The sequence below is a fragment of the Gordonia aurantiaca genome, assembly GCF_039939235.1.
Lineage (GTDB): Bacteria > Actinomycetota > Actinomycetes > Mycobacteriales > Mycobacteriaceae > Gordonia.
The window spans coordinates 1-57,671 of the sequence record NZ_JBDUUF010000003.1; the positions used below are offsets into that span (position 1 = coordinate 1).

Genomic DNA, 57,671 nt, shown 5'->3' on the forward strand with positions numbered 1-57,671 from the left:
ACCCTCGAACACCACCGCCGTCGCATCCGGCGTCCGAGCAACCTGAGCATCAAACAACTCCACCAACGTGGAACCAACCACCACATGATCAGTCCCATTCACCGCCGCAACCGCCGCAACATCAGCCTCATCCACGACCACCACATCGCCGACCGGACGCTTCGGGTCGGCGAGGACCGCGTCGAGGACGCGCACGTATGCCTGGCCGAGTGCGCGGACGGTGGACTCGTCGAACAGGGCGCGCGCGTAGGTCATCGACGATTGCAGATCTCCGGGCGCGCCCTCGTCGGTGCGCGAATCCACCACGGTGAGCTGCAGATCGAACCGCGCGACGTCGAAGTCCGAGCTGATGCCGGACACCGTGAGCTCGGGCAGTTCCAGGTTCACCGGCGGGTTGTTCTGCATGGTGAACATCACCTGGAACAGCGGCGAGTACGCCGTCGAGCGCGCGGGGGCCAGGGCCTCCACGAGCTGTTCGAACGGCATGTCGGCGTGGGTGAACGCCGACAGATCGGCCTCACGGACGGCCTCGAGGAGAGCCTCGAAGCTCAGCGCCGAGTCGACCTCGGTCCGCAACACGAGGGTGTTGACGAACATGCCGACCAGGTCGTCGAGCACCTGCTCACCACGACCCGCCACCGGGGTGCCGATCGCGATGTCGGTCTCCCGGGAGACCTTCGACAGGAGCACGGCGAACGCGGCGTGCAGGACCATGAACAGGCTGACGTCGCGGGCACGCGCGAGTTCGAGCAGCCGGGCGTGACGCTCGGCGTCGATGACGAAGTCGACGTGTGCGCCGTCGGTCGTCTGCACCGCGGGGCGCGGGCGGTCGGTCGGGAGGTCGAGGACCTCGGGCAGGCCGGCGAGCCGGTCGAGCCAGTAGTCGGCCTGCTTGCTGATCAGCGACTCCGGATCGTCGGGCGATCCGAGGGTCTCGAGCTGCCAGATCGCGTAGTCGGCGTACTGCACCGGCAGCGGCGACCACTGCGGGGCACTGCCCTGGGTGCGGGACGTGTAGGCGACCATGAGGTCGCGCGCCAGCGGCGCCACCGACGCGCCGTCGGAGGCGATGTGGTGCATCACCAGCACGAGCACGTGCTCGGTGGGCGAGATCTCGAGCACCGCCACGCGCACCGGCGGTGCGGCGGTGACGTCGAATCCGGCCGCGACGACCTCGATGGTGCGTGCGACGACCTCGTCCTCGCCCACTTGCACCGGCTCCAGTGACACCGTCATCTCGGAGATCGGCAGGATCTTCTGGTACGGACCGCTCTCGCCCGCCGGGTAGACCGTGCGGAGGATCTCGTGACGGTCGATCACGTCGACGACGGCGTGCTCGAGCGCGGCGAGGTCGAGTTCGCCCGACAGTCGCACCGCGAGCGGGATGTTGTAGGCCGCGCTGTCGGTGTCGAACTGGTTGAGGAACCACATCCGACGCTGTGCCAGCGACAGCGGGATCATCTCCGGACGCGGAGCCGCGACCAGCGGACGTGCCTGGATCGTCGACGAATGCTCCACGCGCGCCGCCAGTTCCGCGACGGACGGCGCTTCGAACAGGTCGCGGACACCGATGCGGACGCCGAGTGCGGCGCCGACCCGCGCGGTGACCTTCGTCGCCGACAGCGAGTTGCCACCCAGATCGAAGAAGCTGGTCGTCACTCCGATGCGTTCGACGCCGAGCACCTCGGCGAAGACGCCGGCGACGATCTCCTCGGTCAGCGATCGCGGTGCGACGTAGTCGATCTCCGGGGACACGAAGTCCGGCTTGGGCAGGGCCCGCCGGTCGAGCTTGCCCGCCGGCGTGAGCGGGACCTCCTCGAGCGCGACGACGTGCGACGGGATCATGTACGCGGGCAGGAACTCCGCGGCGAACGCGCGCAACGCGGCCTCGTCGACCTCGCGGCCCGGGGCGGGCAGGACGTAGGCGACCAGCACCGTGCTGCCGTCGGGTGCGGTGACACCCTCGGTGGTCACGAACCCGACGGTTTCGTGGCAGGCCAGCGCGCCGCTGACCTCGCCGAGCTCGATGCGGAAGCCGCGCACCTTCACCTGGAAGTCGGAGCGGCCGACATATTCGAGTTCGCCGTCGGGGGTCCAGCGGACCACGTCGCCGGTGCGGTACATGCGCTCGCCCGGAGCGCCGAAGGGGTTGGCGACGAAGCGTTCCGCCGACAGCGGTCCCCGGTTGTGGTACCCGCGTGCCAGCGCGGGACCCGCGAGATAGAGCTCACCTGCGACACCGACCGGCGTCGGACGCAGCCGGCCGTCGAGAACCGCCACCCGGAAGCCGCGGATCGGGCTGCCGATGGTGATGGGGCGGTTGGCCACCAGCGGGGCCGACACGGTGGCCCACACCGTCGACTCGGTCGGGCCGTAGAGGTTGAGCATGGTCCGGCCGGGCGCCCAGCGGGCGACCAGCTCCGGCGGGCACGCGTCACCCGCGACGGCGAGGACGCGCAGGCTCTCCACGCCGACCGGATCGGCCGCGGCGAGCGCGGCCGGCGTGATGCACGCATGACTGACGAGTCGTTCGCGCAGGAAGTCCGACAGCTCCACGCCGCCGAGGAGATCCGGCGGCGCGACGACCATCGTGGCCGCGCTGCCGAACGCCATCAGCATCTCGAACACCGACGCGTCGAAGCTCGGCGACGCGAACTGCAGTGTGCGCGAGCCGGGTTCGATGAGCATGTGCGCCTGCTGCTCGGCGACGAGATCGGCCAGACCGCGGTGGGTGACCACGACGCCCTTGGGCAGGCCGGTCGAACCGGAGGTGTAGATGACGTACGCGGCGTCGTCGACGTTCACGCGGGACGCGGTGGGGACCGGGCCGTCGGACCGGTTCTCGAGGACCCCGGTGATCCCGTCGACGGTCAGCCAGTCGACCTGATCGGACAGGACCGCACGGTGCCGCGAGGTCGTGACGCCCACGCGCACGGCCGAATCGGTGAGCATGTGCTCGATGCGCTCGGCCGGGTAGTTCGGGTCGACCGGCAGGAACGCCGCGCCCGTCTTGGCGATCGCCCACACCGCGACGATGGTGTCGAGCGAACGCGGCATCGCGACCGCGACGAACGAGCCGGCGCGCACCCCGCGTTCGAGCAGCACCCGGGCCAGGCGGTTCGACCGCGCGTCGAGCTCGCTGTAGGTGATCGTGCGCTCCCCGTCCTCGACCGCCACCTGATGCGGGTTCACCGTGGCGGCGTCGGCGAAGATCTGCGGCAGCGTCCGCGGCGGGAGGCTCGCGGGCCCGGCGACACCGGTGAGCGCGTCTTCCTCGGCCGGGTCCAGGATCGGCACGTCGCCGACCGGGATGGTCGGGTCGACGACCACGGTCGACAGGATGCGGACGAGGCGCTCGGCGAACGTCTGGACGGTCGCCGGATCGAACAGGTCGGTGGCGTAGCCGAACGAGGCCGTCATGCCGTCCGGGCGACCCTCGGCATCGACCTGCTCGGCGAGCGTCAGGTGCAGGTCGAACTTGGCGACCTCGGCCTCCACCGGCAACGGCGTGACGACCAGGCCCGGCAGCTCCAGGCGCAGGTCGGTCGCGTTCTGGAAGTCGATCGCCACCTGGAACAGCGGGTGGTGCGACTGGCTGCGGGTCGGGCTCAGCTCGTCGACGAGCCGCTCGAACGGCAGCTCGGTGTGGGCGAACGCCCCGAGGTCGACCGCCCGGGTCTGCTCGAGCAGCGCCTCGAAGTCGGTCTCCGGCTCCACCTGGGTGCGTAGCACCAGCGTGTTGACGAACATGCCGACGAGCGGGTCGATCTCGGGTGCGCCGCGGCCGGCGATGGCCGTGCCGATGGCGATGTCCGAGGTGTTGCTCAGCCGGGACAGCAGCGTCGCGAGCGCGGCGTGCATGACCATGAACACCGTTGCGCCCTGGGCGCGGGCGATCTCGGCGACACCGCGATGGATCTCGGCATCGATCCGGAAGTCGACCCGTGCGCCGCGCATCGACGCGCGGGCCGGACGCGGACGGTCCGTCGGGAGATCGAGCTGGTCGGGCAGATTCGCCAGCGCCGACGTCCAGTAGCCGAGCTGGGCGGCCGCGCGGGACTGCGGATCGGCGGGATCGCCGAGCAGTTCACGCTGCCAGATCGCGTAGTCCGCGTACTGGACGGCCAGCGGCTCCCACTCGGGCGCCCGGCGCTCCAGCCGCGCGGCGTAGGCGGTCATCAGGTCGGTGACCAGCGGCTGCAGCGAACCGCCGTCGGAGGCGATGTGGTGCATGACGAGCACGAACACGTACTCGTCTGCGGCGTCACGGGCGCCGGTGGCCTCGGTGGCGCCTCCGGCGCCGGTGGCCTCGGCGGCGACCGACAGCAGCGCGGCCCGGACCGGGACCTCGGCGGTGACGTCGAAGCCCTGGGTCGCCAGCGCGGCGACCCGGGCGACCACCGCGTCGGGGGCGACCGTCTCCGTGAGGAGTTCGACGCCGGCCTCGTCGGCGGCCAGGATCTGCTGGCGGCCGCCGTCCCCGGCGTCGGGGTACACGGTCCGCAGGACCTCGTGGCGTTCGACGACGTCGCGCAGCGCGACCCCGAAGGCCTCGGTGTCCAGGGCGCCGCTGAGCCGGATGGCCAGCGGGATGTTGTAGGCCGCGGACTCCGGTTCGAGTCGGTTGAGGAACCACATCCGCTGCTGCGCGAGCGACAGCGGGATCCCGGCGTCGCGCGGCTGTGGGGTCAGCGGCGGGCGGGCGTCGCGGTCGCCGTGTTCGACGAGATCGGCCAGCTCGCCGACCGACCGGGCGTCGAAGATGTCGCGCACCCCGAGTGCGGTGCCGAACATCTGGTTGATCCGCGCGATGACGCGGGTCGCCGCGAGCGAGTTGCCACCGAGGTCGAAGAAGTCGTCGGTGGCACCGACGCGCTCGGCGCCGAGGACGTCCGAGAAGATCTCGGCGATGCCGATCTGCACGTCACCGATCGGCTCCACATGGACTGCGGCGCCGAGGAACTCGGGCTCCGGCAGGGCCTTGCGATCGACCTTGCCGAGCGGGGTCATCGGCACCTCGTCGAGGACCATGATCGCCGCCGGGATCATGTACGAGGGCAGCGTGCGCGAGATGTACGCCGCGAGTTCGTCGGTGTCGACGCTCTCGCCGGCCACCGGCTGCACGTACGCCACGAGGGCGGTGTCGCCGGCCGGGCCGGTCGTGCCGACCGTGACCGCGTACGCGACCTTCGGATGCGAGTTGAGCGCGGCGTCGATCTCTCCGAGCTCGACGCGGAAGCCGCGCACCTGCAGCTGGAAGTCGGAGCGTCCGACGTAGATGATCTCGCCGGCGTCGGAGTCGACGCCGTCGCGCGTCACCGACGCCCAGCGGACCACGTCGCCGGTCCGGTACATCCGCTCGCCCGGCGCCCCGTAGGGGTTGGGGACGAAGCGCTCGGCGGTCAGCCCCGGTCGGGCGTGATACCCGCGCGCGAGGCCCGCGTTGGTGATGTACAGCTCGCCCGGGGTACCCACCGGCACCGGCCGCAGGCCGGAATCGAGGATCAGTGCGTGGACGCCCTTCATCGGCGAACCGATGGTGATGGGCGCGCCCGGCCGCAGCGGGTCGGTGATGGTGACGATGACCATCGTCTCGGTGGGGCCGTACGCGTTGCGCAGGCGGCCACCCCAGCGCGCCGCGAGCTCCGGTGGGCACACGTCACCGCCGACGACGACGCGTTCGACGGTGTCGAGACCGGTGGCGTCGACGGTCTGGACGGCCGTCGGGGCGCCGACGAACACGGTGATGCGGCGCTCGCGGATGAAGTCGGCGAGTTCGGTTCCGCCGTACAGGTCGGTCGGGGCGATCACCATCGTGGCGCCCGCGCCGAAGGTCGCGAGGATCTCGCCCACCGCCGCGTCGAAGCTGATGGCGGAGAACTGCAGCATGCGGGCGTCCGGCGAGGTGCAGTAGTAGTACCGCAGATCCGCCGCCAGCGAGGCGAGACCGCGATGCGGCACCGCGACGCCCTTGGGCAGACCGGTGGTGCCGGACGTGTAGATCATGTACGCCAGGTGATCCGGCCGCAGCGGCGCGACGCGCTGCGAGTCGGTGATGAGTGCCGACGACCGGACGCGGATCGACTCGATCACCTCGGGGGCGTCGAGTTCGAGCCAACCCTGCGCCGGATCGGCGGCCTGCCGCACCTCGGCGGCGTACTCGGCGGTCGTGAGGCCCAGCTTCGCCCCGGAGTCGCGGACCATGTGCGCGATGCGGTCGGTCGGCAGCTTCGGGTCGATCGGCAGGTACGCGCCGCCGGCCATGGCGATGCCCCAGATGCAGACCATCGCCTCGACCGAACGCGGCATCGCGATCGCGACGACGTCGTCGGGGCCGACGCCACGGTCGATCAGCTCGCGGCCGAGCCGGCTGGCGCGGGCCGCGAGTTCGGCGTAGGTGAGGCTCTCCCCCACGCTCTCGACGGCGGTGAGTTCGGCGTACTCGGCCGCGCTCGCCGAGAAGATGCCCGCCAGGGTGCGCGGCGGGTCGGCGGGCGTGCCGCGACGGCCGATGAGCGCGGAGGATTCGTCGGCGTCGAGGACCGACAGGTCGCCGACCGGGACGTCCGGGTTCTCCAACGCCTCGGCGAGCAGACGGCGCAGGCGTTCGGCGAACACCTCGACGGTGGACTCCTCGAAGAGGTCGGTGGAGTAGGTGAACACCGCCTCGGCGCCGGACCTCTCGTCCTCGAGCACGGTCAGGCCGAGGTCGTACTTCGACGTGCCGGTGGGCACGTCGATGGCCTCGACGTCGAGCCCGGACAGCTCGAAGCGGCTGTCGCGGACGGTCTGGAACGCGAGCGCGATCTGGAACAGCGGCGAGTGCGCCGTCGACCGCGGCACCTCGAGCGCGTCGACGAGTTGTTCGAACGGGATCTCGGCGTGCTCATAGGCCGCGAGATCGGTGACCCGGACCTGTTCGATCAGGTCGTCGAAGGTGTCGGCGCGGTGCACCCGGGTGCGCAGCACCAGGGTGTTGACGAACATGCCGATCAGGTCGTCGAGGGCGCGTTCGCCACGGCCACCGACGGGTGTGCCGAGGGCGATGTCGTCGGTGCCGGACAGCTGCGCGACCAGCGTCGCGAACGCTGCGTGGATGACCATGAACGGGGTGACGCCCTTGCGGCGGGCGTACTCGGTCACCGCGTTGTACAGCTCGCCGTCGAGTTCGAACCGCAGGTCGCGACCGCGGCCGGACGCGACATGCGGACGCGGCCGGTCGGTGGGCAGGTCGATGCGGTCGGGCAGCCCGGCCAGCGCCGAGCGCCAGTACTGGATCTGCCGGGCGGCCGGCGATTCCGGGTCGGAGGCGTCGCCGAGCACCGTGCGCTGCCAGATGCTGTAGTCGGCGTACTGGACCGCCAGCGGCGCCCAGCCCGGGGCGTCCCCGGCGGTGCGGGCGCCGTAGGCGACCATCACGTCGCGGGCGAGCGGACCCATCGACAGGCCGTCGCCGGAGATGTGGTGCAGCACCAGCACGAGCACGTGTTCGCCGCGCTCGTCGCCGTCGGTGAGGCGGGCCAGTCGCGCGTGGAGCGGGACCTCGCGGGTCACGTCGAAGCCGCGCGTGGCGGTGTCGGTGATGAACCGCTCGAGCCCGTCGGTGGTGACCGGGACCGGCGTCAGGTCGGGGATCACCCCGGCGGCCGGGACGACGACCTGGTGCGGACCGGTGTCGGAGTCGGGGAACATCGTGCGCAGCGACTCGTGGCGCTCGATGGTGTCGCCGACCGCGGCCTGCAGGGCCTCGACGTCGAGCTCGCCGACCATGCGGACCGCGAGCGGCAGGTTGTAGGCCGGCGACGCGGGGTCGAACCGGTTGAGGAACCACATCCGTTGCTGCGCAAGCGACAACGGGATCTTCTCGCCGCGGTCCTGCGGGACCAGCGGCGGACGCCCGGAGTCTCCGGAGGACTCGACCCGTGCGGCGAGCTGCGCCACGGTCGGCGCCTCGAACAGGTCGCGCACGGCGACCCGGACACCGAGGGCCTCGCTCACCCGCGACACGAGACGGGTGGCGACGAGCGAGTTGCCGCCGGCGTCGAAGAAGCTCTCCTCGACGCTGATCCGCGGGACGCCGATGACGTCGGCGAAGATGCCGGCGATGACCTCCTCGACGGGGTCGCGCGGGGCCACGTACTCGGCGGCCGAGAGCTCGAACACCGGCTCCGGCAACGCCTTCCGGTCGAGCTTGCCGCTGGCGTTGAGCGGGAACTCGTCGAGCACCATGACCGATGCCGGGACCATGTAGGACGGCAGTGACCCGGCGGCGTGCGCGAGGACGGCGGCGCCGTCGACGTCGGCGCCCTCGGCCCGGACCACGTAGCCGACCAGCTGGTCGCCGGTGTGCGGGTCGGTGCGGACGACGACGACCGACGCGCTGACGCCCTCGGCGGACAGCAGCGCCGCCTCGATCTCGCCGAGCTCGATGCGGTTGCCGCGCACCTTGACCTGGAAGTCGGTGCGGCCGATGTACTCGAGTACGCCTGCAATCTCGCCGTCGACGTCCTGCGGACGGTAGCGGACGAGGTCGCCGGTGCGGTACATCCGCGCCCCGGGCGGGCCGAACGGATCGGCGACGAACCGGTCGGAGGTCAGGTCGAACCGGCCGTGGTAGCCGCGCGCCAGCTGGACGCCCGACAGGTACAGCTCACCCGCGACACCCACCGGGACCGGTCGCAGACGCGAGTCGAGGACGTACAGGCGCGTGTTCCACATCGGGACGCCGATGGGCACCACACCCTGGTCGGCGGCGGTGTGCCGCCAGTAGGTGACGGCCAGCGAGGCCTCCGCCGGGCCGTAGAGATTGTCCAGCGGGGCCGACGACATCGCGCGGAAGCGCTCCGCGGTCTCGATGGGCAGCGCCTCGCCGATCGCGATCACCGCACGCACCGAATCCGGGATGCGCGCAGACGAATTCGTCACGAACATGGCCAGCATCGACGGCACGAACTGCACCACGGTGACCCGCTGCTCGAGCATCAGCTGCGACAGGTACTCGGGGTCGCGGTGGCCGTCGGGCCGGGCGATGACGAGCCGCGCGCCGGTCTGCAGGGTCCAGAAGAACTCCCACACCGACACGTCGAAGGTCATCGGCGTCTTGAGCATGACCGCGTCGTCGACGGTCAGTCGGTACTGGTCCTGCATCCAGCGGACCTGGTTGACCAGACCCGCGTGCGGGACCTCGATGCCCTTGGGCCGCCCGGTCGAGCCGGACGTGTAGATGATGTTCGCCGGGTTCTCCGGTCGCAGCGGTGCGAGCCGGTCGGCGTCGGTCACCGGCGCGGAATCGCGTGCGCTCAGGTCGATCTGGTCGATGTGCAGCACGCGCGCGCCGGCCGGGAGACCGTCGGCGTCCCGGGTGGTGCTGAGGATGCAGACCGGTTGGGCGCTCTCGAGCACGTAGCCGTTGCGCTCGGCCGGATGGTCGGGGTCGAGCGGCACGTAGGCGCCGCCGGCCTTGACGATGGCGTACATGCCGACGAGCAGCTCGACGGACCGGCGGATCGACAGGCCCACCACCGACTCGGGGCCCACCCCGAGATCGATGAGGTGCCGCGCGAGACGGTTTGCCCGCGCGTCGAATTCCCGGTACGTCAACTGCTCGCCCTCGCTCACGAGGGCCACCGCATCCGGTGTACGGCCCACCTGCGCGTCGAACAACGCGACCAGCGTCGTCTCGCCGGCCTCGATCTCGGGCACCGTGTGCGCGGTGTCGTTCCAGGTGTCGAGCAGCAGCTCGAGCTCGTCGTCGGAGGTCAGCGGGATGTCGCCGACCGGGATGTCGGGGTCGGCGGCCACGGCCTCGAGGAGTCCGGTGAACCGCTGCGCGAGCGCCTGCGCGGTCGACCGGTCGAACAGGTCGTCCGCGTAGGTCAGGACGAGGTCGACGTCGCCCGGGGCGCCGTGCTCGTCGGTGTTGTCGGTGACGGTGAGCTGCAGGTCGAATCGCGACAGACCCGTCTCGTACTCCACCGGGCTGACCGTCAGGCCGGGGAGTTCGAGCGAGGCCCGGGTGACGTTCTGGAACCACAGCGACACCTGGAACAGCGGGTGGTAGGCCGCCGACCGGGTCGGGTTGAGGACCTCGACGAGCCGCTCGAACGGCAGGTCGGTGTGGGTGAACGCCTCGAGGTCGCGCTCGCGCACCTGCGCGAGGAGGTCAGCGAACCGCTGCGTGCCGTCGACCTCGGTGCGGAGCACCAGGGTGTTGACGAACATGCCCACCACGTCGTCGAGACGGGCGTCGCCACGTCCGGCGACCGGGGTGCCGACGGCGATGTCCTCGCTGCCCGACAGGCGCGACAGCAACACCGCGAGCGCGGCGTGCACCACCATGAACAGCGTCGAATTGTGCCGGCGCGCAACCTCGAGGAGGCGCGCGTGCACCTCTGCGTCGAGTCCGAACACGACGTCGCCGCCACGGAAGGACTGCTCGGCCGGACGCGGCCGGTCGGTCGGCAGTTCCAAGACGTCGGGCAGCTGCGCGAGCCGGTTGCGCCAGTAGTCGAGCTGCCGCGCGGCCGCCGACTCCGGATCGTTCTCGTCGCCGAGGACCTCGCGCTGCCAGACGGCGAAGTCGCCGTACTGCACCGGCAGCGGTTCCCAGTCCGGCGCCTCGCCGGACAGCCGCGAGGTGTAGGCGACCATGAGGTCGCGGGCCAGCGGCGCCGTCGACCATCCGTCGAATGCGATGTGGTGCAGCACGAACACGAGGACGTGGTCGTGCTCGCCCACCGCGAGCAGCGCGGTGCGGACCGGCGGGGCGGCCGTCACGTCGAACGGCGCGGTGGCCAGCGCGATCACCTCACGCTGCAGGTCCGCCTCGTCGATCCGGGTGACCGTGAGCTCGGCGGTCCCGGCGACCTCGGCCGCCGGGAGGACGACCTGATGCGGTCCCGACTCCGAATCCGGGTAGACCGTCCGCAGCGTCTCGTGACGCTCGAGCACGTCGCGCATCGCCGCCCGCAACGCGTCGAGGTCCAGATCGCCGGTCAGCCGCAGCGCGAACGGCATGTTGTAGGCCGCGGACTGCTGGTCGAACCGGTTCAGGAACCACATGCGTTGCTGCGCAAGCGAAAGCGGCGTCGGAACGGAGTGGTCGCGCGGCGCCAGCTCGACCCTGGCCATCGCCTCGGAGGTCTCGGCACGCTGCGCGAGGGCGGCGACGGTCGGGGCGTCGAAGATCTCCCGGACACCGAGGTCGGTGCCCAGGGCCTCGTTGACCCGCGCGATGGCCCGCGTCGCGACCAGGGAGTTGCCACCCAGGTCGAAGAAGTTGTCGGTGACGCCGATCCGGTCGGCGCCGACCACCTCGGCGAAGATGCCGGCGATGATCTCCTCGACGGGGCCGCGCGGCGCGACGAAGGCCGACTCGTCGACCTCGATGCGCGGGGCGGGCAGCGCGCGGCGGTCCAGCTTGCCGCTCGCGTTCAGCGGCATCGCGTCGAGCTCGACGAACACGGCCGGGACCATGTACGACGGCAGGCGGGTGCCGAGCTCTTCGCGGAGGCGCTCGGTGTCGATGTCGGGACCGACCACGTAGGCGACGAGGCGGTCTCCGGTATGCGGATCGCTGTGGACCACCACGACCGTCTGCTCGACGCCCGGCTGGTCCAACAGTGCGGCCTCGATCTCGCCGAGCTCGATACGCAGACCACGCAGCTTGACCTGGAAGTCGGTCCGACCGATGTAGACGAGTTCGAGCCCGCCCGACGGCGATTCGACCCACTTGACGAGATCGCCGGTGCGGTACATCCGCTCGCCGTTGCCCATCGGGTTGGCGACGAAGCGGTCCGCCGACAGGTCGGGGCGGCCCACGTAGCCGCGCGCCAGCTGGACGCCGGCCAGGTACAGCTCACCCGCGACACCCACCGGCACCGGGTGCAGACGCTCGTCGAGCACCAGGGTGCGGGTGTTCCACACCGGGGCGCCGATCGGCACGGCGACCCGGTCGGTCTCCGCGTAATCGTGGTAGGTGACCTCGACCGACGCCTCGGTCGGTCCGTAGAGGTTGTGCACGCCGGCCGGGCTCAGTGCGGCGAACGCCTGCGCGGCCTGCGGGGGGAGGGCCTCACCCGAGCAGAAGACGTGCCGGAGCGACGGCACGCGCCCGGGCTCGACCACGGCGGTGAACGCCGAGAGCATCGACGGCACGAAGTGCGCGGCGGTGACGTTCTCCGCCTCGATCAGGTCCGCCATGTACAGCGGGTCCTGGTGGCCGTCGGGACGTGCGATCACCAGCGTGGCGCCGACCTGCAGGGGCCAGAACAGCTCCCACACCGACACGTCGAAGGTGACCGGGGTCTTCTGGACGATGACGTCGTCGGCGCCGAACGGGTAGCGCGACTGGCCCCACGTCAGGCGGTTCACGACGCCCTCGTGCGGGACGGCCACACCCTTCGGACGGCCGGTCGAGCCGGACGTGAAGATCACGTACGCGAGGTTCGACGGACGCAGCGGCGCGCGACGCTGCGCGTCGTCCACCCGGGTGTCGGCGAAACCGTCGAGATCGAGCTCGCCGAGCGTCCACACCTCGGTCCCGGCCGGGGCGGGCACCGAGACACCCGGTCCGGCCAGCACCACCGCGGGGTGGGCGGCCTCGAGCACGTACTGCGTGCGCTCGGCCGGGTGATCGGGGTCGACCGGCACATAGGCGCCGCCCGCCTTGAGGATCGCGTACATGCCGACGAGCAACTCGAGGGAGCGCCGGGCGGCCAGGCCCACGCACACGTCCGGGCCCACGCCCGCCGCGATCAGCTTGCGCGCCAACCGGTTCGCGCGGGCGTCGAACTCGGCGTAGGTGAGCCGTTCACCCTCGAAGACCAGCGCGGTGGCGTCCGGGGTCCGGTCGGCCTGCGCCTCGAACCGGGACACCAGGGTCCCCGGTTCGACCGGATGGTCGGTCGCGTTGGCCGCGTCGATGACCGCCATGTCGTCGGCGGCGGCGAGTTCGGCGTCGCCGACGGCGACCTGCGGCGCCGACACGAGGTTCTCGAGGAGCCGGGCGAACCAGCGGCCGAAGCGCGCCACGGTCGACTCGTCGAAGATGTCGGCGGCGTAGAGGAAGGTGACGCCGTAACCGGCATCGGCGGGTTCGGTGAGGGTGACCTCGAGGTCGAACTTCGAGATCGCGGTCTTGATGCCCTCCGCGGAGACGGTCAGGCCCGGCAGGTCGATCGTCGGGTCCGTGAAGTTCTCCAGCGAGAACTGCACCTGGAACAGCGGCGCGTGCGCGGTGGACCGCACCGGGTTGAGCACCTCGACGAGACGCTCGAACGGGATGTCGGCGTGCTCGAAGGCGGCCAGATCGGTGGCCCGGACGCGGTCGAGCAGGTCGGCGAAGGAGGTTCCGCCGTCGATCTCGGTCCGCAGCACCAGCGTGTTGACGAACATGCCGACGAGGTCGTCGAGCGCGCGGTCGCCGCGACCGGCGACTGGGGTGCCGATCGCGATGTCGGTCTCGCCGGAGATCCGCGACAGGAAGACCGCGAGCGCGGCGTGCAGCACCATGAACGGCGTCGTGCGGTACCGCTGCGCGAGGTCCTCCACAGCGTCGCGGACACTCTTGTCCAGGTCGAAGTCGACGCGACCGCCGATCCCCGACGGGTTGGTGGGACGCGGCCGGTCGGTGGGCAGGTCGAGCACGTCGGGCACGCCCGCGAGCTGTTCCTTCCAGAACCTGATCTGCTGCGCGGCAATCGATTCCGGATCGTTCTCGTCGCCGAGCACCGCGCGCTGCCAGATCGCGAAGTCCGCGTACTGCACTGGCAGCGGCGACCATGCCGGGGGCACGGACTGGGTGCGCGCCGTGTAGGCGAGGACCAGGTCGCGCGCCAGCGGCGCGAGCGACCAACCGTCGGTGACGATGTGGTGGATGACCAGCGCCAGGACGTGTTCGGCCGGCGCGCCGGGATCGCCGGCGCGATCGCTGATCTCGAACAGCCGCGCCCGCACCGGGAGTTCCCGGGTGACGTCGAAACCGGCGGTGCCGAATCCGATCGCGGTCGGGACGAGTTCGTCCTCGCTCACCCGGACGACGGGCAGGTCGACGTCGACCTCGGAGATCGGCAGCACGACCTGGCCGGGTCCGGCCGGCGAGTCCGGGAAGATCGTGCGCAGCGACTCGTGTCGGGCGAGCACGTCGTGGAGGGCGTCGCGCATCGCCGGCACGTCGAGCGTGCCGGTCAGCCGGATCGCCATCGGGATGTTGTAGGTGCCGGCCCCCGGATCCATCCGGTTGAGGAACCACATGCGCTGCTGCGCAAGTGACAACGGGACATGATCGGGCCGCGGCCCGGCCACCAGCGCGGGCCGCCGTTCGGAGCCGGCGCCCGACACCGACTGCTCGGCGCGCAGGGCCAGGCCGCCGACGGTCGGCTCCTCGAACAGGTCGCGGACGCCGATCGACGCGTTGAGCGCCGAGTTCACGCGCGCCACGACGCGGGTGGCGACGAGCGAGTCGCCACCGAGGTCGAAGAAGCCGTCGGTCAGGCCCACCCGCTCGACGCCGAGGACGTCTGCGTACACCTCCGCGACCAGCTCCTCCACCGGGGTGACCGGCGGCACGTATTCGCTTGTCTCGAAGACGAACTCGGGCTTCGGCAAGGCCTTGCGGTCGAGCTTGCCCACCGGGGTGAGCGGCACCTCGTCGAGGATGACGACCGCCGAGGGCACCATGTAGGCGGGCAGGGACCGTCCGGCGAGTTCGGTCAGTTCCGCCGGGTCGACGGTCTGTCCGGCCTTCGGTTTGACGTAGGCCACCAGCTGGGTCTGCCCCTGCTCGTTGTCGACGCCCAGGGTGGCGACGAAGTCGACGGCCTCGTGGGCGCCGAGCGTCGCGTCGATCTCGCCGAGTTCGATGCGCAGGCCGCGGATCTTGACCTGGAAATCGCTGCGCCCCAGGTATTCCAGCTCGAGCTCGCCGGTCGCCGGGTTCTCCAGCCACCGCACCAGGTCGCCGGTGCGGTACATGCGCACGCCCGGGTCGACCGGGTTGGCGACGAAGCGCTGAGCGGTGAGCGCGGGACGCCCGTGATAGCCGCGGGCGAGTCCGACGCCGCCGATGTACAGCTCGCCGGTCGCCCCGAGCGGGACGACACGGAGCCGGTCGTCGAGGACCAGCAGGTCGGCGCCGTGGACCGGTCCGCCGATGGTGACCTTGCGGCCGGGGGTCAGCGAGTGACTGATCGCCGCCATGATCGTGGTCTCGGTCGGGCCGTAGCCGTTGTGCAGGTTGCGTCCCGGGGCCCAGCGGGACACCGTGTCCGCCGAGACGGCCTCGCCGCCGGCGACGAGGTGCTGCAGGCAGTCGAGTCCCTCCGGATCAACCGAGGCGAGCGCGGACGGGGTGATGAAGGCATGGGTCACCCGCTCGGCGGCGATGAGATCGTGGAGCTCACTGCCGCCGAAGATCGTGGGCGGGCTGACGACGAGTGCGGCGCCGGCACCGAAGGCCATCGTGTACTCGAGGACCGAGGCGTCGAAGCTCGGCGAGGACACGTGCAGGACCCGCGACTGCGGGGTCACGTCGTAACGCTGCCGCTGCTCCACCGCGAAGTTCGTCAGGCCCGACCGGGTGACGACCACGCCCTTCGGGGTTCCGGTGGAACCCGAGGTGAAGATCATGTACGCCGGGTTGTCGACGCGGATCGGCTGGATGCGGTCGGCATCGGTAACCGGGGCGTCGGACCGCTGGGCCGCGCGCGCGGTGAAGTCCTCGCCGTCGACGACGATCCACTCGGTGTCGCCGTCCGGCAGCAGGTGGCGTTCCGCGGAGACGGTCAGGCCGACCGCGGCGCGGGAGTCGCCGAGCATGTGCGCGATCCGTTCGGCCGGGTAGTTGGGGTCGACGGGCACGAACGCGCCACCGGACTTGAGGACCGACCACACCGCGATGACCGACTCCAGCGAGCGGGTCATGCCGAGTGCGACGAACTTCTCCGGGCCGACGCCGATGGCGATCAGCTCCCGGGCCCAGCGGCTGGAGATCGCGTCGATCTCGCGGTAGGTCAGCGACCTGCCGGCGAAGGACACGGCGATCCCGTCGGGATTGACGGCGAGACCGCGCTCGAAGAACTCGACACCGGATTCGGCCTCGACGGCCCGGTTGCCGCGGACCGGCGCGAGACGTGCGCGCTCGGCCTCGTCGAGGAGGTCGATCGCCCCCACGGCCTGCTGCGGCTGCGCCGCGAACGCGGCGAGCACGCGCTGCAGGCGCGCCATGAGGTCTTCGACGTCGTCGGCGCCGAAGACGCTCGGCAGGTACTTGATCTTGAAGCGCAGCGCCGGGTCCTGGAGGGCGATCAGCGTCAGCGGGTAGTGCGACGCGTCGTGGACCGCGACGTCGAGCACCGACATGCCGCCGAGGTCGAGGTATTCGGAGAGGGCGTCGCGGTCGAGCGGATACGACTCGAACACGGTCAGCGTGTCGAACAGGGCTCCCACGCCGCTGGCCCGCTGGATGTCGGTGAGGCCGACGTGGTGGTGGTCGAGCAGGTCCGCCTGCTCGGCCTGCAGGCGCCGGACGAGGCCGCCGACCGACTCGTCCTCGTCCAGGGAGACCCGCACCGGGATGGTGTTGATGAACAGGCCGACCATCGTCTCGATGCCGGGCAGCGCCGGCGGGCGTCCGGACACGGTGGCGCCGAACACGACATCGGTCCGGCCGGTCATCCGGGCGAGCAGTAGACCCCAGCCGGCCTGGACGAGGGTGTTGGCGGTGACGCCGAGATCGCGGGCGAGGGCGACCAGGCCCTGCTCGACCTCGCCGGGCAGCTCGAAGACGAGTTCCTCCGGCACCGGCAGCACGCCCACCGGGGCGTCGGGCGCGAGCAGGGTCGGCTCCTCGAGGCCGGCAAGTTTGGCCGACCAGGTGTCGAGGGATGCCTGCAGGTCCTGTCGCTGCAGCCACTCGAGGAACGACCGGTACGAGCGACCCGGGGTGAGTGCCCGCCCGCCCGAGGTCGCGTAGAGCTGCAGCAGATCCGACAGGATCAGTGGCAGCGACCATCCGTCGGCCAGCAGGTGGTGGTTGGTGATCGCGAGCCGGTGGCGCTGCTCCCCGGTGCGGATGAGCAGCATCCGGACCAGCGGCGGGCTCGCGATGTCGAAGCGGTCGGTGCGGTCGGCCTCGATGAGCGCGGCCGCCTCGGCCTCGATCTCCTCGGGCGCGCGGTCGCTCAGGTCCACCTCGGTGAACCGCAACGGCGCGTCGGCGACGACCAGCTGGGCCGGGACGCCGTCGGCGTCGTAGACGAACGCGGTGCGCAGGCTGTCGTGGCGGTCCACGAGCGCCTGGCCGGCCAGACGCATGCGATCGGCGTCGACCTCGCCCTCGACGTCGGCGACGACCTGTGCGGTGTAGACGTCGAGGAACTGGTCGGTCAGCTGCGTGTGGAACAACAGACCCGACTGAAGCGGGGACAACGACCACACGTCGGTCAGGCTCGGGTACTGCTCCTCCCATGCCTCGATCTGCGGCTGGGTGACCTCCACCAGCGGCAGGTCGGACGGGGTGAAGCCACCCTTGCGCTGCCGCGTGGCGTGCGCGGCGAGGCCCTCGAGCGCACGGACCCACAGCGCGGCGAGCTCTTCGACGTCGGCCTCGTCGAGGATCTGCGAGGCGTATGCGAACGACGCCGTCAGCTTCGTGTGACCGTCCTCGACCGTGGCGATGGCGTCGACGGTGAGCGCCGCCGACAGCGGCATCTCGGGTGCGCGGTTGGCGCCGGTGCCGATCGACTCGGCATCGGGAAGCCAGCCCACGCTGCGCAGTTCAGCCGGGATGTCGCCGGCCGAGAGGCGTCCGAGGTAGTTGAACGCCACCTGCGGACGCGGCCAGTCGCGCATCTCGGCGGCCGTCTCCGGATTCAGGTGCCGCAGCAGGCCGTAACCGATCCCCGTGCCGGGGACGATGAGCTGCTCCTTGACCCGCTTGAGCGCGGCGACACCGGCCGGGCCGCCCGCGAGGGCGTCGTCGAGGTCGATGCCGGAGACGTCGAGACGGACCGGGTGCACGCTGGTGAACCAGCCGACGGTCTGCGACAGGTCCGCACCGGGCACCGCCGCCTCGTCGCGGCCGTGTCCCTCCAGCGAGACGAGGCTGGTGTGCGCCGGCCGGCCGCGGCGGTGTCGCCACGCGGCGAGCGCGATGCCGAGGGCGGTGAGCAGCGGCGCGTTGACACCGCTGCGGAACTGCGTCGGAAGGGTGTTGAGGACCGCGTCGGTGGCCCGCGCGTCGAGGGAGACCTCGACGACCCGCTCGGTGGCGGCGATGTCGACGGCCGGATCGAGGAAGCGTGAGCCCATCGGGATGTCGGCCGGTTCGGCGATCTCGCGCCAGGTCTCGAACTCGGCGAGCCGCTCGGGGGTGCGGGCGGTCTCGACGAGCCCGTGGACCCACCGGCGCATCGAGGTGCCGACGGGTGCCAGCACGGGGGTGGCGCCGCCCGCGACCTGCGCCCACGCCATCGCGAAATCCGGCACGAGCACACGCCAGGACACGCCGTCGACGGCGAGGTGGTGGATGACGACGAGGATGCGGTCGCCCTCCGGGTTGACCTGTCCGCTGGTGAAGCGGACGAGCCGGATGACCTCACCCGCGCGCGGGTCGAGGGTGGCGGCCGTGGCCCGCGTCTCCTCGGCGACCTGGGCCAGGAACTCCTCGGTCCGCGGATGTCCGACGGCCGGGACCTCGCGCACGACGTCCTCGGCGCGCACCGATCCCGCCGGCCGGGTCTCGAGCACGGCGCCGGCGGAGTCCTCGGCGGAGTCCGCGAGGCGCACGCGCAGCATGTCGTGGCGGTCGATGACGGCCTGCACGGTGGCGATCACGTCGGGCTGCGACGCCCCGACCGGCAGGGCGAGCAGCACCGACTGCGCGAAGGCGTCGACGTTGCCCAGTTCCAGGAAGTCGCGCATGACCGGGGTCGGTGGGAACTCGCCGACCCCGCCGCCCGGCAGCTCCTCGAGCCGACGCTCGTCGGAGTCGCCGGCCTCGACGACGCGGGCGACCTCGGCCAGCCCGGCGACCGTGCGGCGTTCGAAGACGTCCCGGGCGGTGAAGATCACGCCCGCAGCCTTGGCGCGCGAGACGAGCTGCATCGACACGATGCTGTCGCCGCCCATCTCGAAGAAGTCGGCGTCGGCACTCACGTCCTCGACACCGAGGGTCTCCCCCACGATCTCGGCGATGCGCTGTTCCAGCGGGGTCTGCGGCGCGCGGTGACCGGTCGGCGACGACACGACCTGCGGGTCCGGGAGCGCGTCGCGGTCGAGCTTGCCGTTGACGGTCAGCGGGATCTCGTCGAGCACGACCACGGCGCTCGGGACCATGTAGGCCGGCAGCGAACGGCCCGCGTGGACGAGGAGGTCGGCGACGTCGACGGTCTCCCCCGGCTTCGGCAGCACGTAGGCGACCAGTCGGTCCTGGCCGGCGGCGCCGGATCGCACCTGCGCGGTGGCGAAGTCGACCGAGTCGTGCGAGCCGAGGACGTCGTCGATCTCGCCGAGCTCGATGCGGAAGCCGCGGATCTTGACCTGGAAGTCGGAGCGCCCGACGTACTCCAGCGCGCCGGAGGCGGTCCAGCGCACGACGTCGCCGGTCCGGTACATCCGTTCACCGGGAGCCCCGAACGGGTCGGCGACGAAGCGCGCGGCGGTCAGCGGACCCCGGCCGTGGTAGCCGCGGGCGAGGGCGGGACCGGCGAGGTACAGCTCACCGGCGACCTCGACCGGCACCGGACGCAGCCGGGCGTCGAGGACCAGCACGCGCACGCCGCGGACCGCGCCGCCGATGGTGACCGGTTCGCCTGCGACGAGCGGTTCGGACACGGTCGACCAGATCGTGGCCTCGGTCGGGCCATAGAGGTTGAGCATGGTCCGGCCGGGCGCCCAGCGGGCGACGAGCTCCGGCGGGCAGGCGTCACCCGCGACGGCGAGAACCCGCAGCGAGTCCAGGTGGGCGGGCTCGGCCGGGGCGAGGGCCGCCGGCGTGACGCAGGCATGGGTCACCTGCTCGTCCCGCATGAAGTCGGAGAGTTCCTCACCGCCGAGGAGGTCGGCGGGCGCGACCACCAGCGTGGAACCGCTACCGAACGCCATCATCATCTCGAAGACCGAGGCATCGAAGCTCGGAGACGCGAAATGCAGTGTGCGCGAACGCGGTTCGATCTTCATGTGGTGGCACTGCTCGTCCACCAGGTTGGCCAGGCCACGGTGGGTGACCACCACGCCCTTGGGCAGGCCGGTCGAGCCCGAGGTGTAGATCATGTACGCCGGGTTGTCGATCCGGATGACACCCCGCAACTCGCCGGCGGAGATCGGCTCCGGCGACTCGGCGGCGCACGCCTCGACCACGTCATCCGCGTCGACGACGATCCAGTCGAGCGAATCCGGAAGCGCGGCATGGTGTTTCGAGACGGTGATACCCTCGGACACGTTCGCGTCCGACATGATGTAGGCGATGCGCTCGTCCGGGTAGTTGGGGTCGATCGGCAGATAGGCCGCGCCGGTCTTGACGACCGCCCAGATGGCGAGCACGGACTCGAGCGACCGCGACACCGCGAGCGCGACGGACGACTCGGGACCGATGCCGCGCGAGATGAGCAGGCGGGCGAGCCGGTTCGACCGCTCGTCGAGTTCCCGGTAGGTCCACTCGGTGCCCTGATGCGACAGCGCGGGCACCTCCGGGTACTCCCGCGCGGTGTCGGTCAGGATCTGCGCGAAGGTCCGTGCGGGAACGCGGGATTCGACGGTCCGGTCGGTGAGCCACGCGAACTCGTCGGCGCCGAGCACCTCCACCTGCGACACCGGGGTCGCGCCGTCGGCGCGCACGAACCGGGCGAAGAAGTCCTCGAAGCGATCGTGGTGCCGGTGGAGCTCGTCCTCGGTGTAGCGGCCGGGGTTGCCGATGAAGTCGATGTGCAGGCCGCCGGTGCCGGTCTCGTAGAGGTTCAGCATCAGGTCGTCGACGGGACCCGACGACAGCACGTTCAACCGCGAGGTGATGGAACCGAGCCGCAGGTTTCCGAGCCCGATCATGATGTTGACCAGCGGGCCGAACTGGGAGCGGTCCGGGCCGGCGAGGCCGCGGTCTCGGTTGATGTCCTCGGTGCGGTACCGCTGGTGACGCAGCGCACCGACCAGTTGCACCTGCACCGAGTCGATCAGGTCCTGCACCGACGTACGCGAGTCGACCGTGATCCGCAGGGGCACGACGTTGGAGACCATGCCGCCGGTCCGGCGCATCTTCGCGGTGGTGCGCGCCGAGACCGGCAGCGACAGCATCACGTCCTCGGTGCCGGTCATCCGCGCGAAGTACGCCGCGAACGCCGCGATGGTCGCCGGGGCGAACGACGAACCGGTGGATTCCAGCGCCGCGACCGTGTCGGCGTGCAACGGCGTGCTCGCCACGTTGCTGCGCGCCTGGGCCGGAGCATGGCGCGGGGCGAACGACGCCGGCTCGGGCATGTCCGCGGCGACCTTGCTCCAGTACTCGCGGTCGTTCTCGAAACGCTTCGAGTTCCGGTACTTCTCCTCGTCCTCGTAGAGCGCGAGGAGTCCGTCGTCACCGGGTTCGGGCAGGGGCTCGCCCTCGATCGCCGCGGTGTAGAGCTCCGCGGTGCGGTTCATCAGGGTGATCGCGCCGACGCCGTCGAGTGCGATGTGATGCACCCGCGAATACCAGTAGTGGCGGTTCTCGTCGATCTTGAGCACCGCGCAGAGGAACAGCGGCCCGGCGACGAGGTCGACCGGGGCCTGGTACTCGGCCTGCATCCACTCGTGGGCGGCCGCCGTCGGGTCGGGACGGTCGGTGAAGTCCAGGCGGACCAGCGACTGCTCGATGGTCGGGTCCACCATCTGGTACGGGGTGCCGTCGACGTCGATGAGACGGAGGTAGCCCGAGCCCATGTCCTTGCCGACGACGATCAGCGCCTGCTCGAGGAGGTCGACGTCGAGCTCACCGCGTAGCTCCACGTACTGAGCCATGTTGATGGGCACGTCGGGATTGAGCTGCTGCGAGAGCCACAACCCGAACTGAGCCGCCGACAAGGGGAAAGCGCCCTCGGGTACACGGCCGTCCGCGTCCGCCATCATGCTCCTATCCACTTGCTGTTCGTTCCGAGACGACGACCGGGGGGTGTCATCGTGGCGTCTCACCGTGTGTATCCCTCTCGCAGATGGACTTCGTGAACTCGGCGTCGCCGGTCGTCTGCCGTGCGGCGCCGGCGGGTGCGGCGTCGTGGGCCGGGTCCGGGTTCCGCGGCTTCGGGCTGCGCAACCGCTGGACCGCTCCTGCCGGTCATCGCTCCACCGCCGCCTTCTGGTAACCGCGCAGGGCCGGGTAGAAGGACAGGCCGCCGATGAGCGCGGTCCAGATGGCGACCTTGATCACGTCGCCGGCCACCGGACCGCCCACGGCGAGGGCGCGCATCGCGTCGATCGCGGGTGTCATGGGCTGGTTCGCCACGATCGGTTGCAGCCACCCAGGGTAGGCATCCACCGGTGAGAAACCCGAATTGAAGAACATCAGCACGCTCGACAGCAAACCGAGGAACGGCACCAGCGGCGCACCCGGACCGACGTTCACCGCGACCGCCAGCACGAACATCGCGTAACAGGCGCCGTAGGCGGTGGCGATGACGAGCATCCCGATCGCGGGTCCGACGCCCTGGGTGAACCGGAATCCGATGAGGTGGCCGGCGGCGAAGATCGCGACCGTGGTCGCGCACACCCGCAGGATCTCGCCCAGGATGCGGGAGCTGAAATCCGCCGAGCGGTTGACCGGGAGCACCCACAGCCGGGCGAGCCGGCCGGTCTGCCGCTCCACGTTCAGCCGGGTGGCCGCCGCGACCGAGCCGAACATGGCGCTGACGATGACCATCAGCGGGACGGTCCGGAACGCACTGTCCTCGCCGGTCGCCTTGCCCACGATGTCGCCGAGCACGACCTTGAACATCAGCATGGTCAGCATCGGGAACACGATGATCTGGATCAGGGTCGGGACGTCGCGGACGATGACCAGCAGCTGTCGGCCGGTGAGCACCAGCGTCTGGTTCCGCCAGGTGCGGAACGACTTCTCCTCCGGGGGCGTGGTGACCTCCGGGAACACGATCTCGGGTCGCGTGATCGGCTGGACGCTCATCGCCGGGTCCTCCATTCCGCCACCGCGAGCAGGCCCGCGGAGATCACCAGCAGTCCGATGCACCACCAGAAGGTCGGCACGCACACCTCCCACGTGAGGTCGCCGGCCTCCGCGTATCGCATGACCGTGGTGATCTGCGAGATCGGCTGATGCTCGACGAACCCCTGGATCCAGGTGGGGAATGCCGAGAGCGGGACGAACCCGGTGGAGAGCATCCCGAGGATCAGCGTGGGGAACGCGATCAGCTGGCTGGTCGCGGTCGGGGACGCCGCGACGAGACCGATGCCGTCGGCGGTCATCGCGAGAAGGAAGCCGAACACGCCGGCGACCGCGACCGCGATGAGCGTCCCGGTGTACCCGCCGCCGTACTCGGTGTCGGGACGCCAGCCCATCAGCAGGCAGGCGATCAGGCCACACACCAGCGCGATGCCGAGCAGCACCGAGTTGATCGAGGTGCGCGCCAGCATGGGGATGGCGGCGTACATCGGCAGCACCCGGAACCGGTTGTGGATGTTGTCGCGCTCGTTGGCCGATCGCATCGCCGCCGACGACGCGACGAACGCGACCGACTGCAGCATGATGATCGGCATCAGGAACTGCGCGTAGTCGAATCCGGACGTGTCGACGAGCTTGCGCAACGGCAGGTAGAAGCACAGCGCCAGCAGCGCCGGCGACAGGAACGCCAGGAAGATCTCGCCGTTGGTGACGATCTTCTTCACCCCGCGAGCGGTCAGCACCCACCACTGATGGAGCGGGCGCACCCTCACGGCGGGTGCGTCCACGACAGGATCGGTCCGCGGAGTGCCGCTGTCCGGGACCTCCGACACCATGGTCTGGGTCACGTCGTGGGCCGTTCCGGTCCGGTCAGTGCGAGGAAGACCTCGTCGAGGGACGGACGTCGCAGCGCGATGTCCGACAACTCGATCTGCGCGGCCTCGGTGCGACTGATGACCTCGGCGAGGGTGCGGGGACCATCCGGGGCGGGGACGGCCACCGAGGTTCCCCCGTCCTCCTCGTGGGCGTGCGGGCCGAGCAGATCGGCGAGGCACTCGCGGATGCGCTGCAGCATGGCGACGTCGGTGGGCGTGACCTCACAGTAGGCGGCGCCGGTGGCCGCCTTCAGCTCGTCGGCGGTTCCGCTGGCGATGACCCGGCCGTGGTCGATCACCACGATGTTGTCGGCCATCGAATCGGCCTCTTCCAGGTACTGGGTGGTCAGGAGCACCGCGATCCCCGACGCGCGCATCCGCTCGACCAGCGACCAGACCTCGAGCCGGCTGCGCGGGTCGAGACCGGTGGTCGGCTCGTCGAGGAACACGACCTTCGGGGCGGTGACGAGCCCACACGCGATGTCGACGCGGCGACGCATGCCACCCGAGTACTGGCCGACCCGCTTGTTTGCGGCGTCGGTGAGGCCGAACGTCTCGAGCAGCTCGTCCGCGCGGGCCCGGGCCTGCTTCTTGTTCAGTCCCAGGAGCCGGCCGAACAGCACGAGGTTCTCCCGGCCGCTCAGCGCCTCGTCGAGGGCCGCGAACTGGCCGGTCAGCATGATCGAGCGCCGCACCGCGGCGGCGTCGGTGATCACGTCGTGCCCGTCGACGACGGCGGTGCCGCCGTCCGGCTTGAGCAGGGTGCAGAGCATGTTGACGGTCGTCGTCTTGCCCGCACCGTTGGGACCGAGGAGCGCGACGATGCTGCCGGCCGGCACGGTGAAGCTCACGTCGGCGACCGCGACGGTGTCCTTGAACCGTTTGTGCAGGTTCTTCACCTCGATCGCCGCCGGCACGTCCGGCGTCCCCGGGACCGGGTGCTCGGCCCGGGTCCGCGGGGTGGGCGGAAAGGGCGCCGACGTCGGAGCCGCCGGCGGCGGTGCGGGCGGCGCCGCGGGAACCGCCCAGAACCGCCCGGACGGCGTCCTGGTCACGGTCTCCGTCTCGGGTGCCACCGGCCCGAGGCCCGGTGCCGCGGCGCTCTGTGCGCGTACACCGTCGGAGAGGACCCACTCACCCCGCACGGGGTTCTGCGCGGCGGCCGCGGGCCGCTCGGGTCGAGGGGTCTCGATCTTCTCGGTGACCGGCAACTGCTCGGTGATCGGCGTGGCCTGCTCGTCGACGTCGGGTCGAGCCGTCGCGGCGTCCGCCTCACGGGGCGGTACGGGGACCTCCGCCGCCTCGGCGGACGCCCGCGAGAACTCCTCGGGTGCCGGCGCGGCCTGCTCGTCGATGCGGAGCGGGCCTGGTGCGGGTCCGTGTCCGTTGACGCCCACCACGCCCGCGTGGGGCACGCCTGCCCCGGGCGACTCCACACCGCCGACGGCCGACGTTGCGGCGTCCCGCTCCTCACGCCAGCGCCGCAGCTTCTCCGCGACGGGGTCGGGCGAGACGAACGGGTCCCCGGAATCCGACTGCTCCGGCCGCCGGTGGCGTGGCGCGTAGGACGCGACGGAGGGTCGCTGACCAGTGGCCTCGGACATGGTTTCCTTTACGCGTCGGTGGGCTTTTCGAAGGAAGTCGGCGCTGTGGGCGCCGATCACATCAACGGTCTAGGTGTAATCCACTCAACCTCACTCGTACAAAATACCCACCATCGCCTTCTCGAACCGTCATTCGATTGCTTGTCGTGCCGCGAGAGCGAAAAGTTACGTTCCCGTCACGCTCATCCGCACTCCCGGGAAATTCCCAGGTCACGGCCGTGGGTGACCAGCTGCGGTCGAGGTCGCGGCCAACATGCGAACACTTGCTTCTACGACCCACGTTGGGCCTTTGGCCGGCCTTTTGGCAACATTCCTCCACATGACCGACACCTCCGCCGAACGCGAGATCCTCACGTGGGAACTCAACGGAACCGCCTGTCGGGAATTGGCGCAGCAGGTCGTCGACGACGGATTCGTCCCCGACATCATCCTCGGCATCGCGCGGGGCGGACTCATCCCGGCGGGCGCGATCGCCTACGCCCTCGACTGCAAGCTGATGATCTCGCTCAACGTCGAGTTCTACACCGGTGTCGGCGAGACCCTGGCGGAACCGGTGTTGCTGCCCTCGCTGCTCGAGTCGAGCGGGCTGACCGGCCAGCGGGTCCTCATCGTCGACGACGTGGCCGACACCGGCAAGACCCTGAAACTCGTCGAGGAGTTCTGTGAGCACCAGGGCCGGGTCGCCGAGGTGCGCAGCGCGGTCCTCTACAAGAAGCCGCACACCATCACGATCCCGGACTACTGCTGGCGCACGACCGACAGGTGGATCAACTTCCCGTGGTCTGTGCAGGGGCCGATCGTCTCGCGGCGCGGCTGAACGACCGCGGCCCCGGAACCCACGAGATCCGGGGCGGCGTCAGCGGCGCGGGATCTCGTTCCTCGGCCTCGGCTGTCCGTGCTCGCGGTCCCCGGCGGTGGCATCGACCGGGGATCCGTCGCCGCCGACACCGCGACGCTCGTTGTTGAACTCGACGCGCCGACGGTCGTCGCCGGCGTCGACGACGATGGTCGCGACCAGATCGCGTCCGGGTGGTGAGATCCGCGCGGTGACGGTCGCCATGACCCCCGCCTCGCTCACCGCGGTGAGCTCCTCGACGAGCCTTGTCCGCACGTCTCGCCGCATCGCACCGCCGTCGGCGAGGTCGTCGAGCGCGCCGTCGTCGAGCAGGCGGACGTTGACACCGGCGCTGCGCGCCCGCCACACGGCGTCCGCGACCTCCGGGCAGTCCCAGCCCGGTGCGCGGATGGAGTCGCGCAGACGCGCCTCGACGAGCCGGACCTCGGCCGCCTCGGCCGGGGTGAACTCGTGGCCGTCCGCGATCTGACGCAGGACCGGCCGGGCCCGCTCGTCGAGGCGGCGCAGCTGCAGGTCGCGCTCGGCGGCCGCGGCCCGGGCGGCGGCGCCCTCCGCCGCCTCGGCCAGGGCCTGCCGGCGCAGTTCGCGCATCCGTGCCGGCATCGGGGTCACCATGACCGCGAACAGGGTCGCGACCACCAGCACCGGGTAGCAGAACATGGTGTTGCCCGCCGCGATGACCGGGTCGAGTCCGGTGGCGACCCCGGTGAGCATGGCCAGCGCGGTGGCCGCCGCCGCACCCGCCCATGCCGCCACCGTCCGGCCGTGCAGGATCACGAGTGCGAGCAGGATGGTCAGGGCCGATGTCGCCGGGGTCGTCTGCAACGTCGCGTACGTCGCCAGCGGGAGGCTCAGGTAGGACACCGCGAGGCCGGCGACGGTGGTCGCGGTGACCGCCACCGCGAGGGGCACCCCGAGTCGGTTTCCGCGCTGTCGGACGATCACGACGGCGACCGTGGCGAACAGCACGAAACCGCACGCCAGCCCGAACCAGCTCCACGGCTGCCGGATCTCGCGGGCCGCGACCCCCAGCACCACCAGATAGGCGACTCCGAAGGCCACGAGGGCGCGGTCAACCGTTGCCGACCCGAGCCCGAACAGATTCGCGGTCAGGTCGTCGAGCTCGTGGGAGTTCGGGGTGCCGGGGAAGGAACTCATGGTCGGTTCCAGTTCAGCCGGACGACGGTTCCCGCGCCGGGGGAACTCCGGATCTCCGCGGAGGCGCCGGGCAGCGCCGCCATCCGCTCGCCGATGCCGCTCGCGATGCCGAACCGCCGGGGGTCGACCGTCTCCGGGTCGAAGCCCACGCCGTCGTCGGAGACGATGATCGTCACCGTGCCGTCGTCCATCTCGACGGCGACCTCGCACCGTGCGTCGCCACCGGCGTGCCGCTGCCAGTTGCGCATCGCCTCCCCCGCCGCATCGGTGATCGCGGCGACCACCTCGGTCGGGAACCCCGCCGTCCGGTCTCCGGACACCGACAGCCGGATCTCATCGCTCACGCTCGCGGCCGTCTCGACCGCCCGGTCGACGAGCTCGTCGCCGGTCATGTCCGTCGGGGTGTCCGCCCGACGGTCGAGTTCACGCAGCGCCGAGGACGCCTGCTCGCGCAACCTCGGGTCCGATGGACCCGGGGTGACGGCCAGGAGGGAGGCGATCACCCGATCGTGGATGATCGCCGCGAACCGTGCCCGCTCGGCCTCGTGGGCGGTCTGGGCGGCGAGGGACTCGGTGATCTCCATGACCTCGGCCTGCCGCTCGTCGAGCACCCGGACGTTACGTGCCGTGGCGATGGCGATGGCGATGAACACCCCGGCCAGCGCGATCGACAGCGGGGCCGACAGCAGGTCCAGCGGCCGGATCTCGCCGAACCGGGCGACCTGATTGGCGATGTGCACGGCGAAGGTCGCCACGACCACGTTGATCCAGGCCTCCCGGACACGCAGCACGACGACCAGCGCGAAGCTGGGCACAGACGGGAACTGCAGCAGCCATACGGCCCACCGGGCCTCCTCGTCGGGCACGCCGCGCCAGGCCGGGAACCACAGCAGCGTCGCGAGGAGATATCCGGCGGCGCACGCGAACACCAAGGTCTCCAGCAGTCGCGGGCGGGGCAGGAACGTCGACCACACGAGCAGACATGTCGGGACCGCGACCAGCAACAGGCTGACCGGTGTCCACCACGTCGCGGCGAGCTCGGCGTGCTGGATCGCGACCGGGGTCATGGCGAGCGTGAAGGCGATGATGCCGCCCCCGACGAATCGGCAGCCGATCCGCTTCTGCCGTTGCAGGTCGGTGTCATCGACCCGCGGGAGCCGGCCGAACCGCCGCAAACCCGTCGCGATCCGCGGCGCCACAAGTGCCCGGGTCATGACCCCACCATCCCTTCGTCACCGAGGGACTGTGCGGCGACGGAACCGTCGGGATCCCCTCCGGCCAGCACGGACTCGCGCGCATGGCCTGCCAGGTCGAGTTCGACGAGATACGTCCCGTCGTCGGCGTCGACGGCCATCGTCGCCAGCACGGCTCGTCCCGGCGGGTGCACGCGAACGGTGACCCGCCCCCGCCTGGTCGCGTCGAGCAGCGCCGCGACGGTGGCCGCCAGCCGACGTCGGCCGAGGACCGACTCCGCTTGCCCGACTGCCGACAGGCCGCCGTCGTCGAGCAACACCACGTGGACGCCGCGCCGCCGTGCGCGCCAGGCCGCCTCGCGGATCTCCGGCAGGTCGAGTCCCGGCGCCCGGATGCCGTCACGGAGCTGCGCCTCGATGAGGCGCGCGGTCTCGACGTCGTCGGCACCGAACTCCCGGCGCTCGGCGATCCGCGTGAGGATCGGCCGGGCGAGATGATCGAGTACCTCCAACCGGCGGCTGCGTTCCTCGGCGGCGGCCGCCGCGGCCGCGTCGAGCGCCGCCTGCCGTTCGTCGGCCTCGCGCATCGCGTACAGACGCCGGACCATCGGGCGCAACATGAGGGAGAACAGCGAACCCATGATCATGATCGCGTAGCCGGGCAGCGTCGCCCCGAGCCCCCAGAACGCACCGCGGGTGGAGACGTGTCCCCACACCGTGGCGACGACGCTGATGACGACGCTGCCGGTCCACGCCGCGGCCGGCCGGCCGCGCACGGCCACGAACGCCAGCACGATCACCGACGCCCCGATCGGTGGACCGGTCTGCATGACGTGCGTCGGCGGGAACGGCAGCGAGAACAGTGTCGCCGTCACGCCGGCGACGGCCAGCACGCACAGGATCACCGTCATGTGCACCGGCAGCGGGTCTCCCGGCGCGTCGACGATGAGAAAGCAGGCGACGGCGAAGAACACGAAGCCTGCGGAGATGCCCAGCCACTGCCAGACACCGGTGACGCCGGCGTTCGCGTACACGGTGACCGCCAGGTAGCCGCAGCCGAAGAGCGTCATCGCGACCGCCAGCGGCGCGGAGCCGATACCGAAGGCGTTGTCGACGGCGCCGCGGTCGACGCCGGCGCCCCGGGCCCGCGGGCACTCACCGGTCACGGCTTCTCCCACCCGATGCGGACCGTGGTGCCGCGGCCCGGCCGACTGCTCACCCGCGCGTGTCCGCCGTCGACCCTCGACATCCGGCCGACGATGCTCACCTCGATGCCGATCCGGCCGGGCGCCACCTCGTCGGGGTCGAATCCCTCCCCGTTGTCGACGACGGCCATGCTCAGCCCGTCGTCGGCGAGTTGCACGATCACCGCACAATCGGCCTCGGTTCCCGCGTGGCGCGCCACGTTGCGCAGGGCCTCGCTCATCGCCTCCACCACGGCCTCGACGACCTCGACCGGATACCCCCCGCCGTCTCCCCCGGAGGCATCCTGCCCCGAGGCCGCGGTCCCGGAGACACTGTCGCCGAATACCCGGACCTCGATCCGCTCCGAGATCCCGGCGGCCGCCGACCGGATGCGCCGGAGTGTCTCGGCCCTCGAGACCGCACCGCCCTCCTGCGCAGGCATCCGCACCAGCTCGTCGAGCGCCGAACGCGCCTGCACGGCCAGCCGTTCGTCGGGGGTGCCCTCCCGCACCGCGAGCAGCGAGGCGATGACCCGGTCGTGGACGATCGCGTCGAAGCGGGCCTTCTCGACCTCCCTGGCCGTGGCGGCGGCCGCGACCGCGGCCCTGTGGTAGGTCACCTCCTGGGTCTCGTCGAGACTGCGCGCCGTGCGGATCGCGACCAGGACGACCGCGAGGAAGACCGCGGTGAATGCGATCGACCAGATCTCCTCGAATCCCAGATCCCTGGTGAGCTGGCCGAACCGTCCGACCTGCTGGGACATGTGGCCCAGCAGCGAGCACGTCACGAGGCCGGCCGCGCTGAGCCGCGGGTCGACGAGCATGAGGACCATCGCCGGCATCCCGCAGAACGCGATCATCCACTGCCCGACGTCGTCCGCGCCGACGATCGTCGTCCCGTCCCAGGCGACGAACCACAGGGCGACCGTGACGAGATAGCAGATCCAGAGGCAGATCGAGAGCGGCGCGAGCCACCGCGTGCCGTCCCGGAAGCTGGCGAGGAACAGTGCGAGACCGGGGACCACCGACATCACGATGCTGAGCGGAATCCACCACGATGCGGTGATGGACCCCGACATCGCGATGTTCGTCGGCGACACGATCGGGTAGCCGATGAAACCGAGTCCGAGGAAGCGGGCTCCGATGCGGCGCACGTGGTCGAGGTTGGGCTCGTCGCGCTCGGACCGGACGATCCGCCGGACCCACGCGGGGCCGCGCCGGCGTGCCTCACGTCGCTGCATGCTCGCGGCCTCCGCGGATCCGGACGAGGCGGTGCCGCGGGCCGACAACGACATGGGAGACGACATTTCGCCAACCTTCGCATCGGTTCTCATCAGGGTCAATCCCCCGGTGGGACGAACGCGTGTCGTGCCCGCCACAGCGGACCGGACCGATGAATGCAGAACGGCCCGTCCCCCGGAGGGAACGGGCCGTTCTTGTCGCCGAGTCGACGTCGAGAAGGGCTTACTTGGCCTTCTCGAGCACCTCGACGAGGCGCCAGTGCTTGGTCGCCGACAGCGGGCGGGTCTCCATGATCCGCACGCGGTCACCGACGCCGGCATCGCCGTTCTCGTCGTGTGCCTTGACCTTGCTCGTGGTCCGGATGATCTTGTTGTACAGCGCGTGGCGCTTACGATCTTCCAGCTCGACCACGATGGTCTTCTGCATCTTGTCGCTGACCACGTAGCCGATCCGCTCCTTGCGGCGGCCGCGCGGAGCGGTCTGGTTTTCGGTCACCTTCTGGTCCTCACTCATGCGTCATCACCATCCGGTCCGGACGCCAGGCCCAGCTCGCGCTCGCGCATCACGGTGTAGATACGCGCGATCTCGCGACGCACGGTACGCAGGCGACGGTTGTTGTCGAGCTGGCCGGTGGCCATCTGGAACCGAAGGTTGAACAGTTCTTCCTTCGACTCTTTCAGGCGGTCGACCAGATCAGCGTCACTGAGCTCGCGGAGCTCGCTCGCAGCAACTCCGAGTGCCATCAGAACTGCTCCTCTCTGGTCACGATCCTGGTCTTGATGGGGAGCTTGTGCTGTGCGCGGCGCAGGGCCTCGCGGGCAATCTCCTCGTTCGGGTAGGTCATCTCGAACAGCACGCGACCCGGCTTGACCGGGGCGACCCACCACTCGGGCGAACCCTTACCCGAACCCATGCGGGTTTCGGCCGGCTTCTTGGTGAGCGGGCGGTCCGGGAAGATGTTGATCCAGACCTTGCCGCCACGCTTGATGTGCCGGTTGATCGCGATACGAGCGGACTCGATCTGACGGTTCGTGATGTACGCGCCCTCCAGAGCCTGGATGCCGTAATCGCCGAACGTCACCTTGGTGCCGCCCTTGGCCTGCCCCTTGAGGCTGGGGTGATGCTGCTTGCGGTGCTTGACCCGACGTGGGATCAACATGGCCTAGCCCTCCTGCTTCTCAGCCGCACCAGCGGTGGCCTCGGCGGGAGCGGTCTCGGCCGCGCGAGCGGCGTCGGTGCTCGTCGCAGTGGTGCCCTGGGCACCGCTACGCCGGGGCCGGCTGGGCCGGCGCGGACGGCGATCCTCGGCTGCCGGAGCGGCCGCAGCCAGCTCGCGGCGTCCACCGACGATGTCGCCCTTGTAGATCCACACCTTCACACCGATGCGGCCGAAGGTGGTCTTGGCTTCGTAGAGTCCGTAGTCGATGTCGGCGCGCAGCGTGTGCAGCGGCACGCGACCCTCGCGGTAGAACTCACTGCGGCTCATCTCTGCGCCGCCCAGGCGACCCGAGCACTGGACCCGGATGCCCTTCACGTTCGGCTGACGCATCGCCGACTGGATCGCCTTGCGCATCGCGCGGCGGAACGCCACGCGGTTGCTCAGCTGCTCGGCGACGCCCTGGGCCACCAGCTGTGCCTCGGACTCGGCGTTCTTGACCTCGAGGATGTTCAGCTGGACCTGCTTGCCGGTCAGCTTCTCCAGGTCACCGCGGATGCGATCGGCCTCGGCGCCACGGCGACCGATGACGATGCCGGGGCGAGCGGTGTGGATGTCGACGCGGACCCGGTCACGGGTGCGCTCGATCTCCACCTTGGCGATGCCGGCCCGCTCGAGTCCGGTGGACAGGAGCTTGCGGATGGCGACATCTTCCTTGACGTAGTCCGCGTACTGCTTGTCGGCGTACCACCGCGACTTCCAGTCGGTGGTGATGCCCAGACGGAAGCCGTGCGGGTTGATTTTCTGGCCCACTGTCAGGCTCCCTTCTTCTTCGGCTGACGCGCACGGCCACGGCCGGCACCTGCCTTCTCCGGCCGGCTCTCCACGACCACGGTGATGTGGCTGGTGCGCTTGCGGATACGGAAAGCGCGTCCCTGGGCACGGGGCTGGAAACGCTTGAGGGTCGGGCCCTCGTCGGCGAACGCGGTGGAGACCACCAGGGTCCGGCGATCCAGCTCCTGGTTGTTCTCGGCGTTGGCGACAGCGCTGGCCAGCACCTTGTACACGGGCTCGGACGCCGACTGCGGCGCGAACCGCAGGATGTCCAGGGCCTCGTCCACGTTCTTGCCGCGGATGAGGTCCAGCACGCGGCGGGCCTTCATCGGCGTGACGCGCACGAATCGTGCGGTGGCCTTGGCGGTCGGATTATCGGTCTGCGTAGTCATCAGCGGCGCTTCGCTTTCCGGTCATCCTTGATGTGACCCTTGAAGGTGCGGGTGGGGGCGAACTCGCCCAGCTTGTGCCCGACCATCGACTCCGAGACGAACACCGGCACGTGCTTGCGGCCGTCGTGGACGGCGAAGGTGTGACCGATGAAGTCGGGGATGATGGTCGAACGACGGGACCAGGTCTTGATGACCTGCTTGGTGCCCTTTTCGTTCTGAGCGTCCACCTTCTTCAGGAGGTGGTCGTCGACGAACGGGCCCTTCTTGAGGCTGCGTGGCATTCTCTACCTCCTCCTGTTTATCGCTTGTTCTTGCCGGTGCGACGGCGGCGGACGATCAGCTTGTCGCTGGCCTTGTTCTTACGGGTGCGGCCCTCGGGCTTGCCCCACGGCGAGACCGGGTGGCGACCACCGGAGGTCTTGCCCTCACCACCGCCATGCGGGTGGTCGACGGGGTTCATGACCACACCGCGGACGGTCGGGCGCTTGCCCTTCCAGCGCATGCGGCCGGCCTTGCCCCAGTTGATGTTGCTCTGCTCGGCGTTGCCGACCTCGCCGACGGTGGCGCGGCAGCGCACGTCGACGCGACGGATCTCACCGGACGGCATACGCAGGGTGGCGTAGGAGCCCTCCTTGCCGAGCAGCTGGATCGACGCGCCGGCCGAGCGGGCCATCTTGGCGCCGCCGCCCGGGCGCAGCTCCACGGCGTGGACCTGGGTACCGGTCGGGATGTTGCGCAGCGGCAGGTTGTTGCCGGGCTTGATGTCGGCGGTCGGGCCGCTCTCGACGACGTCGCCCTGCTTCAGGCCCTTCGGCGCGATGATGTAGCGCTTCTCGCCGTCGACGTAGTGCAGCAGCGCGATGCGCGCGGTGCGGTTGGGGTCGTACTCGATGTGAGCGACCTTGGCGTTGATGCCGTCCTTGTCGTGACGACGGAAGTCGATCAGACGGTAGGCACGCTTGTGGCCGCCACCCTTGTGACGGGTGGTGATGCGGCCGTGAGCGTTACGGCCACCGCGCCCGTGCAGCGGACGCACCAGCGACTTCTCCGGATGGTCACGGGTGACCTCGGCGAAATCGGAGCCGCTGGCCCCGCGACGACCCGGGGTCGTCGGCTTGTACTTACGAATAGCCATGAGTCTCAGTCCTTCTCTGAAGCCCCGGTCAGCTGACCGAGCCTCCGAAGATCTCGATGGGCTTGCTGTCGGCGGTCAGCGACACGATGGCGCGCTTGGTGGCCTTGCGGCGGCCGTAGCCGTAGCGGGTGCGCTTGCGCTTGCCCTGGCGGTTGGCGGTGTTGACGCTGGCAACCTTCACACCGAAGATCTTCTCGACGGCGATCTTGATCTCGGTCTTGTTGGACTCCGGGTGCACCAGGAAGGTGTACACGTTGTCCTCCATGAGTCCGTAGGACTTCTCGGAGATCACCGGCGCCAGGATGATGTCGCGCGGATCGGCAACAGTCGTCATGTCAGGCCTCCTCTGCAGTCTTCTCGACGGCAGCCTTGGCATCCGCCGTGTTCTGGGCGATGAAGGCGTTGAGCGTCTCGACGCTGAACACCACGTCGTCCGAGTCGAGGACGTCGTAGGTGTTGAGCTGATCGGGAGCGATCGGCAGAACGTTCTGCAGGTTCGCCACGCTCTTCCAGGCGGTCAGGTCCTCGCGGGACAGGACGACCAGGAACTTGCGGCGATCCGAGAGGCTCTCCAGGAACTGGCGGGCCGTCTTGGTCGACGGGACCTGACCCGGGACCAGCTCGGTGATCACGTGGATGCGCTCGTTGCGAGCGCGATCGCTCAGCGCACCGCGAAGTGCGGCGGCCTTCATCTTCTTGGGGGTGCGCTGGGTGTAGTCACGCGGCTGCGGACCGTGAACGGTGCCACCACCGGTGAACTGCGGCGCACGGGTCGAACCCTGGCGAGCGCGGCCGGTGCCCTTCTGGCGGTACGGCTTGGCGCCACCACCGCGGACGTCGCCGCGGGTCTTGGTCGCATGCGTGCCCTGGCGAGCCGCGGCCTGCTGGGCCACGACGACCTGGTGCATCAGCGCGATGTTGGCCGGAGCGTCGAACAGCTCGGCGGGGAGATCAACGGTGCCGTTGGTCTTGCCCTCCGGGGTCTTGACGTCCAGCGTCAGCTTGGTTGCGGTCTCGGTGCTCACTTCGCACCACCCTTCACTGCGTCGCGAACCACGACGATGCCGCCCTTGCGACCAGGGACGGCGCCCTTGATCAGCAGCAGGCCGGCCTCGGCGTCCACCTTGTGGACGGTGAGGTTCTGCGTGGTCACCTTGTCGTTACCCATACGGCCGGCCATGCGCATGCCCTTGAACACGCGACCCGGGGTGGCGCAGCCACCGATCGAGCCCGGCGCGCGGTGCACACGGTGAGCACCGTGGCTGGCGCCCAGGCCGGCGAAGCCGTGGCGCTTCATGGCGCCGGCGAAGCCCTTGCCCTTCGAGGTGCCGGTGACGTCGACCAGCGCGCCGTCGGAGAAGATCTCGGCGGTCAGTTCCTGACCGACCTCGAACTCGCTCACGTCGTTGACGCGGATCTCGGCCAGGTGGCGACGCGGGGTGACCCCGGCCTTCGCGAACTGGCCGGCGACCGGCTTGGTCACCTTGCGGGGGTCGATGGCGCCGTAGGCGATCTGGACTGCGGTGTAGCCGTCCTTCTCCTGGGTACGGAGCTGCGTGATGACGTTCGGGCCGGCCTGGATCACGGTGACCGGGACGACGCGGTTGTTCTCGTCGAAGACCTGGGTCATGCCGAGCTTGGTGCCCAGGATTCCCTTGGTCGAACTCTGATTGCTCATGGTTATTCTCGCCCCCGTCCTACTGGATGTTGACGTCGACACTTGCCGGCAGATCGATGCGCATCAGCGCGTCGACCGTCTTCGGGGTCGGGTCGAGGATGTCGATGAGTCGCTTGTGGGTACGCATCTCGAAGTGTTCGCGGCTGTCCTTGTACTTGTGCGGCGAACGGATGACGCAGTACACGTTCTTCTCGGTGGGCAACGGCACCGGGCCGACGACGCGTGCACCCGTACGGGTCACGGTCTCCACGATCTTGCGCGCCGAAGCGTCGATCGCCTCGTGGTCGTAGGCCTTGAGCCTGATGCGGATCTTCTGTCCCGCCACGCTGTGTCCTCTTCCGTCAGTTGTTCTCGACAGACAAACACCGCGTGATCAGGGGCAGGCTCTCGCCGGCTGAGCACATGACCGCCGTGTGAGATCCGGCAATCGACGCTGTTCATCTGTCGTTGTACGTTGGCTCGTCACTGGTCCGAACCGGTTTGCTCCGGCACCCGCGGTCGGGCGTGTCGAGACCGTGAACCTGATCGATTGCACGCGTTACACGCCCATTCCCCGTCAACCGGGCCTGGGAGTCATTCACCTGACGGCGTCCGCGGGGTCATCTTCATCCGACAACCTGCGTCTACCGGTCAAGGCAACCCGACAAGTATGCAACACCGACCCGCGCAGACTCAAATCCGACCTCGTCACAGTGCCCGCCGAGCCGCCCGGCCATCTCGCGCCCGCCGTTTTCCGGCGCCCGCTGAACGGGGTCGGCAAGCGCTCGCGGATCGGGTGAGCGCAAGGCGCGGACGCCAACTGACTCGTGAGTAAGATACGCGTGGCCGCACACAGCCCCACCTATGCCCTGCGCAAGAAGCTCCCCGCGAACGCCTTCGGGAACGTGCTGTTCTCGCTGGGCATGGTCGCGAAGGTCCCGTACTTCGGGACCGTCCTGCCGCTCGTGCAGGAGATGGAGCCCGGCCACTGCCGGGTGACGGCGCCGAACTGGTTCGGCGTGCACAACCACATCGGCACCTTCCACGCGATCGCTGCGTGCAACCTGGCCGAATGCGCGATGGGCATGCTCATGGAGGCGACCACCCCGAGCTCGCACCGCTGGATCCCGAAGGCCATGCAGACGAGCTACCTGACCAAGGCCACCACGCGTTTGACCGCCGAGGCCCGGCTCGCCGGGCCCATCGACTTCGACGCGATCACCGAGGGCACCGACGTCGTCGTGTCGGTGAGCATCACCGACACCAAGGGGGTCGAGGTGGTGCACTGCGACATCACCACCTGGGTGACGCCGTGCTCGCCTCTTCGACCGTGAACACCCGGCAACCGGCGATCCCTGAACACGACCGCCGGTTGCCCAACGGGTCTCAGGTGCCCGACAGGATCTCTTGTGCGCGCCGGGCGGCGTCGTCGAAGTCCGACGCGATGCTCACCACCGCGAAGCGGTGCAGGTAGTCGCGGTATGCGGCCGACAGCTTGCCGTTGGCGTTGTCGACCATGACGACCGGCCGCCCCATCAGCGCCCGGTACACCCCGGCGTGGAGCCGGTCGGTCACCACCACACGCCCATGGGCGAGCTTGGAGACCGCATTGTCCACGATGACCTGCGTCTGCTTCGCGAAGGTCCGCGCCGTGAACTCGTGCGCCCTGTGCCGGAGCACGCCCGGAACGTTCAGCCATCGCACCAGCAGCGCCCTCGGCCACCACCTGAGGTCCTCGCCGAACTGGTCGAAGCCCCAGTCGATCTCGAGGGTGTCCTCGGGGAGCCCGGCGAGGACGTCGCCGCCGCGATGCGCGGACTCCGAATCGGTTCGCCGCAACACCACGACGTCGATCTGCGGTTCGGGCGCCCGGATCGGGCCGTGACCGAATGCGAGATCGGGACAGTAGAGAACCCGGTTACGGGGGAAGTGGCCGCGGACCCTCTCGCACATCGCGGCGTTCCGGATGAGCAGCGTGAGTGCGGGATGGCGCGAGTACACCGATCGCGTCCGCTGGAGGTTCTCCTCCGACCGGTATTCCATCGATTGCGGGAGGACGATGATCCGCCGATCCGGGTGCTCGGCGACGATGCGCTCGCGGAACTCCTGATATGGCGCGTACCGATCCCCGAAGTTGCCGCCCCCGTGCAGGAGGATCGGGCCACTCGGGAGTCGCCGTGCGAGTACCTGCCCGTCGTAGGTCTCCAGGGACGCCTCATATGCCACGTCGATGCCGAGCTCGTCGAGGTAGGCCCGCTCGCCGGAGTGGATCAGGACGTCACCGGCGTTGGCGTGGTTCGGGAAATCCAGCAGTGCGACGGGTTCGGCGGGGTCCAGCAACCCCGCGAGGACCCGTCGTGTCTCCGACCGGATCGCGTCCACCTGTCGGAGCACTTCCGGGCGCGGTTCGGTGATGGGTTCGTCTTTCGACACGGTCGTCCCTTCGGCCATGCGGATTCACGGACGGTCACCGCGCGGACCGCGACGACGACCGGAACGCCGTGTCGACGGATGCGGGACCTCCATCCGCACTACCCAGGAATCGCCCGAGTCACTCACCGCCGCCGATGAGCCGCGATATCCGCGGTTCGGCGGTGTCTTCGGCCGCCTACGAGTAGCAGGCCTCCCACCCGGATGTCCGCAGCGTCTCCACCGCGCAGTAGGTCGCCCGCGGGTAGTACTCGCCCATGGTCGACGCGGGGTCGGACTTCGTCGCCTGCGACGCCTGGACGCTGTTCGGGTAGAACCCCGACGACGGCAGCATGTTGCGCAGGAACACGACCTTGTCGACCGAGGTGCTACCCCACGGGATCACCGTCAGGTCCGTGCCGGCGACCTGCGCCGCGGTGAGGTCCGACGGCGCGGCGACCACATACGTGTAGTGGCCCGACGCATCGACCTTCGTCCGGTCATCGGACGCGCATGCGACGACGGGGTACGGCGACACCTTGTCGTTCTGGCACATCGACCAGTAGCGCAGCTGCATGCCCGGCGTGGCCGGGGAGACGCCCGCGCGGTTGTCGGGGTAGGTGGGCGCCTTGCCGCGGATCACCGCGACCCGCCCGGGCCGGTACGTCAGCTTCGAGCCGATGTACTTGTTGTCTCCGTTCGGGAACAGCCCCGAGGTGCTCGCCGGGTTGATGAACGTCGCCTCCGGGGAGTTGCCGGGGAACGCGCCCGACGCCGCACTGCCGATCGCGTCGTCGAACACCTTCGTGAGCGCCTGCGCGATCGGGCCGTCGTGGTCGCGCGGGTTGAACGGCGTCGCGCACGGCCGGACCGGGATCGAGCGGCCCGCGATCGAGAACGTCACCGTCGGAAGCGGGACACCGCCGTTCGGCGAGTTCGGGTCGTCGGGCACGTACACGCGGATGATGAGGAAGCCGATCGGCGCGTTCTGGCCGCTCGCGGGGAGTCCACGGATTTCGTTGCGCGAGTGGTCGGCGGCGCCGGGCACGACCGTCGCGTGCCAGCGGCGCTGCGTCGGCGGGACCTTCCCGACCGGCGCCGCGAACGGGTTGACACTGCCGGCGTCGGGCCGGATCTGGTTGTCGCGCAACGTGTCCACGGTGTCGAAGTTCGTGCCGTAGGTGTTGAGCGAGAAGTACCGGGCGGCCGGGTAGGTGCCCGAGAGCCTGATCGAGTCGCCCGGACCCAGCGCATACGGCAGAACCCAGTAGGTGGCGTCGGCGTCGGGGAAGGCGACGTTGAGGTCGGTGCTGTTGGACATCAGCTGCCACGCACAACCGGGACCCGGGGCGTAACCCTGCGGGGCCGCGGACGCCGGTGCGGGGATCATCGCGGCGGCGCCGGCGACCACGACGCAGGTGACCGCCGCGGCGATCGCGCCGAAAGCACTCTTTAGCTGTGTGAACATGGTTCTCCGTTCGACGCGGAGATCGTAGCCAGGCGAGCGGGTTCGCGCCCGTCGATCAGGCGAGCCCGTCTCACCCTGCCGCGTCGCCTGAACCCTCTTAGGCTGAACGGTGACCTCGGGCGACGGCCGTCGACCGCGACCGGGAACGGTCACGGACGGGCGAAGAAGGACGGGGTCCACCCCAGAGTGCGGCAGTATCGAAGAACGGACGGGTCGACCCCTTCGGCCCGCCCGGCCAGACGTCACCGAGCGGGAGGACTGACATCATGTGCGGAATCTGCGGCGAGGTCCGCTTCGACGGGAGCGTCCCGGACGTCGCCGCGGTCGACGCAATGACCTGCGAGATGACCCGCCGCGGTCCCGACGGCTCGGGCGTCTTCGCCAAGGGCGCGGTGGCACTGGGACACCGCCGGCTCAAGATCATCGACCTCTCCGACCGCGGCAGCCAGCCGATGACCGACCCGGCCCTTGGCCTGGCGCTGGTGTTCAACGGTTGCATCTACAATCACCACGAACTGCGCGCCGAACTCGAGGCCAAGGGCTATCAGTTCTTCTCGCACGCCGACAGCGAGGTGATCCTCAAGGCCTTCCACGCCTGGGGCCCTGACTGCGTCGACCACTTCATCGGAATGTTCGCGTTCGCGATCGTGAACACCGACACCGGTGTCGTCACGCTCGGCCGTGACCGCCTGGGCGTCAAACCGCTGTACCTGGCCGACACCCCCGGACGGCTGCGGTTCGCGTCGTCGGTACAGGCCCTGTTGCGCGGCGGCGACGTGGACACCTCGATCGATCGCGTTGCGCTGCACCACTACCTCAGCTTCCACGCGGTCGTCCCGGCGCCGCACACCATCTACAACGGCATTCGGAAGCTGCCACCCGCGACGGTCATGACGATCCGGCCCGACGGGCGGCGCACCGAGCGCAAGTACTGGGAACCGGTGTTCGCGCCGCATCCAGACCGCGCCGACTGGGACGAGAAGCGCTGGCACGCCGAGATCCTGGACTCGCTGCGCACCTCGGTGCGGCGCCGCATGGTGGCCGACGTCCCGGTGGGGGTGCTGCTGTCCGGCGGCGTCGACTCGTCGCTCGTCGTCGCCCTGCTGGCCGAGCAGGGCCAGACCGACCTGGCCACCTTCAGCATCGGGTTCGATTCCGCCGCGGGCGAATCCGGTGACGAGTATGCGTACTCGGACCTGATCGCGGACACCTTCGCGACCGACCACCACAAGATCCACATCGGCACCGACCGGCTGCTGCCCGCCATCCCCGACACCGTCGCGGCGATGGGCGAGCCGATGGTCAGCCACGACTGCGTCGCCTTCTACCTGCTGTCGCAGGAGGTCAGCAAGTCCATCAAGGTCGTCCAGTCCGGGCAGGGCGCCGACGAGATCCTCGGCGGCTACAGCTGGTACCCGCCGCTGCAGGGTGTCCCCCGCGAGCGCACCACCCGCGCCTATGCCGACGTGTTCTTCGACCGCGACGACGCCGCGATCCGCGAGATCCTCTCCGACGACTACCTCGTCGCGGCCGGATACGACCCGAGTTTCGCGTTCGCGGAGGCCCACCAGGCCGCGCCCGGCGCACAGACCTCGGTCGACGCGGCTCTGCGCCTCGACACCACGGTCATGCTCGTCGACGACCCGGTGAAGCGGGTCGACAACATGACCATGGCGTGGGGCCTCGAGGCCCGCGTGCCGTTCCTGGACCACGAATTCGTCGAGCTCGCCGCGACCTGCCCGGCCGATCTCAAACTCGCCCACGGCGGCAAGGGCGTACTGAAGGAGGCCAGCCGGGCCCTGCTGCCCTCGGCGGTGATCGACCGGACCAAGGGCTACTTCCCGGTGCCCGGTATCCGCCACCTCGAGGGCGGGGTCTTCGACCTCGTCGCCGACACCCTGCGGTCGCAGGCCGCGATCGACCGCGGCCTCTACCGGCCGGCGACGCTCGCGAAGCTGTTCGCCGACCCGAACGGCATCCGCACGCGGCTCGACGGCAACGAGCTGTGGCAGGTCGCGCTGCTCGAGATGTGGTTGCAGACGATGGAAGAGAAGACCAAGCGGTGACGGCGGAGACGACCCACGACGCCGCCGCGGCGGCGCACGACCCGACCGTCGGCGACACCGGGGTCAGGTTGCCGCTGCGCTTCGACGACCGCGGCTGGAAGACCTACGGCGCGTCCATCTCCCCGGATGGGAGCGCGTTCGCCTACATCGTCGACGACGGGACCGGGTACCCGCGCGCGGCACAGCGATCGCTGTCGCGGACCGGTGTCGGCGAACTCCGCTGGGTGAAACTGCCGTCCACCGGTCCGGTCCGCAAGATCGTCCACTCCACCGACAGCCGCTGGCTCGCCGTGGAACTCGCGCCCAGCGGCGGCGAGCACCACCAGGTCTGGGTCGTGACCACCGACCCCGACGACGACGCGTCGCACCGCATCGCCGCGACCCGCCCCGACGGGCGTTCCTACGGCACCGTGCGACTGGTCGGCTGGGACACCGACTGGGTGCTGCTCACCGCCATCGACAACGACGGCACGACGCATGCGCTGCGCGTGCATCCGGGCACGCAGACCACGCAGACCCTCGACATCCGTGTGGGAAGCGAACTGATCGACTCGTGGAAGGGCGCGACCCTCCTGCGCGTGGGGCCGCGCGGCTACCACGACATGCTCCTCATCCGCCGCCGTCCCGACGCCACCGCGGACGAGGTCACCATGACCCCGCTCCTCCCCCAGGACCCGGGCGCGGTCACCGATCAGGGATACATCCTCGACCAGGGCTTCGATCATGCGTCGCTGGTCTTCGTGCCGGCGCCGAACGAGCAGCTCCGCGACCTCGACAGCGTGCAGGCCCTGGTGCGCAGCGACTTCGACGCGAAGTTCCCACGCCTGCTCGGCGTCGAGGTGAGCAGGTTCGGCATCCGGTTCCGAGTGCTCGCCCAGCGCGGCGACGTGGGTCTCGACGAGTTCGCCGTGAGCCACGACCAGTCCACCGTCGCCCTGTTGTGGAATGTCAAGGGCCGCAGCGAGCTGCAGATCATGACGCTGCCGGATCAAACGCTCCACCCGCCGATCGAGCTGCCCGGCGAGGTCGCCTCCGAACTGTCCATCAGCGCCGCCGGCTCGGTGGTGAGCGTGACGGTGTCCAGCCCGCAGCACTCCCCGCTGGTCCACCTCATCGACGTACCGAACCGCCGGGTGGTCCCGGTGCGCGACGACGTGGTGACCGGCGAGGGACCGTCAGACCAATTGCATCCCGAACTGCTCGAGTTCTTCGCACGCGACGGCATGCCCCTCTCCGGTTTCCTCTATCGACCGGCGCGCCAACGTGATTCAGACGCCCCGCCGGGTCCGACGCTGCTGTACTTCCACGGCGGCCCGGAGGGCCAGACCCGCCCCGACTACCAGTTCCTGTTCGGCCCACTCGTCGACGCGGGGATCACCGTCTTCGCGCCGAACGTGCGCGGGTCGTCGGGTTACGGCCGCCTGTTCGCCCACGCCGACGACCGGTACGGCCGATATGCCGGCATCGACGACGCCGCCGACTGCGCGATCTTCCTGTGCCGGCAGGGCATCGCCGACCCCGACCGGGTGTTCGTCTCGGGTCAGTCCTACGGCGGCTACCTGACCCTGGCCTGCCTCACCTTCCACGCCGAACTGTTCGCCGCCGGTATCGCGATCTGCGGCATGAGCGACCTGGAGTCGTTCTTCCGCAACACCGAGCCGTGGATCGCGGTCGCCGCCCACACGAAATACGGCCACCCCGAATCCGATCGCGAACTGCTCGCCGACCTGTCCCCGATCCACCGCATCGATCAGGTCCGCGCGCCGCTGCTCGTCGTCCACGGAGCCCACGACACCAACGTGCCGGTGAGCGAGTCGCAGCAGATCGTCGCCGAACTCCAGGCGCGCGGGGCCGTGGCGGAGATGTTGATGTTCGACGACGAGGGCCACGAGATCGTCAAGCGCCACAACCAGCACCGGCTCACCGAAGCGGTGGCCGAGTGGATCGCACGCCACCCGAGGAGAAAGCCGGTGATGCGATGAGCCGGCGGATGACCAATCGCCTTCTCGCCCAGTTGGCCGAGACCCGGACCGGCAACACACGTGCCAACGTCCTCGAGGAACTGCGACGACTCATCCTGTCCGGCGGCGCCCCACCGGGTACCCAGATCCCACCCGCGGACATCGCCGACGCCTTCGGCGTGAGCCCGATCCCGGTGCGCGAAGCACTCAAGACCCTGGTCGGCGAGGGACTCGTCGTTCACCGGCCCAACGCCGGTTACCGCGTGAGCCAGCTGTCCACCGAGGAGTTGCGCGAGATCTATTTCGTCCGAGGAACTCTCGAGCAGGCCGCGCTCGCCCGGTCGGTCGAGCGCATCGACGAGGCCACGCTGCAGGCGGCCCGCGCCCGGCACCAGGAACTGCTCGTCGCGGTGAAGTACAACGACGGCAAGGCCTTTCACGACATCTCCCGCGAGTTCCACCGGGCCCTGACCCTGCCGTGCGGGATGCCGCGCCTGCTCAACATGTTCGAGGCCACCTGGAATCTCACCGAGCCGTTCCAGGCGATGCGCCAGGTGAACTCGGAGACCCAGGCCGCACTCAACGCCGACCACGAGGAGCTGCTCGACGCCTTCGACGCCCGCGACACCGCCGCGGTGCTGGACGTGGCGCGTCGCCACCACGGTCGACTCGAGGCGGCCATCGTCGAGACCGCGGACCTGTTGGACGTGCGGCACGACTGAGCCCTCCGGTGTCGTCCGCGCCGCGAGGAGCGAAAGCGGCCGGCACGCGGCCCGTCCCATCCCTTCTCACCTGCGTCCGGACGCGTCCCACCACCACCTGCCGGAATATATCCGCGCCGTCATCACCAGGTAACAAACCGTTCCTAGCTTTGTCGCATCAGCGTTTCCGCGCCCCAGAGCGGACCACCTCAGTGCGGATTACCCACACGTTGAGAGACAACCGGGAGACCACATGTCCGAATCAAGCACCGGCGCGGCACCGTCCCACCATGCCGCAGCGGGTGAGAGCGTCATCAAGGAAAGCTACGACACCCGTCTCACCAACGAGGACCTCGCACCACTCAAGGAACAGAAGTGGACGTGGTACAACATCTTCGCGTTCTGGATGTCCGACGTGCACAGCGTCGGCGGCTATGTCTTCGCCGGCAGCCTGTTCGCGCTGGGCATCGCGGCCTGGCAGGTGCTCGTCGCGCTCGTGGTCGGCATCGTGGCCGTCAACATCCTGTGCAACCTGGTCGCCAAGCCGTCGCAGATCGCCGGCGTCCCCTACCCGGTGACGACGCGGGTCTCGTTCGGCGTCAAGGGCGCCAACATCCCGGCGATCATCCGCGGCTCGATCGCGGTGGTCTGGTACGGCATCCAGACCTACCTCGCCTCCGTGGCCTTCGGCCTGCTGGCCCTGAAGTTCTGGCCGGGCCTGGCGCCGTGGGGTGATGTCGACCAGCACGGGTTCCTCGGCCTGTCGGCGCTCGGCTGGGCCGGGTTCATCTTGATGTGGATCCTGCAGGCGTTCGTCTTCTGGAACGGCATGGAGACGATCCGCAAGTTCATCGACTTCTGCGGACCGGCCGTTTACGTGGTGATGCTCGCTCTGGCCGCCTATCTCATCGTCAAGGCCGGATGGGACAACATCAGCCTCGATCTCTCGGTGGGTGACGGGCTGTCGGGCTGGTCGTCGATCACCATGATGGTCAGCGCCTTCGCCCTGGTGGTCTCGTACTTCTCCGGACCGATGCTGAACTTCGGCGACTTCTCCCGCTACGGCAAGACCTTCGGCGAGGTCAAGAAGGGCAACTTCTGGGGCCTGCCGGTGAACTTCCTGTTCTTCTCGCTGCTCGTGGTCTGCACGGTGTCGGCCGGCGTCACGGTGATCGGCACCGACGCCGACGGCAGCATCATCACCGACCCGGTCCACATCGTCGACCGGATCGACAACACCACCGCCGCCGTGCTCGGCGTGCTGACCTTCGCCATCGCGACCATCGGCATCAACATCGTCGCCAACTTCGTCTCGCCCGCGTTCGACTTCTCGAACGTCGCCCCGACCAAGATCAGCTGGCGCACAGGCGGAATGATCGCGGCGGTCGGCTCGGTCCTGATCACCCCGTGGAACCTCTTCAACAACCCGACGGCGATCCACTACACGATGGACACCCTGGGTGCGGTGATCGGTCCGCTGTTCGGCATCCTCATCGCCGACTTCTACCTCGTCAAGAAGCAGAAGATCGTCGTCGACGACCTGTTCACCATGAAGCCGGAGGGTGCCTACTGGTACCGCAACGGCTGGAACCCGGTCGCGGTGGGCGCCACCGTCATCGCCTCGATCGCGCCGATCTGCGTGGTCATCTTCGGCACCTCCTACCAGGCCAGCTTCACCTGGTTCATCGGAGCCGCCCTCGGCGCGGTGGTCTACTGGATCGGCATGAAGGTCGTTCCCACCGAGATGATCCACGGTGCGCCGATCGAGGCCCGGATCACCACCGACATCGAGGTCGACGCCGCGGGCGAGCCGGTGATCGAGGACGTGCCGACGGTCGTCTCCGAGGAGACGGCGAGCAACTGATGCGTCTCTGCGTCATCAACCCCAACACCTCGGGGTACATGACCGCGGTGATCTCGCGGGCCGCGCGATCCGTCGCGCGGCCCGACACCGAGATCACCGCGGTCACCTCGCCCACGGGTCCGGCCTCGATCGAGAGCCACTACGACGAAGCGCTCGCGGTTCCCGGTGTGCTCCAGGCGATCTCGGAGGATCCGGACGCCGACGGTTACCTGCTCGCGTGCTTCGGCGACCCCGGCCTCGATGCCGCCCGCGAGGTGGCCTCCGCGCCGGTCCTCGGGATCGCCGAGGCCGCGTTCCATCTGGCGGCTCCCCTGGGCCGTGGGTTCTCGGTGGTCACCACGCTCGGCCGGACCATCGGCCGCGCCGGAGACCTCGTGCGGCACTACGGCTTCGATCGTCAGTGCCGGGGAATCCACGCCTGTGAGATCCCGGTCCTGGAACTCGAGTCCAACCCGCACACCGCCGAGATCCTCACCAAGGCCTGCAGCGAGGCGCTGCTCGGCGACGGCTCGGACGTCATCGTCCTCGGGTGTGCCGGGATGGCCGATCTCGCCCACACGATCAGCGACCGGATCGGCGCCCCGGTGATCGACGGCGTCGCCGCCGGCGTCGGGATGCTCTCGGCCCTGGCCGCCATGCGCGTGCGGACCTCCACCGCGTCGGGTGAGTTCGCCGCTCCCCGGCCCAAGCCCTACTCCGGGCTGCTGCGCGGCTTCGGCGCCTGATCTCGGCCCCGATCCCCCGGCGTCCGAGCCTCAGGTATCGATGTCCCCGGCCTCCGGAGAGAGTCCACGTTCGACGATCGCCTCGAGGACGTTCATCGAGGCCTTGTAGGGTTCGTCGGCGCGCGGCCAGTGCGTGATCACGTCGGTGAACCCGAGTTCTGCTGCCCGCCCGACCATCTCGTCGAACAGTCCCACGCTCTCCAGCGAATTGCGCGGCGAGGCGTCGAGATGCAGATACCGGTCGATCCGGCGCTCGGGATACCGGCCGAGCTCGTCGTCGAGGATCCTCACACTGCGCGCGATCGAGGCGAACCACTCGTCGAGGGTCTGCGACGGCGATCCGTTGGTGACCCACGCGTCACCGGACCGCACCGCGAGGCGAACCGACCGCGGACCGTTGCCCGCGAGCAGGAACGGTACCCGGTCGCGGACCGGGCCCCGTCCGAGCCGCATGTCCCGTGCCCGGTAGTACTCGCCATCGGCGTCGACGTGGTCGGAGCTCAGCGTGCGGTCGAGGCTTCCGACGAACTCCCGGAGCCGGTCGACCTTCTCCCGTGCCGAGAGCGGCGGCTGTCCGAGCACCAGATCGTCCGGGGTTCCGCCCGCGCCGAGTCCCAGCAGGAACCGGCCGTCGGAGATGTCGACGAGGGTCTCGACCTCGCGCGAGAAGGCCACGGGGTGACGGAAGTTCGGGGACACCACGAAGGCCCCGAGTCGGATCCGGGCGGTGACCACCGCGGCCGCGGTCAACAGCGGCACGCACGCCGACCAGGGCGCGTCCTGCATCCGGCCCCACACCAGATGGTCGTAGGTCCAGGCGTGGTCGAAACCCATCTCCTCGGCGAGGACCCACCGCGGTCGCGACTCGGCCCAGGTCAGGTCGGGCAGGATGCAGATGCCGTGGCGCACTCCACGACTGTACTGACGTCCGGGGCGCCGGGCCGTGTGAGGCCGTCCGACCGGACGGCCCCGGAGGGCCGGAGAGCACCAGTGGCCCGGAGCTCGGTGGCCCCGGAAGGCCTCAGCGCGCTGCCGGGACGGACCGCGGGATCTCGACCACCGACCCGGCATGGGTGGTGACGTAGACGGCCCGGGCCGAGAACCCCGCACCACCCGCGCCGACGGAGATCCCGGCCGGCGCGGTCAGCCCCTTCGCGAGTGCGCAGTGTGAGCCGTCGCGGGAAACCCGCCACACCTGGCCGGCAAGGTACAACGGCACGTACATGTTCCCTGCGGCGTCGACGTCCAGGTCGTCGAAGAACACCCAGTCGAGTCCGGCCGGCGGCCGGAAGTACGTCCGCCCCACCCCGGACGCGGTGTCGATCGCGAGGATGCGGGTGTCGGGCAGGGACACGTTGGCGTACAACGTCTTCCCGTCGGACGAGAGGGCCAGGCCGTTACCGGTGGTGGCGTGGTACCAGGCGCGGGAGACCCGGCGGTCCCGGCCGACCCGGTCGATGGCGGGCGCCAGGGCACTCGACGCGTAGACCGTGCCGTCCGGCGCGCGCACGACGCCGTTGGCCATCGCCAGTCCGTCCGCATGGGTGGTGCTCGAGCCGGTCCGCGGGTCCACCGTCACGAGCGACGCGGCGCCGGGAGCGAGGAGCGCGGTCGGCCCGCTGCCCGACCCCACCAGCACGCGACCGTCCGGCAGGGGCGCGATCCCGCCGGGCGATGCGACCGCCGCGGCCTTCCGGGCTGTGGCGCCGGGCCGGTCGACCGCGAACAGTCGATTCCCCATCACATCGCTGACCAGCATCCTGCCCTCGGTATCGAATGCAACGGCCTCGAACGAGCCGGGCGCCGCGACGAGGGCGCGCGGCGGGACGGCGCCCGCGCACATCGGTGTGTCGTCGGCGATGCGTGGCAACGCGGTCGACGACCCGGTGCCGAGGACGGCCGCTGCCAGCGCGGCGGAGACGGCGGCGACCGTGGCGACCAGTCGAATGCGCTTGGTTGTCATCGGTGCTCCCCTGTCACCCGGAGCCGGTGTCGGCGACGGACTCCCGCGATCGCCCGGGCACGCCATCGCGGTGGGGCCGACGTAATCGCGGACGTGACGCGAGGCACTGCGCTCACGCCGTGACGTCGAGGACCGCGATGACCTTCGTCGGCTCGATCCACACCCCGAGTTCGCCCGGAACGCCGTTGCGGTGACCGAACTCCTCGGCCCGATCGGCGCCCATGTACCGACCGCCGCACAGGGTGGCGATCCGGCGTACCTCGTCGAGGTCCTCGGTGAGCACGGCCCGTCCCTGCACCTGGACGAACGCATACGGCGGCTGCGGCAGGTCGACGGACAACACCACCCGCGGATCACGCAGCAATGCACGGCCTTTCGCAGTCGACGCGCCGGTGTTGAAGGCGAGCCGGTCGCCGTCGACGACGAACCACACCGGGACGACGAGGGGACGGCCGTCGGAGGCCAGATAGCCCAGGTGGCCCGTCTTGGTACCGGCGGCGAGGAACTCGCGCACCGCAGGATCTGACAGCGAGGTTCCGGACATGTGGCCAGCCTAGAACCGATCGCCGTCGTCGACGCACACGTCGTGCGAAATCATTCCCCGTGCCGCCCGCGGTCAGGCGATGAGGTGTTCGACCCCGGCGATCTCGGCCGCACCCGAGGTGAGGGACAGGATGCGATCGCACAGCGCGCCCTCGTCCGGGCCGTCGACATCGACCACATACGAGACCGATTGCGCCGCATGGTCGCTGGAAAGGACGGTGCCCAGCGCGTACACCGCCTGATCGATCTTCCCGGCGTCGGCGATCGGCACCGAGAACCGGACCCGGCTGATCTGCCCGGCCGCGCGGAGCGGCGCGCGATCCAGTACCGCCCTGGCCACCGAGCCGTACGCGCGGACCAGTCCGCCGGTTCCGAGCTGGACGCCTCCGTTGTACCGGACCACCACGATCGCCGCGTTGGTGACGCCGCGGGTCTGCAGCGCCGCCAGGATCGGCGGACCCGCGGTTCCGGTGGGTTCGCCGTCGTCGCCGAAGCGGGTGACCTGGTGCGGCCCGGAGCCCAGCGAGAAGGCCCAGCAGGCGTGGTCGATGCCGGTGTGCTCGGCGCGCACGGCGTCGAGGAGGGTCCGGAAGTCGGTCTCGGAACCCACGGCCGCCAGCCTTGCGACGAAGCGAGACTTCCTGACGGTCAACGATTCCTCGTGGGTGTCGACCGGTGCGTCGAGGACGAACATGCACACCTGCCCTCGGAGAGCATCGAAACGGACGCCTGCCCTGCTCACCGTACTCCCGCCAGTTCGTCCCCGATGCACACCGCCGTCATCATGATCGTCGCGTGTGGACCGCTGCGGCCGCCCGCGGGCAGGATCGACCCGTCGACGATGCGGAGGCCGTGGACCCCGGGCACGCCGCCGAGACGGTCGGTGCACTCCCCGAGCGGCATCGTGCCCCACGCGTGCTGGGAGAACCCCGGGACATCGGCCACCGTCACGCTGCCCGGCACGACGATGTCGGCGAAATCCGGCGAGTTCAGCATCTCCACGACCGCGTCGGCGTGGGCCCGCATCGCCGCCGCGGTCTCCGGCGCCGGCTCGTCGAAGATCAGATCGACGCGGTCACCCCCGTCGACGAGCCGCACCGGCGAGGGCTGCATCGCGGTGACCTCGACCATCGCCCCGATCGCCGGCAGGTTTGTGATGTACGACGCGAAATCGTCCCGGTAGCAGCGGATCTCGAACCCATCCTGGGTGTGCAGCACGGTCGGCAACACCATTCCGCCGCTCGCCGGCGAGCGGCGACGGTAGTAGACGGCCAGGCCCCGGTGTTCGGATGCGGCCAGGTGACCACAACCCTCCACCAAGTCGAGTCCCGATCGGAGCAGCAGGTGCGCCGTTCCCAGGGTGCCGGCGCAGAGGACCACCTCCCCGGCCGAGACCGACACGCGCTCCGCTCTCACGCCGGTGACGGTCGAGGACCCCGCGGTCTCGAGTCCCACGACGGTGCAGTCGGTCATCACCCGCAGGTTGGGGCGGCCGAGCGCCGACGCGAGATAGGCCTCCGCGGCGGTCCGGCGCAGAGGCCCTGTGCGGTTGCTCAGCACACGGTTGACCCCGACCACCGGCCACCGCTCGTCGAGCGGCCGGACAGCGGTCCGCGTCGACCAGTGACCCTCGAAAGCCTCGCCGGCGTCGCCGAGTTCGTCGTCGGTCACCGGCGAGACGCTCATCGTGCCGGTCGGGCCGTCGAGTTCGTCGTAGGCCGCCTCGATGCGGGCGAGGTCCCATCCCTGCGGCCAGGAGGCGAAGTCCTCGCGGTGCCATCGCAGGAAGTAGCCGCCGTTGACCGCCGACGAGCCGCCGACGGCATTGCCACGCGCAGCGGTCAGTCCGTGGAGGTTCGTGCGGTGCCGCAGCGCGTAGGGCGCGTCGTCGCCGATGGGCAGGCGCCGTAGATCGCGTTCCGCACGGCCCGGCCAGCGTTCGGGACCGCGCTCGAGCAGGACGACCTGGCGATCGGGGTCGCGGGAGAGCCGTTCGGCCAGCACACATCCCGCGCTGCCGGCGCCGACGATGACGACGTCGGCGGTGACCCGACCGGCGAGCGCCGGGGTCATCGGGAGATGACGGGGCGCAGCGCTTCGGGATCCCGCTGGGTGATGACGCCCTGCCACAGGCCCGCGCCGTAGGCGAGGTCGTCGAGACGATGCATGAGCAGGTAGCGGAACGGTCCGAGCGCCGGCGGGGTCGCCGGGTCCGTGATGAGGTCCCGGACCCAGGACACCACCCCCTCGATGATCGCCACCTGTACCGCGAGGGTCCGGAACCGTCGGGAGATCAGGGCCAGCAGCAGCGCCACCGGCCAGTAGTGCCGGCAGATGGCGCCGGCGGCCTGGAGGAGTCCGTGGCCGGCCGCCCGGGAGGTCAGCTGCGCCGAGACGAGCGGGGCCGACGGCAGGTCGCCCAGGCGGCGACGCAGTCGCACCGCCATCTGGGTGAAGATGAGCATCGCGATGGCCGCGCCGATCCGGGTGCGGGTCAGCAGCGCCACCACCGCCGCCGCCATCGGCACCGACATCACGACCGGCGCGGCCCGGTCGCCGTGCCGCGACGCGAGGTGTGCCGCGCCCGTCCCGTAGAAGCACCGGCGGGCGAGGACGTCGCGCAGCGTCGTGCGATGGTCGTGCGCCACCCGCGCCACCGGGTCGTAGCGGATGCGCCAGCCCGCGGCGTGCATGCGCCAACACAGATCCACGTCCTCGGCAACCCGCAGCGATTCATCGAACCCGCAGAAAGCGTTGCGTCGCACGACCATTGCCGCGCTCGGCACGTACGGGACGCGTGTCGAGGGCAGGACCGCGGACTCCACCGGCCCCATGTCCAGCGACGACCAGCCGTTCTCGTATCGCTCCGCGAGCGACGCGGACTTGTCGGCGGCACGAAGACCGACGATGCGCGGTGCGACGATGCCGACCGAGGGGTCGGAGAAGTGCGCCAGCAACACCGTCAGCCAGTCCGTGGCGGGCACGACGTCGGAATCCAGGAAGGCCACGAAATCCGTTGTGGCCGCGTCAACTCCGGCATTGCGCGCGGCGGCGGGGCCGCGGTTGGCATCGAACCGGATCACCTTCACGTCGGGCCGGTCCACCGCGATCGGGGTCTGCGACCCGTCGTCGACGACGATGACCTTCAGGCCGGCGAGCGCGTCGACGAGCCGGTCGACGCCCGCCTGGTTGTCCTTGACCGGGACGACCACGGTGACATCGTCGGTCCGCGGGCCGAACATCGGACGCGGGTTCGCCACGCCGGCGTCGAGAAGGGCCCGGGCGAGACGCCGGGTCACGTTGTTGCACACCTCGATTCGTCCGTCATCGGAGGTCATGCCGAGGGCGGTGTCGGACATTCGCATCAGCCGGGTGGGCGATCCCCCGACCAGGTAGCGCAGGTCGCCGCCGCGGGCGGCCTTGAGGTCGATCTGCACCTGGAAACCGTCCGGGAGGTCGCGCGCGGCCGGCGGGGTCGGATCGGCCTGGTCGGCGGCGGGTTCGTCCGCGGATTCGACGGCCGCGACCCCCTCCCCGGCGAGGTCTCCTGCCGCAGACCCGTCGGTCACGGACCCGTCGGCGGTCCCGTCGGTGGCGACCCCACCGATATCTGTACCCGAATGTTGTTGGGGGTCAACGGCATCGACATACGCCACGTCATTCCCCTCGGCCACGTCGGTCACGTCTGGGATCTCTCCGTTCTCCCCCGCCGCGGAGCGGCCCTCACCGACAGCCGCGGAGCGGCGGTGCGGCGACTGGTCACCGAGCGCGGTCATGTCAGCCGCCCCCGCTCGTCGACCACCCAGGACGACAGCGAGGTGCGCAGGTGCCCGGCGACGCCGTCGAGGAGCCTGCGCCCCTCCTCGGCGCTGGCGTCCGTGGGATCACCCAGCACGCCGGTGGGGCTGACCGCGCCGACGCCACCCGAGCGCATCGCGCCGAGCAGTGCGCCGACCGGCTCGCGGTTGCCGGCCACGGCACGCCCCCGGTCGACCACCTCAGGCGAAACATGCAGCAGCACAGAGGTTTCGGTGAATCCAGCGTGCGCATCGGCGTCAGGGAAGGCGCAGGGGTACCATGCCGCGTCGCGACCCTCGTAACGGAGCAGTGACACCGCGTCGATGAGGGTACGGGTGTTGCCGCCGTGTCCGTTGACGAAGAGGATCCGGCGCGCCCAGCGGCACGCGCTGCGACCGTACTCGACGAGCATCGCCCGCAGGGCGTCGTGGCCGATCGAGATGGTTCCGGGAAAGCCCTCGTGTTCGCCCGACGCGCCGTAGTTGAGGTCGGGGGCCCGCAGGATGTCCTCACCTGCCGAACCGTCACAGACATGGTCGGCCACGGCGGCGGCGATGCGGGTGTCGGCGTCGAGCGGCAGGTGCGGACCGTGCTGTTCGACCGAGCCGAGCGGGACGACGAGGGTGATCGCCTTGCCATCGAGGTCTGGCCAGCTGTGCTGTCCGAGCATCGACGGTCCTGTCATCTGACCAATGCTAGCGATCCGGCCACGCCACTTCTGCCCCTCGGCCCAATTTCGGGCAGGAAAAGGGCCCGAAAACGTGGCGCAGCCCACTTTGACGAACGTTCGATCGGGTATGCAATGCTTTTCGGTACGCGTGACGCCCGACACAGGGGCGGGTACAACGACCGGAGGACGACACATGAGCAGTACGACAGCACACACCAGCGGGAAGTCCGGCCCACTGAGCTCGATCCGCGTCATCGAGTTCGCGGGCATCGGCCCGGGCCCGCACGCCGCGATGTTGCTGGCCGACCTCGGCGCCGACGTGGTCCGCGTCCAGCGGCCCGGCAGCCTCCCCCAGCCCGGCCGGAAGGCAGACGCCCTGCTGCGTGGCCGCAAGGTCGTCGAGGCCAACCTGAAGGACGACTCCGACCGCGCCACGATCCTCGACCTAGTCGCCAAGGCCGACGTCGTCATCGAGGGCTTCCGCCCGGGCGTCATGGAGCGCCTCGGCTTCGGTCCCGAGGACCTCGAGAAGGTCAATCCCGGCCTGGTGTACGGCCGCATGACCGGCTGGGGCCAGGACGGCCCGCGCGCGAACCTCGCCGGCCACGACATCAACTACATCTCGCTGACCGGCATGCTGCACGCGATCGGCCGCGCCGGCGATCGCCCGGTGCCGCCGCTCAACCTCGTCGGCGACTTCGGCGGCGGGTCGATGTTCCTCGTCGTCGGCATCCTCGCCGCCCTCCTCGAACGTGGTGTGTCCGGCAAGGGCCAGGTCGTCGACGCCGCCATGGTCGACGGCGCTTCCGTTCTGGGGCAGATGATGTGGGCGTTCCGCGGCACGGGCCTGTGGCGCGACGAGCGCGGCGTGAACATGCTCGACACCGGCGCCCCCTACTACGAGGTCTACGAGACCTCCGACGGCAAGTACATGGCCGTCGGCGCCATCGAGCCGCAGTTCTACGCCGAGTTCATCAAGGGCCTGGGCCTGGCCGACGCGGACCTGCCCGAGCAGAACGACGTCGCCAACTGGGGCAAGCTGAAGGAGATCTTCACCGAGACCTTCAAGTCCCGCACCCGTGACGAGTGGGCGAAGATCTTCGACGGCACCGACGCCTGTGTCTCGCCGGTCCTGAGCTTCACCGAGGCGCCGCAGGATCCGCACATGGCCGCCCGCGCCAACCTCGTCGAGATCGACGGTGTCACGCAGGCGCAGGTCGCCCCGCGTTTCTCGCGCACCAAGCCGGAGACCCCGTCCGCCCCGGCGACCGAGGCCGTCGACCCGAAGACCCTCTGGGCCGACTGACCGCAGCCGTCCAGGACGCGAGCACACGTGAGATCGCGGCTTCGGGCCGGGATCGCGAGTCAGAACTCGCGATCCCGGGCCCGAAGCCGCGATTCTTTCTTGCGTTCAGACCTTCGAGTGGCCCATGTCGATCTGGAACTCCGCACCGGTGATGCCCTTGGCGGAGTCGGACGCGAGGTAGAGCACCGCGTCGGAGATCTCGTCGAGCGACGCGACCGGGTGGTAGTCGAGGATCGACACGAAATGCGGGTTGACCCACGGGATTCCGAAGATGCGATGTGCCTCGGTGTCGGCCACGCCCATCGGGGTGTCGACCGCGTACGGGTGCACGCTGTTGACCCGGATGCGATGGTGACCGAGTTCCTTGGCCGCCGTCTGCGCGAGTCCGACGAGTCCCGCCTTCGAGGCGGAATACGACGCCTGGTACGGCATCGCCTTGAGGCCGGCGACCGAGCTGATGATCGTGATCGAGCCGCCGTTGCCCGCCTCGAGCATCGCGGGGACCGTGGCCTTCAGGGTCTTCCACGCGCCGACGAGGTTGATGTCGACGACGTCGCCGAACTGCTCCTCGGTGAGTTCCCACACCTTGCCCCAGGTCAGCACGCCGGCGTTGGCGACCACGTGGTCGAGTCGGCCGAACTGCTCGACAGCGTCTGCGACGAGCTGCTGCTGGAATGCCAGATCACGCGTATCACCTTGCCGTGCAAGGATCTTCCCGCCCACACCCTCGACGAGGCGGATGGTCTCCGCGAGATCGTCGGGCGTGGCCGCCGGGTAGGTCGCGTGGTCGATGATCGGTCCCGCGATGTCGAGGCCCACGATCGCAGCCCCCTCACGGGCGAACCGGACCGCGTGATTGCGGCCCTGACCACGGGCGATGCCGGTGATGTAGACGACCTTGCCGTCGAACTGTCCCATGGCAGAACTGTAACACGTTCTAGTTCCGGGTCGAGGGGGTTGAACGCATCCCGCCCGCCGCCGGACGGACCGGACGGCGGGCGGGATGCGACTGTGTCTCGTGGGACCGTCAGTCCGCCCCGAAGGTCCGGGTGAAGCCGTCCGGGATCAGCAGGTCCTCGGGCGAGAGATCGTGCACGCTCTTGTGCCCCAAGCCCATCAGCACGCCGTCGAGACCCATGCGCATCAGGTCGAGCACGTTCTCGACGCCGGCCTGCCCGTTGGCCGCGAGTCCCCACAGGTAGGCGCGGCCGATCATGACGGCCCGGGCGCCGAGCGCGAGCGCCTTGGCGACGTCGCTGCCGCGGCGGATGCCGCCGTCGAGCAGGACCTCGACGTCGTTGCCGACCGCCTTCGCGATGTCGGGCAGCAGCCGGATGGTCGCCGGGGTGCCGTCGAGGTTGTTGCCGCCGTGGTTGGACACAGAGATGGCCGACGCCCCGATCTCGACGGCGCGCTTCGCATCGTCGAGACGGGTGATGCCCTTGACCATGAACGGCCCGTCCCACTGTTCGCGCAGCCACTTGAGGTCGTCCCAGGTGGGCGGCGGGGTGTTCATCCATTCGCCGTAGGCGCCGAAGAACGTCGGGCCCGGAACCCCTTGCGGCGTCAGGTTGGGCGCGGTGAGGTCCGGGATGGTGACCTTTCCGCCCTTCACCCAGTCGAGGGCGTACCGCGGCTTGATCGCGATCTCCGGGCCGAGACGCACGAGCGCCTTGAGGTCGACCTTCTCCGGGATCTCCGGGCTGCCCCAGTCGCGGCCGACGTTGAACACCCAGTCGGTGGTGACGATGAGACCCTTGGCGCCGGCGGC

The 57,671-nt window shown here is 70.0% G+C and carries 39 protein-coding genes (1 of these 39 running past the window's edge); 9 read left to right on the forward strand and 30 right to left on the reverse strand.

The genetic code is table 11. The features are described 5' to 3' along the window. The coding region (locus ABFT43_RS07500; RefSeq protein ID WP_347959762.1) for a non-ribosomal peptide synthase/polyketide synthase at positions 1–22,098 on the reverse strand (22,098 nt) is incomplete at its 3' end. An 83-nt stretch (positions 22,099–22,181) separates the two neighbouring features. Here ABFT43_RS07500 and ABFT43_RS07505 point away from each other — a divergent pair. Then, positions 22,182–22,331, forward strand: a complete 150-nt coding sequence (locus ABFT43_RS07505; protein ID WP_168702038.1) for a hypothetical protein — start codon at positions 22,182–22,184, stop codon at positions 22,329–22,331. On the opposite strand, the gene ABFT43_RS07510 is transcribed toward ABFT43_RS07505, so the two are convergent. Genes ABFT43_RS07510 through ABFT43_RS07520 form a run of 3 tightly spaced genes read right to left on the reverse strand, consistent with a single transcriptional unit; the run spans position 22,304 to position 25,619 of the window. After that, positions 22,304–23,146 carry an ABC transporter permease gene (locus ABFT43_RS07510; protein ID WP_347959763.1) on the reverse strand — a complete coding sequence of 281 codons (843 nt, stop codon included), beginning with the start codon at positions 23,144–23,146 and terminating at the stop codon, positions 22,304–22,306. The two genes, ABFT43_RS07505 and ABFT43_RS07510, sit on opposite strands and share 28 nt — an antisense overlap. Further along, on the reverse strand, positions 23,143–23,928 hold the full coding sequence (locus ABFT43_RS07515) for an ABC transporter permease (RefSeq protein ID WP_347959764.1): 786 nt from the start codon (positions 23,926–23,928) through the stop codon (positions 23,143–23,145). The genes ABFT43_RS07510 and ABFT43_RS07515 overlap by 4 nt, the downstream gene beginning before the upstream one ends. 56 nt (positions 23,929–23,984) lie before the next feature. After that, positions 23,985–25,619, reverse strand: a complete 1,635-nt coding sequence (locus ABFT43_RS07520) for an ATP-binding cassette domain-containing protein (protein ID WP_347959765.1) — start codon at positions 25,617–25,619, stop codon at positions 23,985–23,987. Between the two features lie 319 nt (positions 25,620–25,938). On the opposite strand from ABFT43_RS07520, the gene ABFT43_RS07525 reads away from it, so the two are divergent. After that, on the forward strand, positions 25,939–26,436 hold the full coding sequence (locus ABFT43_RS07525; RefSeq protein ID WP_347959766.1) for a phosphoribosyltransferase: 498 nt from the start codon (positions 25,939–25,941) through the stop codon (positions 26,434–26,436). A gap of 39 nt (positions 26,437–26,475) precedes the next feature. On the opposite strand, the gene ABFT43_RS07530 is transcribed toward ABFT43_RS07525, so the two are convergent. The 15 genes from ABFT43_RS07530 to rpsJ all read right to left on the reverse strand — a co-directional run bounded on the left by ABFT43_RS07530 (position 26,476) and on the right by rpsJ (position 36,772). Then, a complete protein-coding gene (locus ABFT43_RS07530; protein ID WP_347959767.1) occupies positions 26,476–27,633 on the reverse strand; it encodes a hypothetical protein in 1,158 nt (385 codons plus the stop codon). Next, entirely contained in the window at positions 27,630–28,847 is a 1,218-nt protein-coding gene (locus tag ABFT43_RS07535) for a sensor histidine kinase (protein WP_347959768.1), read from the reverse strand. The genes ABFT43_RS07530 and ABFT43_RS07535 overlap by 4 nt, the downstream gene beginning before the upstream one ends. Next, positions 28,844–29,992 (reverse strand): hypothetical protein, encoded by a 1,149-nt coding sequence (locus ABFT43_RS07540; protein ID WP_347959769.1) that lies wholly within the window; start codon positions 29,990–29,992, stop codon positions 28,844–28,846. The genes ABFT43_RS07535 and ABFT43_RS07540 overlap by 4 nt, the downstream gene beginning before the upstream one ends. Then, a complete protein-coding gene (locus tag ABFT43_RS07545) occupies positions 29,989–31,251 on the reverse strand; it encodes a sensor histidine kinase (protein ID WP_347960082.1) in 1,263 nt (420 codons plus the stop codon). Before ABFT43_RS07545 ends, ABFT43_RS07540 begins: the two co-directional genes overlap by 4 nt. A gap of 223 nt (positions 31,252–31,474) precedes the next feature. Then, positions 31,475–31,765: a 30S ribosomal protein S17 gene (gene rpsQ / locus ABFT43_RS07550; RefSeq protein WP_347959770.1), complete on the reverse strand. Its 291-nt coding sequence runs from the start codon at positions 31,763–31,765 to the stop codon at positions 31,475–31,477. After that, the gene (gene rpmC / locus ABFT43_RS07555) at positions 31,762–31,995 is read right to left on the reverse strand and encodes a 50S ribosomal protein L29 (protein ID WP_222112620.1); all 234 of its coding nucleotides are present in this window, start codon (positions 31,993–31,995) and stop codon (positions 31,762–31,764) included. Before rpmC ends, rpsQ begins: the two co-directional genes overlap by 4 nt. Continuing rightward, complete coding sequence (gene rplP / locus ABFT43_RS07560) at positions 31,995–32,411, reverse strand: 50S ribosomal protein L16 (RefSeq protein ID WP_004020548.1); 417 nt, start codon at positions 32,409–32,411, stop codon at positions 31,995–31,997. Before rplP ends, rpmC begins: the two co-directional genes overlap by 1 nt. Before the next feature lie 3 nt (positions 32,412–32,414). Continuing rightward, entirely contained in the window at positions 32,415–33,221 is an 807-nt protein-coding gene (gene rpsC, locus ABFT43_RS07565; RefSeq protein ID WP_347959771.1) for a 30S ribosomal protein S3, read from the reverse strand. A gap of 2 nt (positions 33,222–33,223) precedes the next feature. Then, positions 33,224–33,634: a 50S ribosomal protein L22 gene (gene rplV, locus ABFT43_RS07570; RefSeq protein ID WP_347959772.1), complete on the reverse strand. Its 411-nt coding sequence runs from the start codon at positions 33,632–33,634 to the stop codon at positions 33,224–33,226. Beyond that, the gene (gene rpsS, locus ABFT43_RS07575; RefSeq protein ID WP_006899370.1) at positions 33,634–33,915 is read right to left on the reverse strand and encodes a 30S ribosomal protein S19; all 282 of its coding nucleotides are present in this window, start codon (positions 33,913–33,915) and stop codon (positions 33,634–33,636) included. The genes rplV and rpsS overlap by 1 nt, the downstream gene beginning before the upstream one ends. A 17-nt stretch (positions 33,916–33,932) precedes the next feature. Beyond that, positions 33,933–34,769, reverse strand: a complete 837-nt coding sequence (gene rplB / locus ABFT43_RS07580) for a 50S ribosomal protein L2 (protein WP_347959773.1) — start codon at positions 34,767–34,769, stop codon at positions 33,933–33,935. Positions 34,770–34,797: 28 nt separating this feature from the next. Then, positions 34,798–35,103 (reverse strand): 50S ribosomal protein L23, encoded by a 306-nt coding sequence (gene rplW, locus ABFT43_RS07585; RefSeq protein ID WP_347959774.1) that lies wholly within the window; start codon positions 35,101–35,103, stop codon positions 34,798–34,800. 1 nt (position 35,104) lies between these two features. Next, the gene (gene rplD / locus ABFT43_RS07590) at positions 35,105–35,794 is read right to left on the reverse strand and encodes a 50S ribosomal protein L4 (protein WP_347959775.1); all 690 of its coding nucleotides are present in this window, start codon (positions 35,792–35,794) and stop codon (positions 35,105–35,107) included. Beyond that, positions 35,791–36,447, reverse strand: coding sequence for a 50S ribosomal protein L3 (gene rplC, locus ABFT43_RS07595; protein WP_347959776.1), 657 nt, complete (start codon positions 36,445–36,447; stop codon positions 35,791–35,793). Before rplC ends, rplD begins: the two co-directional genes overlap by 4 nt. A gap of 19 nt (positions 36,448–36,466) precedes the next feature. Next, on the reverse strand, positions 36,467–36,772 hold the full coding sequence (gene rpsJ / locus ABFT43_RS07600) for a 30S ribosomal protein S10 (RefSeq protein ID WP_003938093.1): 306 nt from the start codon (positions 36,770–36,772) through the stop codon (positions 36,467–36,469). Positions 36,773–37,268: 496 nt separating this feature from the next. On the opposite strand from rpsJ, the gene ABFT43_RS07605 reads away from it, so the two are divergent. Then, the gene (locus ABFT43_RS07605) at positions 37,269–37,760 is read left to right on the forward strand and encodes a hotdog fold domain-containing protein (RefSeq protein ID WP_347960083.1); all 492 of its coding nucleotides are present in this window, start codon (positions 37,269–37,271) and stop codon (positions 37,758–37,760) included. 52 nt (positions 37,761–37,812) lie between these two features. Here ABFT43_RS07605 and ABFT43_RS07610 read toward each other — a convergent pair whose 3' ends face one another. Both ABFT43_RS07610 and ABFT43_RS07615 read right to left on the reverse strand, forming a co-directional pair. After that, positions 37,813–38,859, reverse strand: coding sequence for a polysaccharide pyruvyl transferase family protein (locus ABFT43_RS07610; protein WP_347959777.1), 1,047 nt, complete (start codon positions 38,857–38,859; stop codon positions 37,813–37,815). A 175-nt stretch (positions 38,860–39,034) separates the two neighbouring features. Continuing rightward, positions 39,035–40,303, reverse strand: coding sequence for a hypothetical protein (locus ABFT43_RS07615; RefSeq protein ID WP_457590115.1), 1,269 nt, complete (start codon positions 40,301–40,303; stop codon positions 39,035–39,037). A gap of 266 nt (positions 40,304–40,569) precedes the next feature. Between ABFT43_RS07615 and ABFT43_RS07620 the strand changes: the two genes are divergently transcribed. The 5 genes from ABFT43_RS07620 (at position 40,570) to ABFT43_RS07640 (ending at position 47,620) form a co-directional block, all read left to right on the forward strand. Beyond that, entirely contained in the window at positions 40,570–42,369 is a 1,800-nt protein-coding gene (locus ABFT43_RS07620) for an N-acetylglutaminylglutamine amidotransferase (RefSeq protein ID WP_347959778.1), read from the forward strand. A gap of 68 nt (positions 42,370–42,437) precedes the next feature. Continuing rightward, complete coding sequence (locus tag ABFT43_RS07625; protein WP_347960085.1) at positions 42,438–44,351, forward strand: alpha/beta hydrolase family protein; 1,914 nt, start codon at positions 42,438–42,440, stop codon at positions 44,349–44,351. Positions 44,352–44,359: 8 nt separating this feature from the next. Next, positions 44,360–45,052, forward strand: coding sequence for a GntR family transcriptional regulator (locus tag ABFT43_RS07630; protein ID WP_347959779.1), 693 nt, complete (start codon positions 44,360–44,362; stop codon positions 45,050–45,052). Positions 45,053–45,284: 232 nt separating this feature from the next. After that, positions 45,285–46,895, forward strand: a complete 1,611-nt coding sequence (locus ABFT43_RS07635; protein ID WP_347959780.1) for an NCS1 family nucleobase:cation symporter-1 — start codon at positions 45,285–45,287, stop codon at positions 46,893–46,895. Further along, the gene (locus ABFT43_RS07640) at positions 46,895–47,620 is read left to right on the forward strand and encodes an aspartate/glutamate racemase family protein (RefSeq protein WP_347959781.1); all 726 of its coding nucleotides are present in this window, start codon (positions 46,895–46,897) and stop codon (positions 47,618–47,620) included. Before ABFT43_RS07635 ends, ABFT43_RS07640 begins: the two co-directional genes overlap by 1 nt. A gap of 30 nt (positions 47,621–47,650) precedes the next feature. Here ABFT43_RS07640 and ABFT43_RS07645 read toward each other — a convergent pair whose 3' ends face one another. The 7 genes from ABFT43_RS07645 to mftE form a co-directional block, all read right to left on the reverse strand. Further along, a complete protein-coding gene (locus tag ABFT43_RS07645; protein WP_347959782.1) occupies positions 47,651–48,529 on the reverse strand; it encodes an LLM class flavin-dependent oxidoreductase in 879 nt (292 codons plus the stop codon). Positions 48,530–48,641: 112 nt separating this feature from the next. Then, entirely contained in the window at positions 48,642–49,583 is a 942-nt protein-coding gene (locus ABFT43_RS07650; RefSeq protein ID WP_347959783.1) for an SMP-30/gluconolactonase/LRE family protein, read from the reverse strand. Between the two features lie 112 nt (positions 49,584–49,695). Next, the gene (locus tag ABFT43_RS07655) at positions 49,696–50,127 is read right to left on the reverse strand and encodes a PPOX class F420-dependent oxidoreductase (protein WP_347959784.1); all 432 of its coding nucleotides are present in this window, start codon (positions 50,125–50,127) and stop codon (positions 49,696–49,698) included. A gap of 72 nt (positions 50,128–50,199) precedes the next feature. Then, positions 50,200–50,820, reverse strand: a complete 621-nt coding sequence (locus ABFT43_RS07660) for an IMPACT family protein (RefSeq protein WP_347959785.1) — start codon at positions 50,818–50,820, stop codon at positions 50,200–50,202. Positions 50,821–50,864: 44 nt separating this feature from the next. Further along, positions 50,865–52,199 (reverse strand): mycofactocin system GMC family oxidoreductase MftG, encoded by a 1,335-nt coding sequence (gene mftG / locus ABFT43_RS07665; RefSeq protein ID WP_347959786.1) that lies wholly within the window; start codon positions 52,197–52,199, stop codon positions 50,865–50,867. Continuing rightward, a complete protein-coding gene (gene mftF / locus ABFT43_RS07670; protein ID WP_347959787.1) occupies positions 52,196–53,902 on the reverse strand; it encodes a mycofactocin biosynthesis glycosyltransferase MftF in 1,707 nt (568 codons plus the stop codon). Before mftF ends, mftG begins: the two co-directional genes overlap by 4 nt. After that, positions 53,899–54,609 (reverse strand): mycofactocin biosynthesis peptidyl-dipeptidase MftE, encoded by a 711-nt coding sequence (mftE, locus tag ABFT43_RS07675; RefSeq protein ID WP_347959788.1) that lies wholly within the window; start codon positions 54,607–54,609, stop codon positions 53,899–53,901. The genes mftF and mftE overlap by 4 nt, the downstream gene beginning before the upstream one ends. A 178-nt stretch (positions 54,610–54,787) precedes the next feature. Here mftE and ABFT43_RS07680 point away from each other — a divergent pair, with 178 nt between their 5' ends. Next, positions 54,788–55,900 (forward strand): CaiB/BaiF CoA transferase family protein, encoded by a 1,113-nt coding sequence (locus ABFT43_RS07680; RefSeq protein WP_347959789.1) that lies wholly within the window; start codon positions 54,788–54,790, stop codon positions 55,898–55,900. A 105-nt stretch (positions 55,901–56,005) separates the two neighbouring features. On the opposite strand, the gene ABFT43_RS07685 is transcribed toward ABFT43_RS07680, so the two are convergent. Further along, a complete protein-coding gene (locus tag ABFT43_RS07685; protein ID WP_347959790.1) occupies positions 56,006–56,818 on the reverse strand; it encodes a mycofactocin-coupled SDR family oxidoreductase in 813 nt (270 codons plus the stop codon). A 109-nt stretch (positions 56,819–56,927) separates the two neighbouring features. Further along, positions 56,928–57,671 carry the 3' portion of a pre-mycofactocin synthase MftD gene (gene mftD / locus ABFT43_RS07690; RefSeq protein WP_347959791.1) on the reverse strand. 456 nt of this gene lie beyond the right edge of the window, so the window shows 744 of its 1,200 coding nt (coding positions 457–1,200); its start codon lies beyond the right edge, outside the window; the stop codon is at positions 56,928–56,930.

Excerpts from the sequence above, each read along its gene's own strand:
- mftF (WP_347959787.1), bottom strand. The coding sequence starts at position 53,902 with ATGACCGCGCTCGGTGACCAGTCGCCGCACCGCCGCTCCGCGGCTGTC.
- ABFT43_RS07650 (WP_347959783.1), bottom strand. The coding sequence starts at position 49,583 with ATGACAACCAAGCGCATTCGACTGGTCGCCACGGTCGCCGCCGTCTCC.
- ABFT43_RS07680 (WP_347959789.1), top strand. The coding sequence starts at position 54,788 with ATGAGCAGTACGACAGCACACACCAGCGGGAAGTCCGGCCCACTGAGC.
- ABFT43_RS07685 (WP_347959790.1), bottom strand. The coding sequence starts at position 56,818 with ATGGGACAGTTCGACGGCAAGGTCGTCTACATCACCGGCATCGCCCGT.
- ABFT43_RS07505 (WP_168702038.1), top strand. The coding sequence starts at position 22,182 with ATGGACTTCGTGAACTCGGCGTCGCCGGTCGTCTGCCGTGCGGCGCCG.
- ABFT43_RS07545 (WP_347960082.1), bottom strand. The coding sequence starts at position 31,251 with ATGCAGCGACGTGAGGCACGCCGGCGCGGCCCCGCGTGGGTCCGGCGG.
- ABFT43_RS07525 (WP_347959766.1), top strand. The coding sequence starts at position 25,939 with ATGACCGACACCTCCGCCGAACGCGAGATCCTCACGTGGGAACTCAAC.
- ABFT43_RS07535 (WP_347959768.1), bottom strand. The coding sequence starts at position 28,847 with ATGACCCGGGCACTTGTGGCGCCGCGGATCGCGACGGGTTTGCGGCGG.
- ABFT43_RS07635 (WP_347959780.1), top strand. The coding sequence starts at position 45,285 with ATGTCCGAATCAAGCACCGGCGCGGCACCGTCCCACCATGCCGCAGCG.
- rplP (WP_004020548.1), bottom strand. The coding sequence starts at position 32,411 with ATGTTGATCCCACGTCGGGTCAAGCACCGCAAGCAGCATCACCCCAGC.
- mftE (WP_347959788.1), bottom strand. The coding sequence starts at position 54,609 with ATGACAGGACCGTCGATGCTCGGACAGCACAGCTGGCCAGACCTCGAT.
- ABFT43_RS07630 (WP_347959779.1), top strand. The coding sequence starts at position 44,360 with ATGACCAATCGCCTTCTCGCCCAGTTGGCCGAGACCCGGACCGGCAAC.
- rpsS (WP_006899370.1), bottom strand. The coding sequence starts at position 33,915 with ATGCCACGCAGCCTCAAGAAGGGCCCGTTCGTCGACGACCACCTCCTG.
- mftG (WP_347959786.1), bottom strand. The coding sequence starts at position 52,199 with ATGACCCCGGCGCTCGCCGGTCGGGTCACCGCCGACGTCGTCATCGTC.
- rplV (WP_347959772.1), bottom strand. The coding sequence starts at position 33,634 with ATGACTACGCAGACCGATAATCCGACCGCCAAGGCCACCGCACGATTC.
- ABFT43_RS07640 (WP_347959781.1), top strand. The coding sequence starts at position 46,895 with ATGCGTCTCTGCGTCATCAACCCCAACACCTCGGGGTACATGACCGCG.
- ABFT43_RS07655 (WP_347959784.1), bottom strand. The coding sequence starts at position 50,127 with ATGTCCGGAACCTCGCTGTCAGATCCTGCGGTGCGCGAGTTCCTCGCC.
- ABFT43_RS07530 (WP_347959767.1), bottom strand. The coding sequence starts at position 27,633 with ATGAGTTCCTTCCCCGGCACCCCGAACTCCCACGAGCTCGACGACCTG.
- rplW (WP_347959774.1), bottom strand. The coding sequence starts at position 35,103 with ATGACGACTGTTGCCGATCCGCGCGACATCATCCTGGCGCCGGTGATC.
- rpmC (WP_222112620.1), bottom strand. The coding sequence starts at position 31,995 with ATGGCACTCGGAGTTGCTGCGAGCGAGCTCCGCGAGCTCAGTGACGCT.
- rplB (WP_347959773.1), bottom strand. The coding sequence starts at position 34,769 with ATGGCTATTCGTAAGTACAAGCCGACGACCCCGGGTCGTCGCGGGGCC.
- rpsQ (WP_347959770.1), bottom strand. The coding sequence starts at position 31,765 with ATGAGTGAGGACCAGAAGGTGACCGAAAACCAGACCGCTCCGCGCGGC.
- ABFT43_RS07615 (WP_457590115.1), bottom strand. The coding sequence starts at position 40,303 with ATGTTCACACAGCTAAAGAGTGCTTTCGGCGCGATCGCCGCGGCGGTC.
- ABFT43_RS07510 (WP_347959763.1), bottom strand. The coding sequence starts at position 23,146 with ATGAGCGTCCAGCCGATCACGCGACCCGAGATCGTGTTCCCGGAGGTC.
- ABFT43_RS07520 (WP_347959765.1), bottom strand. The coding sequence starts at position 25,619 with ATGTCCGAGGCCACTGGTCAGCGACCCTCCGTCGCGTCCTACGCGCCA.
- ABFT43_RS07620 (WP_347959778.1), top strand. The coding sequence starts at position 40,570 with ATGTGCGGAATCTGCGGCGAGGTCCGCTTCGACGGGAGCGTCCCGGAC.
- ABFT43_RS07660 (WP_347959785.1), bottom strand. The coding sequence starts at position 50,820 with ATGTTCGTCCTCGACGCACCGGTCGACACCCACGAGGAATCGTTGACC.
- rplC (WP_347959776.1), bottom strand. The coding sequence starts at position 36,447 with ATGAGCAATCAGAGTTCGACCAAGGGAATCCTGGGCACCAAGCTCGGC.